The organism is Lentzea aerocolonigenes (assembly GCF_000974445.1).
In the GTDB taxonomy this organism is placed as follows: Bacteria; Actinomycetota; Actinomycetes; order Mycobacteriales; family Pseudonocardiaceae; genus Lentzea; species Lentzea aerocolonigenes.
The window spans coordinates 56,616-110,719 of sequence record NZ_BBOJ01000015.1 but is presented as its reverse complement, the minus strand read 5'-3'; the positions used below and the strand labels follow the sequence as shown (position 1 = coordinate 110,719).

The 54,104-nt window shown below is 69.6% G+C and carries 59 protein-coding genes and 2 pseudogenes (2 of these 61 cut by a window edge); 29 read left to right on the top strand and 32 right to left on the bottom strand.

Features of this window, described 5'->3' with window-relative positions:
- Together AOM45_RS28270 and AOM45_RS28265 are read left to right on the top strand one after the other, a co-directional pair.
- Positions 1-250 carry the 3' portion of a DsbA family protein gene (locus tag AOM45_RS28270; RefSeq protein ID WP_030466012.1) on the top strand. Its footprint begins 350 nt before the window's first position, so the window shows 250 of its 600 coding nt (coding positions 351-600); the start codon falls outside the window, past its left edge; the stop codon is at positions 248-250.
- Positions 247-783, top strand: coding sequence for a vitamin K epoxide reductase family protein (locus AOM45_RS28265; protein WP_035909352.1), 537 nt, complete (start codon positions 247-249; stop codon positions 781-783). Before AOM45_RS28270 ends, AOM45_RS28265 begins: the two co-directional genes overlap by 4 nt.
- On the opposite strand, the gene AOM45_RS28260 is transcribed toward AOM45_RS28265, so the two are convergent.
- Complete coding sequence (locus AOM45_RS28260) at positions 780-1,616, bottom strand: helix-turn-helix transcriptional regulator (protein WP_030466010.1); 837 nt, start codon at positions 1,614-1,616, stop codon at positions 780-782. The two genes, AOM45_RS28265 and AOM45_RS28260, sit on opposite strands and share 4 nt — an antisense overlap.
- 86 nt (positions 1,617-1,702) lie before the next feature.
- Between AOM45_RS28260 and AOM45_RS28255 the strand changes: the two genes are divergently transcribed.
- Positions 1,703-2,479: an SDR family NAD(P)-dependent oxidoreductase gene (locus AOM45_RS28255; RefSeq protein WP_030466009.1), complete on the top strand. Its 777-nt coding sequence runs from the start codon at positions 1,703-1,705 to the stop codon at positions 2,477-2,479.
- Position 2,480: 1 nt separating this feature from the next.
- On the opposite strand, the gene AOM45_RS28250 is transcribed toward AOM45_RS28255, so the two are convergent.
- Genes AOM45_RS28250 through AOM45_RS28240 form a run of 3 tightly spaced genes read right to left on the bottom strand, consistent with a single transcriptional unit; the run spans position 2,481 to position 4,536 of the window.
- The gene (locus AOM45_RS28250; RefSeq protein ID WP_030466008.1) at positions 2,481-2,990 is read right to left on the bottom strand and encodes a hypothetical protein; all 510 of its coding nucleotides are present in this window, start codon (positions 2,988-2,990) and stop codon (positions 2,481-2,483) included.
- Complete coding sequence (locus AOM45_RS28245; RefSeq protein WP_030466007.1) at positions 2,990-3,283, bottom strand: hypothetical protein; 294 nt, start codon at positions 3,281-3,283, stop codon at positions 2,990-2,992. Before AOM45_RS28245 ends, AOM45_RS28250 begins: the two co-directional genes overlap by 1 nt.
- Positions 3,280-4,536: an RNA-guided endonuclease InsQ/TnpB family protein gene (locus AOM45_RS28240; protein WP_156093639.1), complete on the bottom strand. Its 1,257-nt coding sequence runs from the start codon at positions 4,534-4,536 to the stop codon at positions 3,280-3,282. The genes AOM45_RS28245 and AOM45_RS28240 overlap by 4 nt, the downstream gene beginning before the upstream one ends.
- A gap of 25 nt (positions 4,537-4,561) precedes the next feature.
- On the opposite strand from AOM45_RS28240, the pseudogene tnpA reads away from it, so the two are divergent.
- Positions 4,562-4,973: pseudogene (gene tnpA, locus AOM45_RS28235) on the top strand (IS200/IS605 family transposase); the annotation flags it as partial.
- A 128-nt stretch (positions 4,974-5,101) separates the two neighbouring features.
- On the opposite strand, the gene AOM45_RS28230 reads toward tnpA, so the two are convergent.
- Entirely contained in the window at positions 5,102-5,632 is a 531-nt protein-coding gene (locus AOM45_RS28230) for an HAD family hydrolase (RefSeq protein ID WP_030466005.1), read from the bottom strand.
- On the bottom strand, positions 5,629-6,366 hold the full coding sequence (locus tag AOM45_RS28225) for a DeoR/GlpR family DNA-binding transcription regulator (protein ID WP_236703857.1): 738 nt from the start codon (positions 6,364-6,366) through the stop codon (positions 5,629-5,631). Before AOM45_RS28225 ends, AOM45_RS28230 begins: the two co-directional genes overlap by 4 nt.
- Positions 6,367-6,439: 73 nt before the next feature.
- On the opposite strand from AOM45_RS28225, the gene AOM45_RS28220 reads away from it, so the two are divergent.
- The 5 genes from AOM45_RS28220 to AOM45_RS28200 are packed head-to-tail and all read left to right on the top strand — an operon-like array spanning position 6,440 to position 9,714.
- Entirely contained in the window at positions 6,440-7,591 is a 1,152-nt protein-coding gene (locus tag AOM45_RS28220) for an MFS transporter (protein ID WP_030466003.1), read from the top strand.
- A 10-nt stretch (positions 7,592-7,601) separates the two neighbouring features.
- Positions 7,602-8,273, top strand: a complete 672-nt coding sequence (locus tag AOM45_RS28215; RefSeq protein WP_030466002.1) for an RraA family protein — start codon at positions 7,602-7,604, stop codon at positions 8,271-8,273.
- 4 nt (positions 8,274-8,277) lie between these two features.
- The gene (locus AOM45_RS28210; RefSeq protein ID WP_030466001.1) at positions 8,278-8,844 is read left to right on the top strand and encodes a TIGR03086 family metal-binding protein; all 567 of its coding nucleotides are present in this window, start codon (positions 8,278-8,280) and stop codon (positions 8,842-8,844) included.
- Positions 8,845-8,893: 49 nt separating this feature from the next.
- Entirely contained in the window at positions 8,894-9,292 is a 399-nt protein-coding gene (locus tag AOM45_RS28205; RefSeq protein WP_030466000.1) for a VOC family protein, read from the top strand.
- Positions 9,293-9,297: 5 nt separating this feature from the next.
- A complete protein-coding gene (locus AOM45_RS28200) occupies positions 9,298-9,714 on the top strand; it encodes a YciI family protein (RefSeq protein WP_035909414.1) in 417 nt (138 codons plus the stop codon).
- A 76-nt stretch (positions 9,715-9,790) separates the two neighbouring features.
- Here AOM45_RS28200 and AOM45_RS28195 read toward each other — a convergent pair whose 3' ends face one another.
- The 3 genes from AOM45_RS28195 to AOM45_RS28185 form a co-directional block, all read right to left on the bottom strand.
- The gene (locus AOM45_RS28195) at positions 9,791-12,940 is read right to left on the bottom strand and encodes a S8 family peptidase (RefSeq protein ID WP_156093638.1); all 3,150 of its coding nucleotides are present in this window, start codon (positions 12,938-12,940) and stop codon (positions 9,791-9,793) included.
- 96 nt (positions 12,941-13,036) lie between these two features.
- A complete protein-coding gene (locus AOM45_RS28190; RefSeq protein WP_030465997.1) occupies positions 13,037-13,720 on the bottom strand; it encodes an aspartate/glutamate racemase family protein in 684 nt (227 codons plus the stop codon).
- 9 nt (positions 13,721-13,729) lie between these two features.
- On the bottom strand, positions 13,730-14,284 hold the full coding sequence (locus AOM45_RS28185) for a TIGR03086 family metal-binding protein (protein ID WP_030465996.1): 555 nt from the start codon (positions 14,282-14,284) through the stop codon (positions 13,730-13,732).
- A gap of 66 nt (positions 14,285-14,350) precedes the next feature.
- Between AOM45_RS28185 and AOM45_RS28180 the strand changes: the two genes are divergently transcribed.
- Entirely contained in the window at positions 14,351-15,121 is a 771-nt protein-coding gene (locus AOM45_RS28180) for a helix-turn-helix domain-containing protein (protein WP_030465995.1), read from the top strand.
- Here AOM45_RS28180 and AOM45_RS28175 read toward each other — a convergent pair.
- A complete protein-coding gene (locus tag AOM45_RS28175) occupies positions 15,114-15,551 on the bottom strand; it encodes a VOC family protein (protein ID WP_030465994.1) in 438 nt (145 codons plus the stop codon). The genes AOM45_RS28180 and AOM45_RS28175 overlap by 8 nt on opposite strands.
- Before the next feature lie 108 nt (positions 15,552-15,659).
- On the opposite strand from AOM45_RS28175, the gene AOM45_RS28170 reads away from it, so the two are divergent.
- Both AOM45_RS28170 and AOM45_RS28165 read left to right on the top strand, forming a co-directional pair.
- Positions 15,660-16,250 (top strand): LysE family translocator, encoded by a 591-nt coding sequence (locus AOM45_RS28170; RefSeq protein ID WP_030465993.1) that lies wholly within the window; start codon positions 15,660-15,662, stop codon positions 16,248-16,250.
- Between the two features lie 87 nt (positions 16,251-16,337).
- Complete coding sequence (locus tag AOM45_RS28165; protein ID WP_035909349.1) at positions 16,338-17,090, top strand: WecB/TagA/CpsF family glycosyltransferase; 753 nt, start codon at positions 16,338-16,340, stop codon at positions 17,088-17,090.
- On the opposite strand, the gene AOM45_RS28160 is transcribed toward AOM45_RS28165, so the two are convergent.
- The 6 genes from AOM45_RS28160 to AOM45_RS28135 form a co-directional block, all read right to left on the bottom strand.
- Positions 17,091-18,341, bottom strand: coding sequence for an RNA polymerase sigma factor (locus AOM45_RS28160; protein WP_030465991.1), 1,251 nt, complete (start codon positions 18,339-18,341; stop codon positions 17,091-17,093). It abuts the gene before it with no gap.
- 7 nt (positions 18,342-18,348) lie between these two features.
- On the bottom strand, positions 18,349-18,579 hold the full coding sequence (locus AOM45_RS28155; protein ID WP_030465990.1) for a YciI family protein: 231 nt from the start codon (positions 18,577-18,579) through the stop codon (positions 18,349-18,351).
- Between the two features lie 62 nt (positions 18,580-18,641).
- Positions 18,642-18,965 (bottom strand): HAD family hydrolase, encoded by a 324-nt coding sequence (locus AOM45_RS28150; protein WP_030465989.1) that lies wholly within the window; start codon positions 18,963-18,965, stop codon positions 18,642-18,644.
- Entirely contained in the window at positions 18,962-19,804 is an 843-nt protein-coding gene (locus AOM45_RS28145) for an NAD(P)H-binding protein (protein WP_030465988.1), read from the bottom strand. Before AOM45_RS28145 ends, AOM45_RS28150 begins: the two co-directional genes overlap by 4 nt.
- Positions 19,801-20,556, bottom strand: a complete 756-nt coding sequence (locus AOM45_RS28140) for a TetR/AcrR family transcriptional regulator (RefSeq protein ID WP_030465987.1) — start codon at positions 20,554-20,556, stop codon at positions 19,801-19,803. Before AOM45_RS28140 ends, AOM45_RS28145 begins: the two co-directional genes overlap by 4 nt.
- Before the next feature lie 62 nt (positions 20,557-20,618).
- Positions 20,619-20,927: a MerR family transcriptional regulator gene (locus AOM45_RS28135; protein WP_030465986.1), complete on the bottom strand. Its 309-nt coding sequence runs from the start codon at positions 20,925-20,927 to the stop codon at positions 20,619-20,621.
- A 92-nt stretch (positions 20,928-21,019) separates the two neighbouring features.
- On the opposite strand from AOM45_RS28135, the gene AOM45_RS49910 reads away from it, so the two are divergent.
- On the top strand, positions 21,020-21,244 hold the full coding sequence (locus AOM45_RS49910) for a hypothetical protein (protein WP_081901902.1): 225 nt from the start codon (positions 21,020-21,022) through the stop codon (positions 21,242-21,244).
- 165 nt (positions 21,245-21,409) lie between these two features.
- Here the strand turns inward: AOM45_RS49910 and AOM45_RS28130 are convergent, their stop codons facing one another.
- Genes AOM45_RS28130 through AOM45_RS28110 form a run of 6 tightly spaced genes read right to left on the bottom strand, consistent with a single transcriptional unit; the run spans position 21,410 to position 25,179 of the window.
- Complete coding sequence (locus AOM45_RS28130; RefSeq protein WP_030465985.1) at positions 21,410-21,919, bottom strand: YflT domain-containing protein; 510 nt, start codon at positions 21,917-21,919, stop codon at positions 21,410-21,412.
- Between the two features lie 38 nt (positions 21,920-21,957).
- The gene (locus tag AOM45_RS28125; RefSeq protein ID WP_035909346.1) at positions 21,958-22,734 is read right to left on the bottom strand and encodes an arylamine N-acetyltransferase family protein; all 777 of its coding nucleotides are present in this window, start codon (positions 22,732-22,734) and stop codon (positions 21,958-21,960) included.
- Complete coding sequence (locus AOM45_RS28120) at positions 22,712-23,221, bottom strand: GNAT family N-acetyltransferase (protein ID WP_035909345.1); 510 nt, start codon at positions 23,219-23,221, stop codon at positions 22,712-22,714. The genes AOM45_RS28125 and AOM45_RS28120 overlap by 23 nt, the downstream gene beginning before the upstream one ends.
- A complete protein-coding gene (locus AOM45_RS51145) occupies positions 23,203-23,355 on the bottom strand; it encodes a hypothetical protein (protein ID WP_156093637.1) in 153 nt (50 codons plus the stop codon). Before AOM45_RS51145 ends, AOM45_RS28120 begins: the two co-directional genes overlap by 19 nt.
- Positions 23,356-23,365: 10 nt before the next feature.
- Positions 23,366-24,601: a hypothetical protein gene (locus tag AOM45_RS28115; RefSeq protein ID WP_030465982.1), complete on the bottom strand. Its 1,236-nt coding sequence runs from the start codon at positions 24,599-24,601 to the stop codon at positions 23,366-23,368.
- Positions 24,598-25,179: an RNA polymerase sigma factor gene (locus tag AOM45_RS28110; protein ID WP_030465981.1), complete on the bottom strand. Its 582-nt coding sequence runs from the start codon at positions 25,177-25,179 to the stop codon at positions 24,598-24,600. Before AOM45_RS28110 ends, AOM45_RS28115 begins: the two co-directional genes overlap by 4 nt.
- Positions 25,180-25,292: 113 nt before the next feature.
- On the opposite strand from AOM45_RS28110, the gene AOM45_RS52175 reads away from it, so the two are divergent.
- Positions 25,293-25,526: a hypothetical protein gene (locus AOM45_RS52175; RefSeq protein WP_030465980.1), complete on the top strand. Its 234-nt coding sequence runs from the start codon at positions 25,293-25,295 to the stop codon at positions 25,524-25,526.
- A gap of 500 nt (positions 25,527-26,026) precedes the next feature.
- Positions 26,027-26,758, top strand: a complete 732-nt coding sequence (locus tag AOM45_RS28100; protein ID WP_030465979.1) for an SDR family oxidoreductase — start codon at positions 26,027-26,029, stop codon at positions 26,756-26,758.
- Here AOM45_RS28100 and AOM45_RS28095 read toward each other — a convergent pair.
- Complete coding sequence (locus AOM45_RS28095) at positions 26,740-27,243, bottom strand: DUF2087 domain-containing protein (protein ID WP_030465978.1); 504 nt, start codon at positions 27,241-27,243, stop codon at positions 26,740-26,742. The genes AOM45_RS28100 and AOM45_RS28095 overlap by 19 nt on opposite strands.
- A 62-nt stretch (positions 27,244-27,305) precedes the next feature.
- Entirely contained in the window at positions 27,306-27,782 is a 477-nt protein-coding gene (locus tag AOM45_RS28090; RefSeq protein ID WP_030465977.1) for a hypothetical protein, read from the bottom strand.
- 49 nt (positions 27,783-27,831) lie between these two features.
- On the opposite strand from AOM45_RS28090, the gene AOM45_RS28085 reads away from it, so the two are divergent.
- Entirely contained in the window at positions 27,832-28,800 is a 969-nt protein-coding gene (locus AOM45_RS28085) for a helix-turn-helix transcriptional regulator (RefSeq protein WP_035909408.1), read from the top strand.
- On the opposite strand, the gene AOM45_RS28080 is transcribed toward AOM45_RS28085, so the two are convergent.
- Entirely contained in the window at positions 28,788-29,552 is a 765-nt protein-coding gene (locus tag AOM45_RS28080; protein ID WP_030465975.1) for a DUF3626 domain-containing protein, read from the bottom strand. The genes AOM45_RS28085 and AOM45_RS28080 overlap by 13 nt on opposite strands.
- Positions 29,542-30,159, bottom strand: coding sequence for a DUF2238 domain-containing protein (locus tag AOM45_RS28075; protein WP_030465974.1), 618 nt, complete (start codon positions 30,157-30,159; stop codon positions 29,542-29,544). The genes AOM45_RS28080 and AOM45_RS28075 overlap by 11 nt, the downstream gene beginning before the upstream one ends.
- 37 nt (positions 30,160-30,196) lie before the next feature.
- Between AOM45_RS28075 and AOM45_RS28070 the strand changes: the two genes are divergently transcribed.
- Complete coding sequence (locus AOM45_RS28070; RefSeq protein ID WP_030465973.1) at positions 30,197-30,760, top strand: dihydrofolate reductase family protein; 564 nt, start codon at positions 30,197-30,199, stop codon at positions 30,758-30,760.
- Between the two features lie 2 nt (positions 30,761-30,762).
- Here AOM45_RS28070 and AOM45_RS28065 read toward each other — a convergent pair whose 3' ends face one another.
- Genes AOM45_RS28065 through AOM45_RS28055 form a run of 3 tightly spaced genes read right to left on the bottom strand, consistent with a single transcriptional unit; the run spans position 30,763 to position 34,354 of the window.
- Complete coding sequence (locus AOM45_RS28065; protein ID WP_030465972.1) at positions 30,763-31,281, bottom strand: sugar O-acetyltransferase; 519 nt, start codon at positions 31,279-31,281, stop codon at positions 30,763-30,765.
- 17 nt (positions 31,282-31,298) lie between these two features.
- Positions 31,299-32,057, bottom strand: coding sequence for an SWIM zinc finger family protein (locus AOM45_RS28060; RefSeq protein ID WP_063756981.1), 759 nt, complete (start codon positions 32,055-32,057; stop codon positions 31,299-31,301).
- Entirely contained in the window at positions 32,057-34,354 is a 2,298-nt protein-coding gene (locus tag AOM45_RS28055) for a DEAD/DEAH box helicase (protein WP_030465970.1), read from the bottom strand. The genes AOM45_RS28060 and AOM45_RS28055 overlap by 1 nt, the downstream gene beginning before the upstream one ends.
- A 41-nt stretch (positions 34,355-34,395) precedes the next feature.
- Between AOM45_RS28055 and AOM45_RS28050 the strand changes: the two genes are divergently transcribed.
- The 6 genes and pseudogenes from AOM45_RS28050 to AOM45_RS52460 all read left to right on the top strand — a co-directional run.
- Positions 34,396-35,151 (top strand): TetR/AcrR family transcriptional regulator, encoded by a 756-nt coding sequence (locus tag AOM45_RS28050; RefSeq protein WP_201780078.1) that lies wholly within the window; start codon positions 34,396-34,398, stop codon positions 35,149-35,151.
- A gap of 92 nt (positions 35,152-35,243) precedes the next feature.
- On the top strand, positions 35,244-36,500 hold the full coding sequence (locus tag AOM45_RS28045) for a GlnX family signal transduction membrane protein (RefSeq protein ID WP_156093635.1): 1,257 nt from the start codon (positions 35,244-35,246) through the stop codon (positions 36,498-36,500).
- Entirely contained in the window at positions 36,497-37,453 is a 957-nt protein-coding gene (locus AOM45_RS28040) for a glutamate ABC transporter substrate-binding protein (protein ID WP_030465967.1), read from the top strand. The genes AOM45_RS28045 and AOM45_RS28040 overlap by 4 nt, the downstream gene beginning before the upstream one ends.
- A gap of 15 nt (positions 37,454-37,468) precedes the next feature.
- Entirely contained in the window at positions 37,469-39,598 is a 2,130-nt protein-coding gene (locus AOM45_RS28035; RefSeq protein ID WP_051782889.1) for a serine/threonine-protein kinase, read from the top strand.
- Positions 39,598-40,572, top strand: coding sequence for a PP2C family protein-serine/threonine phosphatase (locus tag AOM45_RS28030; RefSeq protein WP_035909342.1), 975 nt, complete (start codon positions 39,598-39,600; stop codon positions 40,570-40,572). Before AOM45_RS28035 ends, AOM45_RS28030 begins: the two co-directional genes overlap by 1 nt.
- A gap of 40 nt (positions 40,573-40,612) precedes the next feature.
- Positions 40,613-42,151 (top strand): annotated as a pseudogene (locus AOM45_RS52460) (glycoside hydrolase family 9 protein); the annotation flags it as partial.
- 88 nt (positions 42,152-42,239) lie between these two features.
- Here the strand turns inward: AOM45_RS52460 and AOM45_RS49905 are convergent.
- Positions 42,240-43,205, bottom strand: a complete 966-nt coding sequence (locus AOM45_RS49905) for a helix-turn-helix transcriptional regulator (protein ID WP_030465963.1) — start codon at positions 43,203-43,205, stop codon at positions 42,240-42,242.
- A 119-nt stretch (positions 43,206-43,324) separates the two neighbouring features.
- On the opposite strand from AOM45_RS49905, the gene AOM45_RS28020 reads away from it, so the two are divergent.
- On the top strand, positions 43,325-44,641 hold the full coding sequence (locus tag AOM45_RS28020) for an MFS transporter (RefSeq protein ID WP_030465962.1): 1,317 nt from the start codon (positions 43,325-43,327) through the stop codon (positions 44,639-44,641).
- 45 nt (positions 44,642-44,686) lie between these two features.
- Positions 44,687-45,454, top strand: a complete 768-nt coding sequence (locus AOM45_RS28015; RefSeq protein ID WP_030465961.1) for an alpha/beta hydrolase — start codon at positions 44,687-44,689, stop codon at positions 45,452-45,454.
- On the opposite strand, the gene AOM45_RS28010 is transcribed toward AOM45_RS28015, so the two are convergent.
- Positions 45,443-46,471: a LacI family DNA-binding transcriptional regulator gene (locus AOM45_RS28010; protein ID WP_030465960.1), complete on the bottom strand. Its 1,029-nt coding sequence runs from the start codon at positions 46,469-46,471 to the stop codon at positions 45,443-45,445. The genes AOM45_RS28015 and AOM45_RS28010 overlap by 12 nt on opposite strands.
- Positions 46,472-46,704: 233 nt before the next feature.
- Here AOM45_RS28010 and AOM45_RS28005 point away from each other — a divergent pair, with 233 nt between their 5' ends.
- From AOM45_RS28005 to AOM45_RS27995, 3 genes are read left to right on the top strand one after another with little or no spacing between them, the layout of a single operon-like run.
- Positions 46,705-47,724, top strand: a complete 1,020-nt coding sequence (locus AOM45_RS28005; protein ID WP_030465959.1) for a sugar ABC transporter substrate-binding protein — start codon at positions 46,705-46,707, stop codon at positions 47,722-47,724.
- 3 nt (positions 47,725-47,727) lie between these two features.
- Positions 47,728-48,753: an ABC transporter permease gene (locus tag AOM45_RS28000; RefSeq protein ID WP_030465958.1), complete on the top strand. Its 1,026-nt coding sequence runs from the start codon at positions 47,728-47,730 to the stop codon at positions 48,751-48,753.
- Positions 48,750-49,520, top strand: coding sequence for an ATP-binding cassette domain-containing protein (locus tag AOM45_RS27995; protein WP_030465957.1), 771 nt, complete (start codon positions 48,750-48,752; stop codon positions 49,518-49,520). The genes AOM45_RS28000 and AOM45_RS27995 overlap by 4 nt, the downstream gene beginning before the upstream one ends.
- Positions 49,521-49,602: 82 nt before the next feature.
- Here the strand turns inward: AOM45_RS27995 and hrpA are convergent, their stop codons facing one another.
- Positions 49,603-53,484, bottom strand: a complete 3,882-nt coding sequence (gene hrpA / locus AOM45_RS27990) for an ATP-dependent RNA helicase HrpA (protein WP_030465956.1) — start codon at positions 53,482-53,484, stop codon at positions 49,603-49,605.
- Between the two features lie 215 nt (positions 53,485-53,699).
- Between hrpA and AOM45_RS27985 the strand changes: the two genes are divergently transcribed.
- Positions 53,700-54,104, top strand: partial view of a DUF4240 domain-containing protein gene (locus AOM45_RS27985; protein WP_051782888.1) — the 5' portion only. It continues 177 nt past the right edge of the window; 405 of the gene's 582 nt are visible here — the first part of the coding sequence; the start codon lies at positions 53,700-53,702; its stop codon lies beyond the right edge, outside the window.

Below are 54,104 nucleotides of genomic sequence, written 5' to 3'. Positions count from 1 at the left end.
GTGGGGCGGGCAGCAGACGTCCCAGCGGGCGGCGTTCGTGACGTTCGCCGGGCAGCTCGGGCTCGACACCGCGGCGTTCGAGACGGCGTTGGGCGACTCGGCGCTGAAGGAGCGGGTGCTCGCCCAGCGGTCCGAGGGTGGCAAGGCCGGGGTCACGGGTACGCCGACGTTCTTCATCAACGGCACCAAGTTCACCGGCGCACCCTCCTACGACGCGCTGAAGTCCGCGATCGACAAGGCGTTGTCGTGAACCGGATCGTCGCGTGGGTGCTGGCGGTCGGCGGGTTCGTCGGGCTGGTCGCCTCGTCCGTGCTGACGGTCGAGAAGATCGCGCTGCTCAAGAACCCGTTCTACGTGCCGACGTGCAGCATCAACCCGGTGCTGAGCTGCGGCTCGGTCATGAAAACCGCGCAGGCGGAGGTGTTCGGTTTTCCCAACCCGTTGCTCGGCATCGCGGGGTTCGCGGTCGTGACGACGCTCGGAGTGCTGCTGGTCGCGGACGTGTCGCTGCCGTCGTGGGTCTGGATCGGGTTGCAGGTCGGTGTCACGTTCGGCGTGTTGTTCGTGCACTGGCTGATTTTCCAGTCGCTGTACGAGATCGGCGCGTTGTGCCCGTACTGCATGGTGGTGTGGGCGGTGACGATCCCGATCTTCTGGTACACGACGTTGCGCAACATCCGGCCGTCGTTCCAGTACCACAGCGTCGTGCTGATCCTGTGGTACCTGGTGATCGCAGGGGGTGTGTTGCAGGCGTTCTGGTTCTACTGGTCGTCGCTCGTCTAGATGCGGGCTCCTGGGCCGAGGACGTTGAGCAGAGCCAGCGCCTCGGCACCAGGGGATCCGTGCGGTGCGCTGTAGAGCACGAGGTTCTGGTCGCGGTCGGTGAGCGCGAGCGAGTCGCAGTCGACGGTGACCTCCCCGACGACAGGGTGGTGGAACGTCTTCGTGAGCGTCGGCGAGGGCTGAACGTCGTGGCGCTCCCAGAGCCGTGCGAAGTCGGGACTTCCGGCGCGGAGTTCGTCGATCAGCCCGGTCACCGCGGGATCCGCCGGATAGCGGGCGAGGGTGACTCGCAGCTGCATGACGGCGTGGTGGCGGAATTCGGCACCGTCGGAGATCCCGTAAGGCGGCCTGTCCGGTGGTTCGAGGAACGCCAGCCGCGCCAGGTTGCGGTCCTCGGGGGCGAGCAGGGAGAAGTCCTCCATCAGCGCGGCCGCGAGGTCGTTCCACGCGAGCACCTCGAAGATCGCGGACGTGACGAACCCGGCCGTCTGCGGCAGTCGTTCCAGGAGCGCGAGGATGCTCGGGCGCACGTCGCGGCGGTGCAGCCGGGCACGGGTCGGTGCCGTGCCGGCGAGGAGGTGGAGGTGGTCGGACTCCGAGTCGGTGAGCCGCAGCGCGCCCGCGATCCCGGCGAGGACGTCACTCGACGGCCACGGAGCTCTGCCCTGTTCGAGCCGGACGTAGTACTCGGTGGAGATGTGGGCGAGGACCGCGACCTCCTCGCGGCGCAGACCCGGTGTCCGGCGCCGGGGGCCGGAGGGGAGGCCGACGTCCTCCGGCCGCAGCCGTTCGCGGCGGCTGCGCAGGAACGACCCGAGCTCGTGCTTGCTCATACTCCGAGTCTGCCCGCCGTGCGCCCGTGGATCCTGGTACAGCCTGTACCTGAATGCGCGACGGTGATCGGGCTGAAGTTGTCGTCATGACCAACGACATCGCACCCGCCGGCCTGCTCACCGGCAAGGTCGTCCTCATCACCGGCGCGAGCCGCGGCATCGGCGAGGCCGCGGCCAGGCTCTTCGCCACCGAGGGCGCCGCCGTCGTGCTCGCCTCCCGCGGCACCGACGCCCTCGACCGGATCGCCGGGGAGATCCGCGACGGTGGAGGCGTCGCCGACACCGTCGCGCTGGACCTCGCCGACCGCACGAGCATCCGCGCGGCGGTCGACCACGTCGAGGAGCTGCACGGACGGCTGGACGGCGCCTTCAACAACGGCGCGGCGCTCCAGGCGCCCGGCCCGCTCGACACCACCAGCGACGAGGACCTCGACGTGCAGTTCGCGGTGAACTTCCGCGCGCACTGGACCGCCATGACCGCCGAGGCCGCACTCATGCGACGCACCGGCGGCGGGGCGATCGTCAACACCTCGAGCATCGGCAGCCGCCGCGCGAACCCCGCCCTGCCCGCGTATGGCGCGATGAAGCGCGCACTCAACAGCATCACCGAGACCGCCGCCGTGACGTGGGGCGGTCAGGGCATCCGGGTCAACGGCATCACGCCCGGCGGCACCGCCACGGAGATGATCGACGCGTGGGAGGCGGCGTCCGGCGGCATCATCGACCGCATCGTCGCGATGACTCCGCTCGGTCGAATGGCCGAACCGCGCGAGGTGGCCGAGGTCGCCGCGTGGCTGCTCAGCGACCGCGCCTCGATGGTGACCGGGGCGATCGTGCCGGTCGACGGAGGCGCCGGGGCCTGAGTCAGAACCACCGGGACCAGCCGGCGCCGGCGAAGATCGTCAGCCCCGGCCCTCCCGGCAGGATGTTGCGTTCGTTCAGGCGTGGAACGTCCCAGTCGAGGACCATGCCGTTGTCGAGGTACAGCAACCCGAACGCTTCGGCGACCAGGGAATCGGCGTCACGCGCCTGCACCGTCCAGTACTGCCCCTCCAGCCAGTCGGAGTCGGCCTGGTGCAGGCGCGTGGCCAGGAACGCCACCTCACAACCGGCCTTCACCGCCGTGTCGCGGAAGAAGTAGGCGAACGGCAGGGCGGGGTCGCGCGCGAGGCCGGACGCGGACTCGTCGTCGCCTCTCAGGCCGAAGAACTCGTGCTGCGAGAACCGCACCATCGCGCACGTGTGGTCGTCGAGCCGCGTCACGTGCGCGTCGACGTTGCTGAAGGGACCCCACGTGCCTCCGGCGATGCCGAGCGCGTCAAGGCCGAACTCCGCGGGCGAGTAGAACGCGGCTGCCAGCAGTTTGCGGCCCATCAGCCCATGTCCGCGCGGCGCAGGCGGTCCACGAACTCGGCGAGCGTCATCATCTCCCGCGACGTCAGGTAGTAGGAGCGCTCCATGGTGCGCCGCACCTCCTCCAGGGGCGCCGGGTACCGGTACTGGTCGTACGGGGTGTACATCGCCAGCACCTTCTCGACGTCGAACGGTTCCTTGCCGCGTTCGGAGGCTTCGGCCTTGGCGGCGGCCAGCTTCTCCGCGACATCTCGCTCGTGCTCCGCCTTGATGCGGTCGAACAGCTCCCAGTCGTCGCGTCTGTCGTCGGTCACCGCGGCACTTTGACGTTCTCCTCGCCCTGAAGGGCGGGGATTCCCTCCACGCTGCGCGTGGCGTCTGGGTGGATTCCCGTTTCACAGCGCTGCGCCGGCACGGATGCTGGGCTTACCTGCGCTCCACGGTCGTTTAGCCTCTCCGCACGTCCTGCGGCGAGGATGTTGATGGCGGCGTTGATGTCCCGATCATGGGCGGCGCTGCAGAGGCAGGTCCACGATCGGATGTTCAACGGCTTCTGGCCGTCGACCCGGCCACATGCCGAGCAGGTTTGCGAGGTCGGCAGCCACCGGTCGATTCGCCCGAAGGTCCGCCCGTGTCGGGCCGCCTTGTACTCCAGCATGTCGGTGAAGGTGGCCCATCCGGCGTCATGCACGGACTTCGCGAGCCGGGTCCGGCCGAGACCGGCCACGCACAGGTCCTCGACGTACACCGCTTGGTTGTCGCGGATGATCGCCGTGGACAGCTTGTGCTGCCAGTCCCGCCGGCTATCGGCCACCTTCGCGTGTGCGCGGGCGACCTTCACCACGGCTTTCTTGCGCCGGTTCGAGCCCTTGGCCTTGCGGGACAGGGCCTGTTGCAGCCGTGCAAGCCTGCGAGCGGCCTGCCGCAGGAACTTCGGTGCCGTGACCTTCGTACCGTCCGACAGGACGGCGAAATGCGTCAAACCCAGATCGATACCGACCTCGGACTCCGAGGACGGCAGCGTCTCGTCCTGCTCCGACACGACGACGAACGAGGCGAAGTACCGGCCAGCCGCGTCCTTCACGATGGTCACCGAGGACGGTTCAGACGGCAGGTCACGGGACCAGCGCACGTCGAGGTCGCCGATCTTCGGCAACCGCAACCGGCCGTTGCCCAGCACCGTGAACCGGGCGTTGCGAGTGAACCGGATGGCCTGCCGGTTGTCCTTGCGGGACCGGAACCGTGGCGGGGCGACCTTGCGGCCCTTGCGTGCGCCGGTGACGGAGGAGAAGAAGTTGCGGTAGGCGGTGTTCAGGTCTGCGAGGGCCTGCTGCAACACCACCGCGGACACCTCGCCCAGCCATGCCCGTTCAGGGGTGCACTTGGCTCGGGTGATGACCTGCTTGGACAGCTCGCCATCCGAGAGGTACGGGTCGCCGTTCACGTGAGCCGCCCGGCGGGCGTGCAGCGCGTCGTTGAACACCACCCGCGCGCAGCCGAACGCCCGCGCCAGCGCCTCACGCTGGCCAGGCGTCGGATAGACGCGGAAGTTGTACCGAAGCTGCACAACACCATCGTATTCCGTTGGTTTCATGGCTGATCTCGCGGGCATTCGTACTGGCAGGCGCTGTGGTTTCGCCCTGCGTGCCCACTTGGTCTTCGTGACGAAGTACCGGCACAAGGTGTTCAGCGATCGGCACCTGACACGGATGGAAGAGATCATGCCGGGCGGTGTGCGACAACGTCGAAACCGACCTGGTCGAGTTCAACAGCGTGGCCGGCCACGTGCACCCTCTCGTGAACTTCCCGCCCAAGGTCGCGATCTCGAAACTGGTCAACAGCCTCAAGGGCGTCTCGTCCCGCAGGATGCGGCAGAAGTTCCCCGACCTCGTGCGCCACTACTGGCGGGCGCAACGCCACTGGTCCGGGTCGTACTTCGCCGGCTCGGTCGGTGGCGCCCCGATCAGCGTGCTGCACCAGTACATCAAGCAGCAGGACCGGCCGGTTCAGGGCACGCTCAGCCGTGACCGGCCTCCCGCGCGGGCCTTCACCACCGGGCCAAAACCCGGCGCACTAGCCGCAATTCGGTAGCGATCACGCGCTACCCGATCCGCAGCCCGGTGACAGCCGGTCTACAGACAGGCCCGCAGGCCGTCGATCCCCGTGAAGTGGTGCCCGCGCATCCCCGCGCGTTCGGCCGCCCGCACGTTCTCCAGCCGGTCGTCGACGAACAGAATGTCGCTGTCGCCCAACGCGTCCCTGCACCACTGGAACGCGCCCGGCTCCGGCTTGGCGTGGCCGATGCGGCACGAGAAGGCCCGCACCTCGAACAGGTCCAGCCACGCGTAGGTGCGCTCGAAGTTGCGGGCGTGGTCCTCGGGGATGTTGGACAGCAGGGCGATGCGCCGCCCGGCGCCGTGCAGCTCGTGCAGCAGCGCGACCATCCGGTAGTCGACGCGGCTCCAGCTCGCGACGTCCTTCTCGACGAGCGGTGGGTGGCCGACGCGAGCCCAGTACTCCTCCGCCGTCACGTCGCCGCGGTCGTAGGCGGGGCGGTGGGCCCAGTAGGCGTCCCAGAACGCCGGGTCGGTGCTCATCGTGGCCATGACCTCGGGCGACTGGTCGCGCGCGATGACGCCGAACATGTCGAACAACACGATCATGCCGTCACCACCGTCACGCCCGCCGCCTCCAGTTCCTCGTCGCCTGCCGCGTCGGTGACCACCGCGTCCAGCGAGGACACCGGGGCGACGAACGCGAGCGCGGTGCGGGTCAGTTTCGACGCGTCGACGGCGGCGATCACCCGCCGGGCCGAGGTGATGGCGGCCCGCTTGACCGAGGCGTCCTCCAGGTCGAACGCCGTCAGGCCGTGCCCGGCCGACAGACCGCAGCAGCCGACGATCGCGGTGTCGAAGCGCAACGCCTCCAGCGAGGCGAGCGTCAGCGGTCCGGTCAGTGCGAGCTCACCGGGGCGTGGGCGGCCACCGGGCACCAGCAGCGTGAGTGACGCCGACGACGACATCGCGTTCACGGCGTGCAGGGACAACGGCATGACGGTGAGGCGTCGGTCGTGCAGCAGGCGGGCGACCTCGAGGCACGTGGTGCCGCTGTCCAGCACGACCGACTCGCCGTCCGTGATCATGTCCGCGACGGCCGCGGCGATGCGGCGCTTGGCGTCGGTGTTCTCGTCCGAGCGGAGCGCGAACGGCGGTTCGGAGCCGCGCAGCAGCAGGCTGCGGGCGCCGCCGCGGAAGCGTTCCAGGACGCCTTGAGCGGCGAGAACCTCCAGGTCGCGGCGGATGGTCATCTCGGACGCGCCGGTCAGCGAGGCCAGCTCGGCCACGCCCAGGGAGCCGGCGTCGCGGACCGCCTCGGTGATCTGCTTCAAACGGGACACAGCGCGATTGAACATGAGTGATGTGCGAAACTCAAGCTATCGAACACAGCATTTGTTCGTTAGCGTGAGGCAAGTGAACGCTCTCAAGGCCGCGCGGGCGGCCACCTTCACGTACTTCGCCCTCAACGGGTTCCTGCTCGGGCTGTGGCTCGTGCACATCCCGACCGTCGAGCAGCGCACGGGCATCGACCACGCCCAGCTCGGCCGGTTGCTGCTGTTGCTCGGGCTGGGCGCGTTCCTCGGCATGCGGTTCGGCGGCAAGATCACCGACCGGGTGGGCGTGAAGCTGGTCCTGCCGATCTCCGGCGTGTTCTGCAGCGTGTCGGCCGTGCTGCCCGGTCTGGCGACCGGCCAGTGGACGCTCGGTGCGGCGCTGCTCATCTTCGGCTTCGGCAACGGCCTGATCGACGTCTGCATGAACGCGCACGCCGTAGTGGTGGAGCGGCACTACAAGCGTCCGGTGATGTCGGCGTTCCACGCCACGTGGTCGCTCGGTGGTGTGGCGGCGGCGTTGACCGGAGCGCGCACACTCGGCTGGGAGCTCTCCCCCGCCACCACGCTCGGTGTCGCTGGTGCGCTCGGTGTCGTCGTCAGCATCGTCACGGCGAAGGCGTTGCTCAACGAGAAGGAAGAGGCGCACGTCGTGCAGGCGGCGGGCCGGCGCAAGGTGCCGCGCCGCATCTGGGTCATGGCGGGTCTCGCGGGCATGATCATGCTGAGCGAGGGCTCGGCGAACGACTGGAGCGTGCTGCACCTGCAGGACGTCCTCGGTGCTTCGCCGCAGGTCGCGGCGCTGGCGTACGGCGCGTTCGCGACGACGATGACGACCGGCCGGCTGCTCGCGGACCGGATCACCGCGAAGGCCGGGCCGGTGGCGGTGCTGCGCTGGGGCTCCGCGATCGGAGCCGTCGGCATCGCCACGGCCGCGCTGTCGCCGTGGATCTGGCTGGCGCTGGCAGGCTGGGCGATCGCCGGTGCCGGTCTCGCGGGCACGGTGCCGCAGCTGTTCAGCGCGGCGGGGCACGCGGAGACCGGTGCGGCCGCGGCGAACATGTCCCGCGTGGTCGGCATCGGCTACGTCGGCGTGCTCGCGGGACCTGCGGTGATCGGCTGGCTGACGCACCTCGTGCCGCTCAACGTCGCGTTCCTGCTGCCGGTGGCGTTCTGCGTGATCGCGGCGTTCTCCGCGAACGTCCTGAAGACACAGGAGCGCGTGCCGGCGTAAGAATCTCCGCATGGATCTCGCCGAACTGGATCTCACCACCGCACACCTGGCCGACGCCTGCATCCGGGCGAACATCCCGGTCCGCACGGCCACCCTGACGCCGGTCATCCCCGGCACCAGGACCTCCGGTCGCGTCCTGCCCGCCCGCCACGCGGGCAGCGTCGACGTCTTCCTCGAGGCCATCGACCGCAGCCGTCCCGGTGACGTGCTGGTCGTCGACAACGACGGCCGCACCGACGAGGCCTGCGTGGGCGACCTGGTCGTGCTCGAAGCGAAGGCGGCGGGACTCGCCGGTGTCGTGATCTGGGGCCTGCACCGCGACACCCACGACATCCGCGCGATCGGGCTGCCGGCGTTCAGCCTCGGCGCCAACCCGACCGGGCCGTTGAGCCTGCGCGACCGTGCGCCGGAGGCTCTCTCGACGGCCGAGGTCGGCCAATGGACCGTCACGGCCGATGACATCGTCTTCGGTGACGACGACGGTGTCCTGTTCGTGCCGGCCGCGGAGGCCGACGCGCTCGTCGCGAAGGCGAGGAGCATCCGCGACGTCGAACGAGCGCAGGCGGACCGCGTGCGGCAGGGTGAGTCCCTGCGCAGCCAGCTCCGGTTCGACGAGTACCTGGCCAGTGGACTCACCTTCCGCGAGCACCTGCGCAAGATCGGCGGCGCCGTCGAGGAGTGAGGCCATGATCGCGGACAGATATCGCGCGCGTGCGGACGCGTTCGAGCTGAAGGTCGCGAACGTGCGTGCGGACCAGTGGGACAACCCCTCGCCGTGCGCCAAGTGGACCGCACGTGGGGTGGTGGACCACGTCATCGACATGCACGGCGTGATGCTCGGCCAGCAGATCCCACGCACCGATGACCCGCTCACGGACTTCCGCGAGGCACGCCGTCGGGTGCAGGAGGCGCTGGAGTCCGACCGGGCCACGAGCGAGGTCACCACACCCGCCGGGCCGATGACGCTGGAGAGCCACATCGACCAGGTCGTCAGCGACGACCTGGTGCTGCACGGCTGGGACCTCGCCCGCGCGACCGGCCAGGACGAGACCATCCCGGCGCAGGACGTCGAACGCCTGTGGGCCACCGCGACGGCGGTGGCGCCGGAGCTCATGGAACGCTTCCGCACACCCGGCGCGTTCGGGCCCGGCATCGAGGTCTACGGCCCGGAGGTGGACGTGCCCGAAGACGCTCCGTTGCAGGACCGGCTGCTCGGGTATGTGGGCAGGGACCCCGTGTCGAAAAGTTTCTGAGGACTTCGACGAGTCCGTGCAAGGCAGCCGCCAGAGAGGAACCACGGACATGGACTGGACCCTGGAAGTCATCGTCGTACCGGTGTCGGACCTGGACCGGGCGAAGCGCTTCTACGAGGAGCAGCTCGGCTTCAAGGTCGACCACGACACGACGTTCAACGCCGACACCCGCGTCCTGCAGCTCACGCCACCCGGCTCCGGCTGCTCGATCGTGCTGGGCAAGGGGATCGTGAAGGGCGAGCCGGGCTCGTTGAAGGGGGTCCAACTGGTCGTCTCGGACCTGGAGAAGGCCCGCGCGCAGCTGATCGAGCGCGGCGTCGAGGTCGGCGAGATCGTGCGCATGAACGAACAGGACGGTGGGTCGTTCATCTTCTTCGACGACCCGGACGGCAACAGCTGGGCCGTGCAGGAGATCAAGGCTCGCGCAACCGGTGGGGAGTGGAAGTGAAGTACATGCTGGTGAGCTACGGCGGCAACCAGGAGGACTGGGAGGGCCTCGCCGCGTGGTCGGACGAGGACCTGCACCGCATGATCGCCTACATGCGCGATCTGGACGCCGAGCTGCGCGCGTCCGGTGAGCTGCTGCAGTCCGAGGGTCTGAGCGGGCCCGCGCGGGCGTTCGTGGTGCGCGGCGGTGACGGCGACGGCCCGCCGATCGTGGTCGACGGGCCGTTCGCGGAGTCCAAGGAGGTCATCGCCGGGTACTGGGTGGTCGACGTCGAGAGTCACGAACGGCTGCTCGAGGTCGCCAGGAAGTGCTCGGCCTGTCCCGGGCCGGGCGGGAAGATCCTCAACCAGCCGATCGAGGTGCACCCGATCATGAGCGCACCCGACGTGGACCCGGACACCCTGGCGCCGTACCAGAAGTAGCGGTGAGCGAACAGTACGCGGGGCCCTTTCGTACTGTCACAGAGTACGAAAGCTCCCCGCGTACTGTTACACGCAGTTACTTCAGGTCGTACGCGCGGATGATGGTCTGCTGGACCTCACCGCCCGCGTCCGCCGCCCGCGCCTTGAAAGACACGTTCTTGGCGCCGTGCGGGTGCAGCAGCGTGACCTGCCATCCGGTCCGCGTCTTGTGCAGCGGCACCGGCTTCCACGTCTTGCCCTCGTCGAAGGACACCTGCACCGCGGGGTCCTTGATGTTCGTGACCTTGCCCGTTCCGTTGCGCTCCACCGTGATCGGCACGGTGACCGCCTTGCCGGCGCGGTTGTACTCGTCGAGCTTGGGCGAGAACCGGACCGCGAGCAGCGGGATCGACTTGTACTCCTCGCCCGCGACGTGCTCGGACGTGAACGACCAGTCCGCGGTGATCCGCGACGACTGCGAGTCGCGGGCGGATTCCGTGTGCACCTGGTAGCGCTTCTTCTCCGCGGGCGCGTCCGGCAGGTAGGCGGAACCGGAGTACGGCTGGTCGGCGACCACCTTGCCGTCGAGCGTGATGGTCGTGCGGCCGGACGTCTCGGGACTGCTGCCGAGCATGCCCTCCGCGCTGTGCATCGGCACGCTCACCCGCAGCACGTTGCCCACGCGCCCGGCGAACCGCACGTAACGCGGCTCGTTGGGCAGGCCGGGGCCGAACACGGCGCTGTTCCAGTGCTCGGTGACGGTGCGGCCGAGCTTGAACACGCGGCCGAACCCGCTGTACTGGCTGCCGAGGCCCGGGTACTCGCCGAGCTTCACGAACTCCGACAACGAGCCGTCCCACGGCGTGTCGGGCGTGTAGAACTCCTTGAGCCGCAACGGCAACGGGCCAGAAGCGCCGTCGTCGCGCCGACCGATCGAACCTGGCACACGGGCGTGCGTGACGGAGTCGACCTTCGCGAGCTCACGGTCCTTCACGGCTCGTTGGAGGTTCTCCGGCACACGGCCGTTCTCGCTGATCCGCACGTGGTACTGGTACGGGCTGCCCGCGAAGCCGCCGTTGCCGTCCGGCTTGGCCATGACGCTCCCGGCGCGGAACGTGAACTTCGGCCACGTCGTCCTGGACGGGCGGACGCGGGTCGTCTCGAAGTCGTTCAGGTACCAGGTGCCGCCCGTGTCGCCCCAGTTGGCCTTCATGTCGAAGTCGAGCTCCGAGCTCGCGGCCGTGGCTTCCTGGTCGACCTTGATCGACGGCTGGATGCCCTGCCGTGCGTCGAACACGATCTCGGTGTCCTTGGTGACCTCGATCGCGGGCTCGGTGAGGACGGTCGTGGTGCCGCGCTTCTGCGGGTCGGCGTTCGGGGTGTAGATCGACCCGTCCAGGAAGTACGTGCCCTTGCGGAAGCGCTGCACGAGCGTGGAGCCCGGCACCGTCCGGAAGTAGCCCCTGGGCTCGTTCACGTCGACGAACCGGTAGGTGTAGTCGTTCGTCGGTTTGCCGTCGCCGTCGATGAACGAGACCTTCACGTCGTAGCTCTCGGCCTCCTTCTCCAGGGCGAGCGCCGTGCGGGTGCCGTCGGAGGCGACGACGGCCGCGCCGTAGATCGCGTCCGGCACGTTCGCGCGGGTGTCCGCGGTGACCGTGGCGTCGGCGGTGCCGCCGGCGGGGACCGTCAGCTTGGCCGGGGACACGCTGAACAGGCCGTTCGCGGCGGGTTTCACGTCCGTGACGGCGAGGTCCAGCGTCACGTCCGACGAGCCGGTGTTGCGGTAGGTGAGCTTCCGCGTGATCGGCTGGTCGTCGCCGTGCGGCCACTGCGCGGTGCCCAGCGTGAGGCCGCCGTGGTCGGTGGAGATCGCCGTGGACGCGGCGCGGCCCACGTCGAGGCGTCCGGCGCCCTGCTCGTAGACGGTCAGCGACGGGTTGGGCTTGGCGCTGTTCATCAGCGCGGCCTTGATGTCCTCCGCCTTCCACGTGGGGTTCTTGGAAGCGATGATCGCCGCCGCGCCCGCCACGTGCGGCGTGGCCATCGACGTGCCGTTCAGCGACACGTGTCCTTCGTCGACGGGCGTGCCGATCTGGCCGTTCTTCGCCTTCGCGGCCACGATGCCGACGCCCGGCGCGGTGATGTCGGGCTTCATCGCGTTGTTCACCCAGCGCGGGCCGCGCGAGGAGAAGTCGGCGAGCTTGTCGTCGCGGTCGACGGCGCCGACGGTGAGGGCCGCGTCGGCGGCGGCGGGCGAACCGATCGGGCCACCGGAGTTGCCGGCGGCGACCACGAACAACGCGCCGGTCTGCTCGGTGATCCGGTTGAGCGCCAGCGACATCGGATCGGTGCCCTCGTCGGGCCACGAGCTGCCCAGGCTCATGTTGATGATCTTGGCCTTGGTCGCGGCCCACTCCATGCCGGCGATGATGCCGCTCTCCCGGCCGCCGCCGTAGTCGCCGAGCACCTTGCCGTTGACGAGCTTCGCGTCGGGCGCGATGCCCTTGTACTTGCCGTCACCGGTGACCGTGGAGGCGACGTGCGTGCCGTGACCGAAGCGGTCGTCGGTGGTGTCGCTGTCGCTGAAGTTCTTCGACTCCACGACCGCGCCCGCGAGGTCCGGGTGCGTCTCGTCGACGCCGGTGTCGAGGATCGCGACGGTGACGTCCTTGCCGGTGAAGCCCTTCTCCCACGCCTGAGGCGCGCCGACCTGCGCGGCGCTGCGGTCCAGGGACGCGCTGACCTTGCCGTCGAGCCAGATCATGCCGGTGCCCGCCGCCCGAGCACCGGACCAGAACCCGCCGTTCTTGTCGGCCGTGACCGCCTGAGCGCCGATGCTCGGCAACGACCGTGCGTTCGCCGCGCTGATCGGATGCCCCTGCACGATCAGCGGAATGGTCTTGCTGGACGCGTCGTCGTAGCCGGATCTGGCCAGCAGCGAGACGTCGAACAGGCGCTCGTCGAGCTCACCCGAGTCGAGTCTGGCCTGGGCGTCGAGCGGAATGACGTGCAGGTCGCCCCGCGTGTCCTTGAACGTGCGGAACCCGACGCTCTCCCTGCCCTGAGCGCCGCGAGCGCGGACCTTGCCGCTCACGACGGTGACCTCGTCACCGGTGATGAGCGTGACCTTGGTGGTCAGCCCGTCGGCACGTACCTCTTGCTGCGGTGCCGCCGAAACAGGAACGGCTGCCGTGGCAGCGACCACGGCAGCCGTCAGACCTGCGGCGATGTGTGAACGTTTCAACGTGAAGTCCCCTGGTTCACCTTGGAGTGTGTTAGCCCTCAGTGACTAAGACAGTTCCCAGGGTGTTCACGCTGCCTGGTGATCACATCAACATGTTCACAGAATTGCCCTGTCGACGGCCGCCTCGACGTGCAGACGGGTCGTCGGGAACACCGGAAGCGACACGTCGGACTGGGTGATGAGCAACTCGATCTCGGTGCAGCCGAGGATGACGCCCTGCGCGCCCTCGAACCGTGCGATCACGTCCTGGTAGGCGCGGCGGGAGGGTTCGCGGACGATGCCGAGGCACAGCTCGTCGTAGATGATCCGGTGCACGGTCGCGCGGTCCTGCGGCGAGGGCAGCAGGACCTTCAGGCCGTGCGACTCCAGGCGTTCGCGGTAGAACGCCTGGTCCATCGTGAAGCCGGTGCCGAGCAAGCCGACCGTGGTCAGGCCCGCCTTCCTGATCGCGGCGGCGGTGGTGTCGCCGAGGTGGATCACCGGGATGTCGACGGCCGCCTGGACCTGGTCGAACACCTTGTGCATGGTGTTCGTGCAGATCAGCAGGAAGTCCGCGCCGCCTGCCTGCACCTGCGCGGCACCCTCGGCGAGCGCCTTGCCCGCGTCGTCCCACCTGCCCTCGACCTGCATGCGTTCGATCCCGGCGAAGTCCACGGAGTGCAGCACGATCTTCGCGGAGTGCAGGCCGCCCAGGCGTTCGCGCACCAGCACGTTCGCGAGCCGGTAGTACTCCGCACTGCTCTCCCAGCTCATCCCGCCGAGCATCCCGATGGTCAGCATGCGGTCCAGTCAAGCACTCCAGCGCGGGTCCCGGCCGGTCCGCGCCAGCAGCCGCTGCATCGGCGAGGCGTCCGCCGGTGCAGCGACGGCGGCCTTGAACACGTTCCACTCGACGGCCATCGGTCGCATCTGCTCGACGAGCTTCTCGACCTCGGCGAACACCTCGGGGTCGGGCTCGAAGTCCTGGCCGGTCGCCTGGGCGAGATCGCTGGCGTGGATGGTGAGGTCGAGCAGCGCCATGCCGCCGACGGTCTGCGCGGGCATGTTCATGCTGCCGGCGATGCCCTCGTCCGCACCGGGCTGTCCCCACGCCTCGACGAGCTTCGCCGTCTCCTCGGGGTACTGCGCGCGCCAGTCCGGGTAGTTCGGCGTGTGGCTGAAGTCGGCGTCCTGCTTGACGGCGAGCTTCTGGAACTCGACGACGACGTGCAGCAGGTGGTCGAGCAGGGCGCGGACGTCGTAGTCGGCGCACGGGGTGGGCTTGGTCAGGTCGTCGTCACCGATGTTCGCGATGACGGGCAACGCGTGGTCGCGGGCGCGGTCGAGCAGAACGCTGAGCTTCATGCCGTTGACGCTATTTGTGTGTGGTTCCGCGTTCTTGAAAAAACGCGCCAACCTAGGATCTGCGCTGTGCAGGGGCCGCGTCGTGACACCCGCGGAATCGTGGACGCGCGCGAGTTGTTCGCCCGCGTGCGGTTCCGCCGCCGTCTGCCGTGTGCTCAGTTGCAGCCGTACCTGGAGCACTACTGGCTGATCGACGGCCAGTTGGACGCGCCGTACACCACACACGTCGTGCCGCATCCGTCCGTGAACATCGTCTTCGAGAACGGGCACGCACAGCCGGAGATCTCCGGTGTGGGGCTCGGGTTGTTCACCCGCGTGCTGGACGGGCGGATCCGGGTCGCGGGCGTGCAGTTCCGGCCCGGCGGGTTCCGGCCGTTCCGCGCCGAGCCGGTGTCGCACTGGACCGGGAGGCACGTGCGGCTCGACGTGCCCGCGTCGGACGTCCTGGACGTGGACGACGAGGACGAGCGGGTGGCCGCGCTCGACGCGTTCCTGCTCGGGATGGGACCTGTGCCCGACCCGCAGGCGACACTGGCGATGGAGCTCGTCCAACGGATCCGCGACGACCGCGAAATCCAGAAGGTCGCGGACTTCGCGCGCGCGGAGGGCGTTGCGGTGCGGACGTTGCAACGGCTGTTCGCGGACTACGTGGGTGTGAGCCCGAAGTGGGCCATCCTGCGGTACCGCATCCACGAGGCGTTGGAACGCGCCGAGTCCGAGGTGGAGTGGGCGCGGTTGGCCGCCGACCTCGGTTACAGCGACCAGGCCCACCTCGTGCGCGACTTCACCCAGACCGTCGGTGTCTCTCCCACGGCTTATGCGCGGGCTCTCAGCTGAAGTACTCGCCCAGCTCGATGAGGATGCCCTCGGGTCCGCGGACGTAGCAGGTCTTCAGGACGTCCTGGTAGGTCTCGACGTTCCTCACCACCTCGGCGCCGTGCGGTCGCAACCGCGCGAGGGTGTCGTCGAGGTCGTCCACCACGAACGCGATGTGCCGCAGGCCCAGGGCGTTGATCGGGGCGTGCGAGCTGCCGTCGATGCTGCGCGGGGTCTCGAACTCGCTGAACTCGACCCGGTACCGGTCGTCCGGCGTGCGCATCATGGCGATCCGGCTGCGGGAGCCGTCGAGCCCGATCACGCCGTCGACGAAGGCGCCCTCCATGTGCGCCTCGCCTTCCAGCTCCAGGCCGAGCTCGGTGAAGAACGCGACGGTGGAGGCGAGGTCGGTGACGGTGATGCCGACGTGGTGCATGCTCTTGATGGCCATACCCCTGGGACGGTACCGGCCGCGGATTCTCGACACCGGAAGTGGTCCAACTTCGCGAGCGGGTTTTGGCCCTGTCAGCTGGACCGCTTGGGCGGAATGGTGGGCGGTATGAGCCTCGCCTTCCTGATCACGACCCTGATCGCGGTCGCCACCCCCGGCACCGGTGTGCTGTACACGTTGTCCGCCGGCCTGTCCCGCGGACGCAGGGCGAGCGTGATCGCCGCGTTCGGCTGCACCCTGGGCATCGTGCCGCACGTGCTGGCCACCGTCACCGGCCTCGCGGCGTTGCTGCACGCCAGCGCGCTGGCGTTCGAGATCGTGAAGTACCTCGGCGTCGCGTACCTGGTGTACCTGGCGTGGACCACGTTGCGGGACAAGAGCGAGCTCGTCGTGGACACCTCCCCGGCACCGACGTCCGCGAGGAAGACCGTGGTGTCGGCGGTGCTGATCAACCTGCTCAACCCGAAGCTGACGATCTTCTTCGTGGCGTTCCTGCCGCAGTTCGCGACCGGCCTGAGCCAGATGGTCATGTTGAGCGCGGTGTTCATGGCGCTGACGTTCGTGGTCTTCGCGGTCTACGGCGTGTTCGCGGCGTCGATGCGGGACCGGGTGCTGGCCCGGCCGCGCGTGATGGTGTGGCTGCGCCGGTTCTTCGCCGCGTCGTTCGCCGCGCTCGGCGCGAAGCTCGCCCTCACCTAGTCGCTTCCGCGGTGGCCGGCCCGCTGCCGGCCACAGTCACCACATCAGCCGATGCCACCGTCCTTCGTTTGAGGGCAAAATAGATGCATGCGCTCGCACGTCCCGACAGTGACTGTGCTCGGCATTCAGGTGGCTTGCCTGCCCAAGAACCAAGTGCTCGCCGTGGTCCGCGAGCTCATCGACTCGCCGGGCCCGTCGTTGCTGGCCTATGCGAACGCCCACTCGCTCAACGTGGCCAGTGCCAACCCCGCCTACCGGAGAGTGCTGGACAGCGCGGCGCTCGTGCTGAACGACGGGTCCGGGCTGGCGATCGCCGCGAAGGTGCAGGGGAAACGCTTTCCGGACAACCTCAACGGCACCGACCTCACCCCGAAGATCCTGGAGCTGGCAGCGGAGCGTGACGCACCGGTGTTCTTCCTCGGCGGAGAACCGGGGATCGCGGAGGCGGCTGCGGAAAACCTCACCACCCAGATCCCCCGGCTCCGGGTCGCGGGCTGCCGGCACGGGTTCTTCGGCCGCGCCGACGAGGCCGGGATCGTGGGCCAGATCAAGGAAAGCAGCACAAAAGTGCTCATCGTGGCGATGGGCAACCCGAAGCAGGAGTTGTGGCTGGACCAGCACCTCGGTGCCACCGGCGCCTACCTGGGAGTCGCGGTCGGCGCGTTCCTGGACTTCGCCGCGGGCAAGGTCTCCCGCGCCCCCGCGTGGATGCGGAAGGCGGGGGTCGAGTGGGTGTACCGGCTGCTGCTGGAGCCGAAGCGGCTGTTCCGCCGGTACGTGCTGGGCAACCTGCTGTTCCTGGGGCGGGTCGCCGTCGAACGGATCTCCACCCGACGATGATCAGTCGCAGGCCGCGGCGCGTTCGAGCAGCAGGGTCCTCTCGCGTTCGTTGCGGGTGAGGGAGGCGGCCTTCTCGAACTCGGCCTTCGCTTCCTTCGTGCGGCCGAGCTTCATCAGGAGGTCGCCCCGGACGCTCGGCAGCAGGTGGTAGCCCTGCAACGCCTTCTCGCCCGCGATCTCGTCGACCAGCGCCAGACCGGCGGCGGGCCCGAAGGCCATGGACAGGGCCACCGCGCGGTTGAGCTCGACGATCGGGGACGGCGAGATCTGAGCGAGCACCTGGTAGAGCGTGGCGATGCGTTGCCAGTCGGTGTCCTCGGCCTTGCGCGCGCGGCCGTGACACGCGGCGAGGGCGGCCTGTACGTAGTAGGGGCCGGGCGGCTGGTTGAGCGCCTCGGCACGTTCGAGGGCCTTGAGCCCGCGGCCGATCAGCAGCCAGTCCCACTTGCCTCGGTCCTGTTCCAGCAGCAGCACGGGCTCGCCGCCGGGGCCGGTCCGTGCCTTGGAGCGGGACGCCTGGATCTCCATCAGCGCGACCAGGCTGTGGACCTCGGCCTCCTTCGGCGCGAGCTCGGCGAGCACGCGCCCGAGCCGCAGGGCCTCCGCGCACAGCTCGGGACGCATCCAGTCGTCGCCCTGGGTCGCGGAGTAACCCTCGTTGAAGATCAGGTAGATCACCTCGAGCACCGACGCCAGCCGGGGCGCGAGCTCGGGACCTTCGGGCACCTCGAACGGCACCCCGGCGTCGGCCAGCGCCTTCTTGGCGCGCACGATGCGCTGGGCGACCGTCGAGTCGCTGACGAGGAACGCGCGGGCGATCTCCTCGGTCTTGAGGCCGCCCAGCATCTTCAGCGTGAGCGCGACGCGCGCCTCGGTGCCCAGAACCGGGTGGCACGCGGTGAAGATGAGGCTCAGCAGGTCGTCGCCGATCTCGTCCTCGATGCCCTCGCTGGCATCCGGCGTGGCCTCCTGGACGTCCCGCCCGATCTCCTCGACCTTGCGGTTGAAGTTCTCGCGCCGCCGGATCTGGTCGATCGCCCGCCGCTTGGCCGTGGTCGTGAGCCACGCGCCGGGGTTGCGCGGCACGCCTTCCTCCGGCCACTGCTCCAGCGCCGCGACCAGTGCGTCCTGAGCCATCTCTTCGGCGAGGCCGACGTCGCGCGTGTACCGGGCGAGTGCCGCGATGACCTTCGCCGACTCCATCCGCCAGACCGCGTCGATGGTGCGGTGCACCGAGGTGGTAGCCCCCATGGAGGCATCAGACCACAGCCACCTGCCGTATTTCCACGACGCACGCCGGAAGGGGGATGCGCCGGACGCGTTCGACGGCTTCCTCCTTCGTGCGGACGTCGATCAGCCAGTACCCGGACACCCCGAACGCGGCCGGCACCAGGTCGCCCACGTCGAGCAGGACACCCGCGCGCACCAACGCGTCCTTGTGCAGCGCCGCCAACGGCAGCGGGCTCCTGACGAACACCATGAACCGCACCGGACCTCCTCGTTCGCTCCTACTCGGACGTCGAACGAGGAGGGGCCGGAATCGACGGGTGATCAGCGGCCGAACAGATCTTCGAGCACGACGGCCACGCCGTCCTGCTCGTTGGTGAAGCCCGCGCTGTGGTGGCGCGAGTACGCCAGCAGCTTCACGAACGGCACCGCCCACAGGTCGTCGAGCGCCTCGACGGGGTGCTCGGCGGCGGCGTCCTCCGGCATTCGCAGCACGTAGGACGGTTCGAACCGGGGCGGCCTCGCCGTCACGAACACGACCTCGGCGCCGGACTCGGTGGCGGTGCGCAGCGCGGCGAGCGAGCGGCGCGACAAGGTCCGGTCGTTGCGCAGCAGGGTGCCGTCGAGGTCGGTCGCGATCAGCTTCACGCGGTCGCCCTGAAGTCGGCCACGTGATCACGCGCCCACTGCGCGAACGTCCGGTACGGCCGGCTCGTCACGGCCTCGAAGTCCGGCTGCACCACGAACTCGTAGTCCGCGAAGTCGTCGGGATCACCACCCTCGTACCCGCTGAGCCCGAGGACGTACCGCGCGATCTCCTCCGGCCACCCGAGACCGACGTAGTAGGCGAGCGCCTCGTCCGTCGTCACGTCGCGGAACCGCAGCTCGCGGCCGATCGCCTCACCGATCGCCGCGGCCATCTGCCGCTGGGTGAGCTGCGGCGGTCCGGACAGGTCGTAGGCCTTGCCCGCGTGACCGTCCTCCAGCAGCGCCTTCACCGCGACCTCGGCGATGTCGGCCTCGTGGATCGGCTGGCCGAACTCGTCGGGGTTCGGGTGCACGATCGTGCCGTCCGCGCGGATCGACGGGCCCCACAGTTCGATCTTGTTGGCCGCGAACTCGCCGGGCCGCACGTGGGTCCACTCGACGCCGGACGCCTCGACGGCCTGCTCGGCCGGCAGGTGGTGGGTCTTGTCGTAGCCCCAGGTCACCGCGCCGGAGGAGAGCGTCACGATCCTGCGCACGCCGGCCTTCACCGCCCGCTCGACCACCTCCCCGACGGTCGGCGGGTGGACGAACAGGTACAGCTTCTCCACGCCGTCGAACGGGATGCCGTCCGGGTCGCCGAGGTCGCCGCGGACGGTCTCGACGTGCGCGGGGAAGCTCGCCTTGGCCGGGTCGCGGGTCATCGCCCGCACGTGACCGGTGAGTCCTCGCACCACCAGCCGGCCGACGTTGCCCGTCGCCCCGGTCACCAGGATCGTCATCGCAGTCCCCCTTCGATGCCGTCGAGCAGCTTCTCGAGCCCGTAGTCGAACGAGTCGCGCACGGTGTCGGAGAGCGTGCCGCCGGTGTCGTAGGCGCCGGCGTTCCACAGGCTCGTCATGGTCGGGTAGCGCTCGACGTCGAAGTAGTCGTCCCAGAACAGCTGCCGCGCGCCCCACCACGAGTCGCCGGACTCGCCGGTCTTCTCCTCCAGCTGTTGATCGTCCACTTCGGACGCCGCCGCGCCGTGCACGAACCCCTCGACCGCGATGTGCGCGGTCGTCACGTGGCGTGGTTCCAGACCGGCGTCGGCGAGCGCGGCCAGCACGAACTCCTGGCCGTCCATCAAGCCCGGTCCGAGCGGTGGGCGCACCATCGACACGTCACGCATCCACGGGTGTGCCTGGTACACGGCGCGTGTGCGGTCGGCGTAGTGCTTGATGCGGTCACGCCACGTGCCATCGGACGTGAGGTCGCGTTCCTGCAGCACCGCGTCCGCCATCAGGTCGATCAGCTCCGCCTTGCCGGGCACGTGTGTGTAGAGCGACATCGTGCCGACGGTGAGCTCCTGCGCGACGCGGGCCATCGACATCGCGCCGAGCCCTTCGCGGTCGGCCACCGCGATCGCCGCGGTGATGATCTGGTCGACGCTCACCTTGGGCTTCCTGCCGACTGGTTTCGGCTCGGGCGGCTTGCGCCAGAGCAGCGCGATCGTCCTGGCCGGGTCTCCCCCGCCGCTGCGTTCGGCGGCCATCCGTCCACCCCATTTCCGTAGGCCATACGGAAACAATACCGTATGACGTACGGAAACTGCCCCTACTTCTCGTCGAGACGCAGCCGCAGGGCTGCGACCTCGGCGTTCGCCGCCGCGAGGTCGTCCTCCAGCCGCACGATCAGCGCCGCGGACACCAGCAGGTGACCGTCGTCGAACAGCTCCCGGAAGCGGTGCGCCACGCCGAGCTGGCGGCGGGAGTAGCGCCGGTGGCCGCCCTCGGACCGGTGCGGGACGAGCACCTCGGCGGTGTCGAGGCTGCGCAGGAACGCCTGCTGCACGCCCAGCAGCTCCGCGGCCCTGCCCGTCGTGTACGCCGGGTAGTCCTCGTCGTCGAGGTCGCTCAGCGGCACGGAATCTCCTCAAGTAGGTGGTTGACATAACCTACAGTCCGCGCTACAAAAAATCTGTACCTACTAGCTGCTCTTCATCGAGGAGTGACGAGGTGCTGAGGACCAGCGAGAGGGCTTTCGCGGACCTGGTGTGCGCCGATCCGGCGTGGGTGAGCGCGGAGTTCGAGGCGATCATCGACGCCAACTTCGGCACAACGCCGAGACCGCGTCCTCACTCTCGCGCAGGCGTCGCGGGCTTTCCGGAACCCGCGGTTCTGCGAGGGGTGCGGCGCGCCGGGTTCGCGAGGTCGCGGCAGCGATCTCCTCCGGCCGGCTGAGGAACGTTTCCTGTCCGGCCGACGCGAAAGGAGCCCAGCAGAAAGGGGCGGCAGGCACCGAGCCTGCCGCCCCTGCCGGTTCACCAGCCGAGTCACACGTCCGAGCAAAGCGGAAACGCCGCCCCGAAGATCGGGACGGCGTTTCCTGTGTGGTGGGAGCAGGTCTCAGGACCGCCAGGCCAGCGCGGTCAGCATCTCCTTGCCGCGCTCGGCGCTACGCGGGTGGCTCAGCACGTCGTAGCGGCCGGCCACGAGCTGGGTGGTCGAGGCGAAGTCGCGGCGGCCGCGCTGGGCCGAGTACCGGATCGCCGCGCCCGCCAGGCCGAAGACCGTACCGACGAGGAGGCCCGTGACGATCGGGGCGAGGGCGCCGCCGGTGGAGAACAGGCCCAGCAGCAGACCGACGAACAGACCGAACCAGGCACCGGACGCGGCACCCGCGCCCAGGACGCGGCCCCACGTCAGGCGGCCGGTGACACGTTCGACGATCATCGGCTCGATGCCGACGATGGTGACGTCCGCGACCGGGAAGTCGTTGTCCGCCAGGTGGTCGACGGCTCGCTGCGCCTCTTCGTAGGTCGCGTAGGAACCGATCGGCCAGCCCGTGGGCGGCGTGGGCAGTGCGTTGACGCCGGCGGAATTGGTTCCTGTGGCGAACGGAGTCGCGGTGGTCATTTCCTACACCTCCGAATTGCGATCCCCTGCACCTCGTATTACGAACGCGCCTCCGCAAATGTTCCTGAAGTTGAGCTGATGTGACTCAGCTCCCTCTCGGTGAGCGTGATGTCCAGCGATTCCAGGGTTTTCGAGAGGTCCTCAACCTGAGAATTCTCAGATTCCTCTCCCGCGTGCTCGATCGTGAGCGTCGAACCGACCAGACGGCGACTCAGGCCCGGTTCGAGACGCATCACGACGAGCTGGCGGCTGAACGGTGAACGCTCGTGCGTGGCCACGTAGTAGTTGGCCGCCATGTAGTCCACGGGCCGTTGCTCGACGTCGTCCTCGAACGCGTGCTGCAATTGCCAACCGTCCGACGACTGCTTCTCCAGCACCCACCGCCGGTCCTCGCGGCGCAACCGGTGGAGCCAGCCGGCCTGGTCCACGACCGCGCCGTCGGCCAGCGGCATCGGGTGCAGCATCCCGGCGCCGAACCCGACGTCGACGAGGTGCTCGTCCACGATCGACATCATGTGCGTGCGCGGTCCGGTCATCACGCGGCTCAAGCGCCGTGCGACGGTGTAGCCGAGACGCTCCAGCACGGCCGTGAAGAGCAGTTGGTGTTCGTAGCAGTAACCGCCGCGACGCCTGTGCACCAACTTGTCCTGGATGTCGACGAGGTCCAGCGACGGCACGAGGCCGAGCATCACGTCGATGTTCTCGAACGGAATGGCGCGCACATGCGCCTCGTGCAACTCCGTCAGCGAACTCGACGCTGATGCTCCCGTGCGCGCGAAGTACGCGTCCAGGTCAACTGTTTCCACCTGCCACATGGCGTTCCCCCTGAGCTCGTTGCCACTCCGCTTTGGTCAGCGCGTACTCGACCTCGCCGTATTCCGAGCCGGGCAACGGATCCGGGAAGTCGACGTGAAACGTGCGGACGTGCCGCAGTCCGCACTTCTCCATCACCCGCCGGGAGCCCGCGTTGACGAACATCGTGGTCGCGACGACCCGCTCGACCCCACCGCTGGTGAATCCGCGCTCGATCAGGGCTTTCCCGCCCTCGGTCGCGTAACCGAGGCCCCAGAACTCGCGGTGCAGCCGGTAGCCGAGCTCGACCTCGCCGGCGCCCTTGAACTCGAACCAGCCGACGAACCTGCCGGTGGCCTTCTCGTGTGCGGCGTGGAAGCTCGCGCCGAGGTAGTTCTCGACCGGTGCGGGGTCGAGGAACCGCATCACCTCGGGATCGGCGTGCAACGCGCGCAGGTCGTCCACATCGGACGCGGCGATCGGGCGCAGCGTCAGGCGTTCCGTTTCCACAACGGAATCCTGCCCCGGTTGTCCACCGGTTTACCGCACAGCAGCGACGCCACCGCGGCGAGCAGGCACAGCACGACCGGGTCGAGCGGGTTGATCGCGATGCCCTTGAAGATGTCGGGCAGCGCGATCAGCACGATCGAGGATCTACGAGTCGTGAGGCTTGATCGTCTCCAGTACCGCTCCCCCGGCGTCCCGCACGACCACGCGGGCGTCCGGGTGCCGGTCGATGAACGGCGCGGCCAGCACGAACGTGCCGTTGCCGATCGACGCGGGCACGTCCGCCGCGCCGGGCCGGGTGTAGGTGATGGAGGCGACGCGGTCGTCGAGGACCAGGCCGACGGCGGCCGTGTGGGAGCTGGTCGAGCCACCTCCCTCGGCACCGACGAAGTCGTAGAACGCGGTCAACCCGGCGATGGTCCTGCCGGGCAGCGCCTCCATGCGGTCTGCCTCGATGGACAGGCCAACCAGGGGCTGGCCGCCGTCCAGGCAGTACAGCAGCACGCCACCGAACCTGCCGAGCCGCACGGTGCTGGTGGGGCTCACCTTCGCCGTGACGCCGACCTCGAACTGGTCGGGGTCCGCCACCGGCCGGTCCCGCAGGCACTCGGCGAGCTTCTGGGCGTCCGGCGTGCTCCGGTCGGCGGGAGGCAACGGCCGGTCCACGACGGGCCGGGACACCGCGGGCATCCCGCGCAGGGCGAACTCGGAGCCGTTGGCCAGCGCCTTCGAGCCGTTCTCGGCCTTGGTGTAGCCGCTGGGGGCGAGGAACACCCCGTCCACCAGCGCGGGCGAGGTGTTGTCCCACCCCTTGTCGCCGATCCTGGACAGGCTGAGGAACCGCACGTCGGGCGAGGCCAGACCGGCCAGCGCACCGGTCGGCGTGGTGAAGAGGACCTTGACCTGGCGCGGACCCTCGTCGAGCTTGGCGTCGTCCGGTGCGGAGATCGTGGTGGTGGTCGCGGTGTTCGCGCAGAAGAACACTCCGGCCGGGCTCCGGAACGCGGTGAGCGTCAGGCCGTCGCGCCTGCTCGTGGCGATGGTCTGCCACTCGGCAGCAGGTGGGTGTTCAGTGGCCGCCGCGACGCACCGGGCGAGCGCGTCGGGGTTCACCGTGCCGCGTTCGACGTGGTTGGCGACGGCCATGTCCTTGCCTTCGAACTCGCCGTTGTGCTGGTAGGACGGCCCCGCGAGTTCGGCGTCTGGGCCGTAGAAGGCCTGACCGGCGACCACCGCGCCCGCGGCCAGCAGGCCGACGCCGGCGGCGATCAGGGCGGGCGTGCGGTTGCTCGGCGCGGGCTTCATGCCCTCGGACAGGCGGCGGCGGGCTCGCAGGCGGACGTCGTCGGGCAGGGTGCGGTTCTCGGGCAGCTGGTCGATCATCGGGAGTCCTCGTCGGGGGTCAGGTCGCGCAGCCTGGCGCGGGCACGGGAGACGCGGGCGCGCACGCTCGACTCCGTGATGTCGAGGAGCGTGGCGGCGTCGGCGGTGGACACGTCGCCGAGCAGGCAGAGCTGGGCGATCTCGCGTTCGGAGGGCGGTAGCTTCGCGATCGCGGCCACCACCAGGGCCAACCGGCGCTGGGCGTCGGTGCGGGCGGCCACCTCGTCGGCGTGGTCGCGTTCGTCCTGCGGCGCGAGGCGGGCGACCAGGCGCAGCGCCCGGCGGGAGGCGCGCCACTCGGTGCGGGCGCGGTTGGCGGTCACGGTGTAGAGCCACGGCAGCGCGGAGTCGCGCACCAGCTGGGCCTCGCCGCGCGTGCGCCACGCGGTCAGGAACGTCGCGGAGAGCAGGTCCTCGGCCTGCGACCAGGAGGCGGTCAGCCGGTAGGCGTAGTTCCAGACCGCCTCGGCGTGGCGTTCGAACAGCTCCGTGAACGCGGCGTGGTCACCCTGCGCGATCTGCTCCCAGAGGCGCGAGTCCGGCGGTCCGACGTCCGCGTACTCGCTCGTCTCAGTCATCACACTCCGCTTGGCGCCGTCAACGCCCAGTGTGCTGCGTGACGCGCGTCACGCCGTGCGGAGGGAGCCGCCCCTACGGCAGGCGTGGAAGAGCGCGATGGCAAGATCTTCGCGTGCCGATCGAGCAGCCCGGCAGTGTTGAGCCGGAGACCCAGGTGTTCGCGAAGATCACGATCGAGGAACCGGAAGCGGCGACCATTCCAGCCACCACGCCCGTGCCCACTCCAGCCACCACACCCGCGGCCACCCCGGCGACGCCCAAGCCGGCGACCGCACGCCAGCCCAAATCGCTCACCCGGCGGATCGCCCGCAAGATCCTCGGCCCGACTCTGATGACGAAGAAATAGGTTCGGCTAGCGGTCGGGGACCTGGCCCAGACCACCGCAGACCCGGCAGGCGGTCCGGTCCTCGTTGAGCCCAGAACCATGGCAACGGCTGCACTCCTTCACAGAAGAACAGTGTCCGCTTCTACTCCAAGTGGACGCAGCCGCCAAGCAGGGACCCTCCTGGCAATAATGGGTGACCCCCATCGTTCACGCTCGGTGATCAGGCCTGGGTGGACGGTCGGCCTGGAATCTCGTTGGCACGCGCCACATTGCCTGTGACAACACCTGGGACGATCCCGCCGCGGTCGCCGTGCGGAAGCCGCCACCAGCCCGAGCAACCGCGTGGGCACGGGTGCGACATCTCGTGCAGCACAAGGCCTTCCGGACCGGGAACGGGTTGCTGCCACGACATGGTTCCGGACCCCGCGCACAACAGGCAGGTGTCCTCTTCGCACTCCACACCAGGTAAGTACTCCACACGGGACACTCAGGGCAATCGCTGAATCGAGGGGAGATAACCGATGGCGGTCGCGATCGTGACGGGAGCGGGTTCCGGCGTGGGGCGCGCGGCGGCGCGAACCCTGCTGGCGGCGGGGTTCGAGGTGGCACTGGCCGGACGGCGCGAGGACGCGCTGGCCGAGACCGCGGAGGGTTTTACCGCCTCCGCACTGGTTGTACCGACCGATGTGTCGCATGAGGACTCCGTCGTCGCGTTGTTCGACGCGGTGGTCGCGAAGTGGGGCCGGGTCGACGTGCTGTTCAACAACGCGGGCATGAACGTGCGCGCCACACCGATCGAAGAGTTCAGCCTCAGCGCGTGGGAGAAGGTCGTCGGCGTGAACCTCACAGGCGCGTTCCTCTGCGCCCGCGAGGCGTTCCGGGTCATGAAGACCGGCGGTGGCGGCCGGATCATCAACAACGGCTCGATCTCGGCGTCCGTGCCGCGCCCGCACGCGGTGGCGTACAACGCGACCAAGCACGCGATGACCGGGCTGACCAAGTCGCTGTCGCTGGAGGGGCGTGCTTTCCGCATCGCGTGCGGGCAGATCGACATCGGCAACGCCGCGACCGAGATGACCGAGCGGATGGGCGCCGGTGTGCTGCAGGCGAACTTCGAGGTCCGGCCGGAGCCGACGTTCGACGTGCAGCACGTCGCCGACGCGGTGCTGTACCAGGCTCAGTTGCCTTTGGACGCCAACGTGCAGTTCATGACGGTGATGGCCACTGCGATGCCTTACATCGGAAGGGGCTGAGCCTGGTAGAGGCCGCCGCCGCGTTCCAGCAACCCGAAGTCGACGAGGTAGCGCCGGATCGTGACGTGGTCGAGCTCTCCCCCGTCGCACCACGCCTGGAGCCGCTCGTTGATCTCGTTCTCCTCGTAGTACGTCTGCGGCACGAAGGCCTTCGACGCGACGTGCTCGAGGATCTTGCGGCGGCGTTCGTGCGCCACCGGCAGTGAAATCAGCTTGTCCCCGCGCACGAACGGCGCGAGCCCGTCGGCGGGCATCGCCTCGGTGAGCGTGGCCGCCAGCGCCTTGAGATCGGAGGGCCGGGCCGGATCCCCCTCGACCAGCCCGGCCTCACGGAGCTTGCGCAGCGCCGTACCGGCGTCCTTGACCTTGAGCCCGGAGGCGGCGGCGACGTCGGCGAGCGTTCCGGCTCCGAGGACGACGGCGGCGAACGCCCGCAGCCTCACCGGTTCGGCCAATGCGCGCACAACGTTCTCCGGAGTGGTCATGTCTGCGACCGTAACCGCCGCGTCCACGAATTTTCAGCGCGAGGGGGCGCCCTGCCAGTCCCTCATCGCCCCACCAGCCCCTCGGCCATGACATCGGCCAGGTAACCCTCGAAGTCGGGCACGTCCGGCTCCAGCACGTGCCGCACCCAGGCGTCGCGCTCGTGGGCCAGCGGCGGCAGCTCCCACACGCACCCGATGAGGTCCTTGGGAATGACGCTGAAGTGCGTGAGATCGGGGTCCGTCGAGCCGAGGAACGGCTGGTCACCGGACACGGCGGTGCGACAGTGCAGGACGTTGTCCCAGACCCAGTTGTAGGCGTTGAGGTACATGCCCGCGGCGCTGCGGTGCAGCACGGTGACCGTGGCGGGCGGCGTGGGGTCGGCGAAGTCGGGGTAGATCTTCGGCAGGAACTCGTAGGCGGCAGCGCGGATGTCGTCGGTGATCTCCAGTCCCGGAGTGACGACCTCGTAGCGCTTGACGTGCCTGCCGCCGATGACCAGCGGTTCCTTCACCGCCAGGTGCTTCTCGTAGAAAGCCATGCGTCGAACATATGAGCTATCACTGACACCTTGTGGCAGTGTGTCCCGCGTGCGTGCGAGCCGGTTGGTGTCGTTGCTGCTCCTCCTGCAGACCAAGGGGCGCATGACCGCGCACGCCCTGGCCGCCGAGCTCGAGGTCTCGGTCCGCACGATCTACCGGGACGTCGAGTCGCTGCACGCCGCGGGCGTCCCGCTCTACGGCGACGCGGGTCCCCAGGGCGGCTACCAGCTGCTGGAGGGGTACCGCACCAAGCTCACGGGCCTGACCGAGCAGGAGGCGGAGTCGCTGTTCCTCGCCGGCCTGCCCGGACCCGCGGCCGATTTGGGGCTCGGGGACGCGGTGGCGGCGGCGCAGCTGAAGTTGATGGCCGCGCTGCCGTCGTCGATGCGGGACCGGGCCTCACGCATGGCGGGACGGTTCCACCTCGACGCCCCCGCCTGGTACTACGACCCGGAGCGGTCGCCGCTGCTCGGGCTCGTGGCGGACGCGGTGTGGCGGGAGCGGCTGCTGGAGGTCGAGTACCGGCGCTGGCAGGCACCGGAGGAGGTCACGCGGGTGCTGCGGCCGTTGGGGCTCGTGCTCAAGGCCGGCCGCTGGTACCTCGTCGCGCAGGGTTCCAGCCGCATCTCCACGTACCGGGTGTCGCAGATCCAGGCGGCGACGGTGCTGGAGGAGTCGTTCGAACGGCCGGAGGGGTTCGACCTGGCGGCGCACTGGTCGGCGTCGCTGGAGGACTTCCAGGCGCGGCAGTTCACCGGTCAGGCGGTGATCAGGTTGTCGCCGCGCGGATGGGAGTCGTTCGCTTCCAACGTGCTGCCCGCGGTGGCGCGGGCAGCCGAGGAGTCCGCAGTGGACGACGGCGGGCAGGTGCGGGTGACGATCCCGATCGAGTCGATCGGGCACGCGACCGGGATGCTGCTGCGGATGGGCGGCGAGGTCGAGGTGCTGGAGCCGGACGAGCTGCGTGAACGTCTCGTCAGCGAGGTGCGGCGGCTCGCGTCGGTCTACCTGCCGTAACCGAACCGGGCGAGGTGGTGCCACAGGTGCTTCACGACCTGTGGCGGTGCTGAAGCACTCTCCAGGATCCACGGGTCGATGAACCCGGCCACCGCGATCGCGAGTCCCAGTGCGACGGACTCGGGCGTGCGGTAGTCCGCGTGGCGCAGCAGGTCCTCTGTGGACAGCCGGAACCCCGCGTGCCGTTCCACCGGGCACGGCAGGGACGGGATCTGTGGGAAGCTCGGGTCCAGCACGACGGCTTCCACGTCGTCGAGCGTCACGGGGCCGTGCACGTGCGCCTCGACGTAGTTGTCGAGCGGGTCCCTGTCGTCGATGAGCGGGATCAGCGCGAACCGTTGTGCGGTGCCGAAGTCGACCGGGTCGAACACGCTGTCCGGGTAGCAGAACGTGGTGCGGTCCAGCACCGCTTCGGACAGGCGCAGGTGTGCCGAGCCGAACCGCGGTGCGCCACCGTGCGCGAGCTTGCGGTGGTTGAGCGCGCCGTATTTGGGACGGTCGGCGGGGTCCGCGTCGTCGTAGGCGCCGCCGAACAGCCGGCTCTCCCACTCCCAGCGCGCACCACCGGGGTGCGCGGTCAGGCCTCCGTTGCTCGTGCCGGTCTCGAACTGCGAGCGGTAGACGCCGTCACGGGCCAGCGCCTCGAGGACTCCGCGGCCGGGGTGGAAGTTGAGCGTCACGCGCAGATCACGCGGCAGCGGCCCACCGGCCGAGCGAGCTGCGACGTGCTCGATGGCCCGCTCAAACGGCACGAGCCAGCTCCCGGTCGTGCACCCGCGCCAACGTCATCTGCGCCGCCAAAGCCCCGAGCAGGGCCATGAACATGTCCCACTGGGTGTCCCAGACATCGCCCTGCGTCCCGAGGAAGTCGTCCGCCGCCGATCCCCCGATCACGGCCGACGCCCACTCCAGCAGCTCGTAGCTCGCGCTGAACCCGAGACAGACGCACACGACGAGGAAGAACAGCCACCCGCCCGGCCGCAGCGGGGTCCTGCGCAGAAGCACCTCGCGAGCCAGAAGTGCCGGCACGAACCCCTGGACGAAGTGGGCGAAGCGGTCGTAGTGGTTGCGCGCGAGGTCGAACAGGTCCTGCGCCCAGAACCCGAGCGGCACGCGGGCGTAGGTGTAGTGGCCGCCGAGGATCAGGACCAGCGCGTGCAGGAAGATCAGGCGGTAGAGCAGGGGCGTGAGGCGGAACCGGCGGTAGGTCGCGACCAGGATCGCGCCGCCGATCACCACCGGCGCCACCTCGAGGTACCACGTCGTGCGGTCGTACGGCCCGATGCCGGAGACGACCAGGGCGACGGTCGTCAGGGCGAGCAGGACCAACGGCTCGGTGGGCTTCTGGGGAGCGGTCATGGTCCTCTCACGGTTGCACATGCAGGACGATGACAACATGCGGAAACTGACGTTCGGCATGGGTGTGAGCGTGGACGGCTACATCGCCGCGCCCGGTGACGACCTCGGCTGGGGTGTGCAGAGCGACGAGCTGTTCCAGTGGTGGTCCGACCGGGTCGGGGCGACGGGCCTGTCGCTGTACGGGCGCAGGCTCTGGGAGGCGATGAGCTCCCACTGGCCGACCGCGGACCAGCAGCCGGGTGCCACACCGGCGGTGATCGAGTACGCCCAGCACTGGCGGGACCTGCCGAAGGTGGTGTTCTCCTCGACGATCAGCGAGGTCGGCTGGAACGCCCGCCTGGTCTCCGGTGACGCGGTCGCCGAGATCTCCCGGCTCAAGGGCGAGGACGGCGGCGCCATGGACATCGCCGGTGCCACGCTCGCCGCGGCGGCCATGCGGAACGGGCTGATCGACGAGTACGTGATCGTCACGCATCCGGTCCTGGTGGGAGGCGGCAAGCCGTTCTTCACGGCCCTGGACAACTGGGTGAACCTGAACCTCGTGGAGACCAGGACGTTTCCCGGCGGCGTGGTCCTGACGAGGTACGAGACCAGGCTCTGAGGTCACAGTTCGCGGATCACCTTGCAGGGGTTGCCGACCGCCAGCACGCGCGGCGGGATGTCGCGCGTGACCACGCTGCCCGCGCCGATCACCGCGTTGTCGCCGATGGTCACGCCCGCGCAGACGATGACTCCGCCGCCCAGCCACACGTTGTCGCCGATCGTGATCGGTGCGGCCGTTTCGAACCGTTGCCGCCGTGCTTCGTGGTCCTCGATCGGGTGCAGCGCGGTGAGCAGTTGGGCTCGCGGGCCGATGGAGACGTCGTTGCCGATGGTGATCGTGGCGCAGTCCATGAGGATGGCGTCGTAGTTGAGGAAGCTGTTGGTGCCCATGTGGATCTGGTGGCCGTAGTCGCACTGGAACCGCGGCATGACCCACGAGCCCTCGCCGATCGACCCGAAGAGCTTCTCGATGACCGCGTGGGAACGCGTCGAGTTGAACTCGTCGACGAGGCGTTGCGCGGACGCCCTCTCGGCGACCAGTTCGGGGTCGGAGTCCTTGTACAGCTGGCCGGTCAACATCTTCTGCTTCTCGGTGATCACCCTTCGAGAGTGCCCGAACGCAGCAGCGCGCGTGCTCGTTCAGCGGCGATCTCCATCAACGCTTCGAGGTCCGCGGCTTCGAATCCGGGTGGCGGTTCAACCGCGAGCACCACAGGTGTGGTGGTCGAAAGTGCCGGACGGGCAGGCAGCTGACCTGGGTCTTCGTGCGAAACCACCACAGGTGTTCTGGTTCCGACGGGCCCGGCGACGCGTTGCTTCAACGCGTCGAGAAGTTCCTGTTCCGGTTTTCCCTTGAGCAGCAGGAGCACGAACGGATCGGCGTCGAGCAGCCAGCCGACCTGGAACGCGAGCGCGGCGGCGTGGCGGCACGGCAGTTCCCACCCGTCGCAGTCACACGAAGGCTCCAGGTCGCCGATGCCGGGCAGCAGGTCCACACCGGACTCTTCGGCGGCGGCGACGAGGTCGCGTGGCATGTCGTTGTCCAGCAACGCGGCGATGTGGCCCGCCTGCTCGGCGACGCGGTCGAGGAACCGTCCCCATTGGACTTCGGTCAGCACCGGCACGTGGACGGTGGTGCTGTGGACGGCGGAGTCGTCGTGCACCTGGGCGTGCAGGCGGCCGGGGCTGACGGTGATCGGGCCGACGACGCCGGCGTGGGCGTAGCGGCGGCCCAGGCGGATCAGGGCGAGGTCGAGGGCGGTGTCCTCCAGCGCCTTCACCCACGCCTTGCCCCACCACGTCGTGGCGACGCGGCGTTTCACCTTGGGGAACGCGGCGAATCCGCGTGCGGTCATCAGGCGCTCCTGAGCTGGACGAGTTCGGCGAGTTCGGCGTCGGTGAGGTCGGTGAACGCGGTCTCCCCGCCGTGCAGGACGGCGTCGGCGAGGTCGCGTTTGTCCTGCAGGAGCGCGGCGACGCGTTCCTCGACGGTGCCTTCGGTGACGAGCTTGTGCACCTGCACGGGGCGGGTCTGGCCGATGCGGTGGGCGCGGTCGGTGGCCTGGTCCTCGACGGCGGGGTTCCACCAGCGGTCGAAGTGGATCACGTGGTCGGCGCGCGTCAGGTTCAGGCCGGTGCCGGCGGCTTTCAACGACAGCAGGAACACCGGTGCGCGGCCCTGCTGGAAGTCGTCGACCATCTGCTCGCGCTGCGCGATCGGCGTGCCGCCGTGCAGGAACCTGGTGGGCTGCTCGATGTGCTGTTCGAGCAGGCGGGCCATGCCGACGTACTGGGTGAAGATCAGCGCCGAGCCGTCCTCGGCGACGATCGTGGCGAGCAGTTCGTCGAGCAGGTCGAGCTTGCCGGACGTGCCCTGCAACGAGGCGTGGCCCAGGAAGTGCGACGGGTGGTTGCAGATCTGCTTGAGGCCCGTGAGCAGTTTCAGCACGAGACCACGGCGGGCGATGCCGTCGCTCGCCGCGATGCGGTCGAGGGTGTCCCTGGTCAGCGCCTCGTACAACGCGGCCTGTTCCGTCGTCAGCGAGACGAACCTGTCGGTCTCGGTCTTGGCGGGCAGTTCGGGGGCCACGCCGGGGTCGGACTTGCGGCGCCGCAGCAGGAACGGCCGCACGACCTTGGTGAGCGTGTCGTCGGGCTCGGGCCAGCGGGTGCGGAACGCGCGGTGCGTGCCGAGCAGGCCGGGTGTCGTCCAGTCCAGGATGGACCAGAGCTCGGACAGCGAGTTCTCGACGGGGGTGCCGGACAGCGCGACTCTGGCCGCGGCGGGGATCGAGCGCAGTGCCTTGGCGGTGCCGGAGTGCGGGTTCTTGACGTGCTGGGCCTCGTCGGCGACGACCATGCCCCACGCGTGGTTCTTCAGCGCTTCGGCGTCCAGGCGCATGGTGCCGTAGGTGGTGAGCACGACGCCCCGGTCGGCGAGCGTCCGTTGTGGACCGTGGTAGCGGGTGACCGGTGTGCCGGGGGCGAAGCGGTGGATCTCGCGTTCCCAGTTGCCGAGCAGGGAGGCCGGGCAGACGACCAGCGTCGGGTGCTCGTGGGCGCGGTGCAGGTGCAGGGCGATGAGCGTGATGGTCTTGCCGAGTCCCATGTCGTCGGCGAGGCAGGCGCCCAGGCCGAGGCCGGTCATGTGGGCGAGCCAGCGCAGGCCGTGCAGCTGGTAGTCGCGCAACGTCGCCTGCAACGCAGCGGGCTGTGGGAGCTCCGGCACGGTCGTGATGGCGGTGGTGAGGCTGTGCGGGGCGACGTCGACGTGCTCGCCGTCGATCACCGCGGTACCGGCGAGAGCGGCGGTGACGGCCTGGACGGCGGTGATCGGCTTGAGCTGCTGCCGGGCCTTGCGCTTGAGGTTCGGGTCGAGGAGCACCCACTGGTCGCGCAGCCTGATCACGGGGCGGCTGGCTTCGGCGATGACGTCCATCTCAGCCTCGGTCAGCACGTCGCCGCCGAGGGCGAGCTGCCAGTCGAACGCGAGCAGGTCGCCGGCGGAGAACCTGCCGCCGGGTTCGCCGATGACGGCTTTCGCGGACAACGACGTGGTGAGGTTCGCCGGCCAGTGCACCTCGATGTCGGTGGTGAGGAGTTCGGCGACCTCGTCGTCGGTGAGGTCGGCCTGGTCGAGCAGCCGGTGCAGCGGCGGCCACGTGGAGCGGCCGATCGCGCGGATGGCGTCGAGCTCACGGCCGGAGCCGCGGACGTCGCGCGGGTAGGGGTCGGTGATGGCGCGGACCTGGACGATCGCCCGGAACCGCAGGTCGTCGGTGGTCTCGATGCGCAAGGAGAGCTTGATCTGCTCGTCGGCCCACGCCTGCAACTCGGGAACGTGGCGGGGTTGCGCGGCGGCGAAGGGGCCCTCCGCCCCGCCGCGGGGCAGCACATCCGCCACCGCGTCGAGGTAGGCCCGCAGCTCGTCGTAGTCGCCGTGGGCCGCGAGCTGCCGCAGGTGCAGCTCATCGGCGTGGTCGAGCGGCCCGATCCGCCAGGTGTCGTGGCCGTCGCCGGTCACACTCGGCACGATCCGGCCGCGCGCGACCAGGGCGAGCGCCGTCGCGGTGGCCACTCCCCAGTAGCCGGGGTCGTTCAGCGCGTCGGGCAAGGCTTCGAACAGGGACTTTCCGCGGAGATCGCCGAACATACTCTGTACCGTACACCATACGGTACGGTAGGGTCCGGCTCGTGATCGAACACACGGGCAGCGGCGACCCCGCGCGGACGCTGGCGTTGCTGTGGCGCACCCAGGAGCGCACGAGCCGCAAGGGCAAGCCGGACCTGAGCGTGGACCGGATCGTGCAGGCCGGCATCGCGCTGGCCGACGCCGACGGGCTGAAGGCGCTGTCGATGCGGCGCGTGGCCGAGTCGCTCGGCGTGGGCACGATGTCGCTCTACACCTACGTGCCGGGCAAGGGTGAGCTGATCGACGTCATGGTCGACACCGTGCAGGCCGCGACCGGCCGCACGCCCGTCGAGGGCTGGCGCGAGCACCTCGGGTACGTGGCGCGGGAGAACCTGGCGCTGTACCGGCGGCACCCGTGGTTGCTGCAGGTCGCGCCGTCGCGGACGGTGCTGGGGCCGCAGGTGGCCGCGAAGTACGACTTCGAGCTGCGCGGCCTGGAGGGTGTCGGGCTGTCGGACGTGGAGATGGACTCGGTGCTCAACCTGGTCCTCGGGCACGTGCAGAACTCGGCGCGCGGGCTGACGGCGGCGGCCGTGACCGAGAAGGAGACCGGGCTGACCGACCAGCAGTGGTGGGACGCGGCGGCGCCGTTCCTGATGACGGTGTTCGACCCGGCCCGCTACCCGGTGGCCGCGAGGGTCGGGGGTGCTGTCGGCGAGGCGCACCAGAGCGCGTTCAGCCCGGAGCACTCGTTCGAGTTCGGGCTGGAGATGATCCTGGACGGTGTCGATCGGCTGATCGAGTCACGCCGGTCGTAACGGGCGAGTGACACCTCGCGGGATGCGTCGTTAATTCCCACGCGGTGTCCTCAGGGTGCCTACAGTTACGCCACGCCGATCAACTTGCCCGCTTGGGAGGCCCGCTCGTGGTGATCGACTCGCAGCCGCGGCAGGCGCTGGTGCGCCGGGTCACCGGTCTGGCGCGGTCGACACCGGGACGGTTGAGCCTGATCGCCGTGGTGCTGGTCCTGGCGAGCCTGGCCAGCGGGTCGCTCGCGACGTGGAGCGTGAACCGGCAGGAGCAGGCGCTGCAGGACCTGGCGACGCGGTCGGAGCCTCTCGCGCACGCGGCGCAGGAGGTCTACCGGTCGTTGCAGGACGCCGACGCGACGGCGGCCAGCGCGTTCCTGTCCGGTGGCCTCGAGCCCACCCAGCTGCGGGAACGCTACGAGGCGGACATCGCGCAGGCGCAGGCGGCGCTGTCGGTGGCCACGGCCTCCTCCCCCGACCTCACCGCGACGCTGGCCGCGCAGCTGCCGGTGTACACGGGCCTGATCGAGACGGCGCGCACGAACAACCGGCAGGGCTTCCCGGTCGGCGCGGCCTACCTGCGCGAGGCGTCGGGGTTGATGCGCACGCAGCTGCTGCCGGCGGCGCAGGAGCTGTACCGGGCGGAGACGGACCGGGTCGCGCGTGCCCAGGACGAGGCGGGCTTCCCGGTCGCCCCGGTGCTGGTGGCGCTGGCGTTCGTGATCGGGCTCGTGCTCACCCAGCGCTACCTGACCCGCAAGACGAACCGGCTGCTCAACATCGGGCTGCTGGTGGCGACCAGTGCGGCGGTGGTGTCGCTGCTGTGGGTGACGACGGTGTCGGTGCTGGTGATGCGCGACGTGGCGGACTCCCGCACCGCCTCGGCCAAGGTCGACGTGCTGGCGCAGGCGCGGATCGCGACACTGACGGCACGGGGCGACGAGACTCTGACGCTGGTCGCGCGTGGTGCGGGCCAGGCCTACGAGAAGAGCTTCGTCGAGGTCTCGCAACGGCTGGAGGGGCAGCTGGAGCAGGCGAAACGGCTGGACGACACCGAGGCGGTGGACCAGGCGATGCGGCACTTCCGGCAGTGGCAGCAGGTGCACCAGCGCATCCGCGAGGCCGACGACGCGGGCCAGTACAACGACGCGGTGAACCTGATCGACAACCCGTACTTCGACTCGCTGGACTCCGATCTGGTGCGGGCGATCGGCCAGGCGCGGCAGGACTTCAGCGACGAGGTGGCGGTGGCGCGGGCATCGCTGGCGGGCACGGTGGTCGGGGTGCTGGTGCTCGCGGTGATCAGCGCGGCGGGGTCGACGATGGGGCTGTGGCAGCGCCTCAAGGAGTACCGATGAGACGACTCGCGCTCGTGTCGGTGGCTTTGATCAGCGCGTGTTCGGCGGGGCCCGCGCCGAGTGAGATCGTGCCGCGCACCGCCGGGGCGCCGCAGCCGGCCGGCGCGAGCACGGTGACCTCGGCGCCGAGCAGCACGACGGGCCCCGCGCCCTCGTGCGACGCGACGGCGAGCCTGCGTCCGGGCGCGTTGCCGGCGGCGGGGCAGATGCCGGCGGGGTCGACCATGGAGCGGATCCTCAAGCGCGGCCGGTTGATCGCCGGGGTGGACCAGAACTCGTACCTGATGGGGTTCCGCAACTCGTTCACCGGCGAGCTGGAGGGCTTCGACGTCGACGTGGCGCGGCAGATCACCAAGGCCGTCTTCGGGGACGAGAAGAAGGTGCAGTTCAAGGTCGTCACCTCGGCCGAGCGGATCCCGATGCTGCAGCGCGGTGAGGTCGACCTGGTCGTGCGGACGATGACGATCACCTGCGACCGCCTCAAGGACGTCGAGTTCTCGTCGGTCTACTACCAGGCCGGGCAGCGGGTGCTGGTGCGCCGCAACTCCGGGATCGCCGGCGTGGACGGCCTCAAGGACAGGAAGGTGTGCGTCGCGGCCGGGTCGACGTCGCTCAACAACGTCGTGAGCAGGGTGAAGACGACGGTGAGCGTCCCGAACTGGACCGACTGCCTGGTGATGCTGCAGCAGGGGCAGACCGACGCGATCTCCACTGACGACACGATCCTGGCGGGGCTCGCGGCGCAGGACCCGTACACCGAGGTGGTCGGGGCGCGGTTCACCGAGGAGCCGTACGGGGTGGGCATCCCCAAGGGGCAGGAGGACCTCGTCCGGTTCGTCAACGGGGTGCTGGAGCGGATGCGCGCCGACGGCACGTGGGGCGCGATCTACCGGCGGTGGCTGAACACGCTGGGTCCGGCACCAGCGCCGCCGGTCGCTCGTTATCGGGACTAGGGAGGGAGTCGCGAGATGAGTGAGGAGCTGGATCTGCCCGTGACCGGGCCCGCGACGTCACCGGGGACCGCACCCTGGTCGGTGTCGCAGGAGGTGCCGCGGTCGAGCTCGGCCCGCGCGCGCCGGGGCAGCGGGCGGTCGATGAGCCGCGGCCGGTTGGGGGCCGGTCTGGTCGAGGTGCCGCGGGTGCCGTACCGGGACCCGAAGACCGCGGTGCTGGCCAACCCCGAGGTTCCCGAGGCGAAGCGGTTCTGCTCGAAGTGCGGCAAGAAGGTCGGCAGGCAGAAGGACGGCAAGCCGGGCCGGGTGGAGGGGTTCTGCCCGCAGTGCGGGCACGCGTACTCGTTCACGCCGAAGCTCGAGCCGGGTGAGGTGCTGCACGACCAGTACGAGGTGCTGGGGTGTCTGGCGCACGGCGGGCTGGGCTGGCTGTACCTGGCGCTGGACCACGCGGTGAGCGACCGGTGGGTCGTGCTGAAGGGCCTGCTCGACTCGGGTGACGCGGACGCGATGGCGGCGGCGCTGGCCGAACGCCGGTTCCTCGCCGAGGTCGAGCACCCGAACATCGTGAAGATCCACAACTTCATCCGGCACGCGGACCGCAAGACCGGCAACCTCGTCGACTACATCGTGATGGAGTACGTCGGCGGCGAGTCCATCAAGGACATGATCACGCACCGCCGCCGGGAGGGCCGCGGTGACGAGGCGTTGCCGCTGGCGCAGGCCATCGCGTACGTGCTGGAGATCCTTCCCGCGGTCGGCTACCTGCACGGTGTGGGGCTGCTGTACTGCGACTTCAAGCCGGACAACATGATCCACACGGAGGAGCAGCTCAAGCTGATCGACCTGGGCGCGGTGCGGCGCATCGACGACCACCACTCCCCCATCTACGGCACGATCGGCTACCAGGCGCCGGAGATCGGCACGATCGGGCCGTCGATCTTCTCCGACATCTACACGATCGGGCGAGCTCTGGCGGTGATGAGCTTCCCGTTCGACTTCCGCGGCAAGTGCAAGGACCGGCTGCCCACGGTTGACGAGGAACCGCTGCTGGGGCGTTTCGAGTCGTTCCACCGGCTGTTGCTGCGCGCCACGAACCCGAACCCCGAGCTGCGGTTCTCCAGCGCGGAGGACATGGCGGACCAGCTCACGGGTGTGCTGCGCGAGGTGCTGGCGATCGAGGACGGTGTGCAGCGGCCGGGCCCGTCGCGGCAGTTCACGCCGGAACGCCGCCGGTTCGGCGTGGAGGGTGCGCTGGACCTGGGCGAGGTGGCGGTCGCGTTGCCGGCACCGAGCGTGAGCACGTCGGATGCGGCCGCGTCGTGGCTCGCGACGGCGACGACGTCGGATCCGGCGGGCCTGCGCAAGGCACCGGAGCTGACGGTCGAGGTGCGGCTGCGGATCGTGCGGGTGCTGATCGAGTCCGGCGACACCGAGGCGGCGCTGCGGGAGCTGGAGGCGATCACGGCGCCGTCGATGTTCGACGAGTCGGAGCTCGACCCCGAGGACTGGCGCCCTGACTGGTACCGGGGCCTCGCCGCGCTGACCGACCGGCGGGCCGAGGACGCACGGCGGTTCTTCGACGCGGTGTGCTCGGCGGTGCCGGGTGAGGCGGCTCCGAAGCTCGCGCTGGGCGTGTGCGCGGAGGCCACCGGTGATCTGGTGGCGGCCGCGGGCTGGTACGAGCTGGTGTGGCGCACGGACCACGCGTACGTGTCGGCGGCGTTCGGGCTGGCGCGGGTGCTGCTGTCGTGCGGTGACCGCGGGCGAGCGGTCGACGTGCTGCTGTCCGTTCCGGACACGTCTTCACAACACCTGGCGGCGCAGATCGCGGCGGTGCGCGCGCAGCTCGGGCACGGCGACGCCGACGACCTCGTCGCGGCCGGGGAACGGTTGCACGCCTTGGACATCGACGTCCATTCGCACACCCAGCTGTCGGCGGAACTGCTGGAGGCGGCGTACGACTACGTGACCCGCAATCAGGCCGCCGAAGGCAGGGTGCTGGACTGTGCACTCTCCGAACACGAGCTTCGGCTGGGTCTCGAGCGGCGCTACCGCACGCTGGCCCGGTTCGCGGCCACGCCGGAGGAACGGATCGCATTGGTGGACCGCGCGAACGCGGTAAGGCCTAGGACGTTGGTTTGATGGACACCCTGAAGTGCCCGGAGTGCTTCGCGCCCGTCGCGCCGGAAGACCGGTTCTGCGAGGCGTGCGGGCACAACCTGCTGGTCCGCCGCACGCCGCTGGGCGGGCCGACCGGTCCCGCGCAGGCGTCGTGCATCCTGTGCGGCTCGCCCGACATCGACGACGAGGACTACTGCACCCAGTGCGGCAGGCATCAGCCCTCGGCGCGGGACCGGGTCGAGTACACGCTGGGCGCGGTGTCCGGGGTGAGCGACCGGGGCAAGCGGCGGGCGCGCAACGAGGACTCGATGGCGTTCGGGCACGTCGCGGGCAAGGGTGTCGCCGCGGTGGTGTGCGACGGGGTGGCGTCCTCGGAACGCGCGGAGCAGGCCTCGCAGGCCGCTGCCGACGCCGCGGTGGACGTGCTGCTCAACGCGCTGATCGACACCGCCGACCCGGAGCAGGCGATGATCGACGCTGTCGCGGCGTCGTGCTTCGCGGTCGAGCAGCTCGTGGAGAACGAGCCGCTCGAGGCCGGCGGGCGGGGTGTCGCGCCGTCGTGCACGTTCGTGTCGGTGCTGGTCACAGGAGACTCGGCGACGATCGGCTGGGTCGGTGACTCGCGGGCGTACTGGTTGTCGGCGGAGGGCTCCAAGCAGCTCACCACGGACGACACCTGGGCGGCGCAGCTGGTCGCGGAGGGAGTGCTGACCGAGGAGCAGGCGCGCACGGACCGTCGTGCGCACGTGCTGTCGCGGTGGATCGGCGCGGACGCCGGACGGGTGGAGCCGCAGGTGGCGACGCTGCAGCCGTCCTCGCCCGGGGTGTTCGTGCTGTGCTCGGACGGCCTGCACAACTACCGGCCGCAGCCGGAGGACCTGCAACCGCTGCTGGGCTCGGGGCCTGAGGAGTACGTGAAGGTCGCGCTGGAGGCGGGCGGCCACGACAACATCACCGTGGTGCTGGTGCCGTTCACCCCTCAACCCGTAGAGTAACCGCGCCGCCGCCCTCCGTTACGTTTTGGAGGCGTACGGGATGGGCACAGGTAGGCGTTCGTTCCTGCTGGGAACGGCGGGCGCGCTGGCGGCCTCGGGCACGGCGTCGGCCGCCCCGAGCGGTGTGACGTGGGTGCTGACGAACAACGTCGGCTACGAGGCCGAGGGTCCGAAGCGGGCGGTGATCGCCTGTTCGACGCCGGGCGCGCACCGGTTCGAGCTGGTGGAGCACGGCACGGGTGTGGTGGTGCACCGCGGGGCGGCCAGGCAGGTCGGGCCGGTCGCGGACTGGAAGGCGAACCAGTTCCCGGCGGTGCCGTCGTTCTACTCGGTCGCGGACTTCTCGAAGTTCGCGCGTTCCGGTGAATTCGTGCTGTCGACGGACGGTGGGGTGTCGCGGCCGTTCGTGATCGAACCGCTGGTGCTGGAGCGGCGGACGTTGCCGCACGTGGTGCGGTTCTTCAAGGACTCGCGGTCGTTCGGCGAGTACGACCGGGTGGACAGGTCGTTGCCGTACGAGCCGGATCCGTCGGTGCGGGTGGACGCGCACGGCGGCTGGTATGACGCGGCGGCGGACTGGTCGAAGCACTTCACGCAGCTGTCGAAGTACTCGTTCTGCAACACGCTGCAGCTGCCGCTCACGGCTTATGTGTTGTGGACGGCCTATGACGAGCTGACGCGCCGTGGGGTCGGCGACTTCGTGCACCTGCGGGAGCTGCTGCACGACGAGGCGCTGTACGGGGCGGACTACCTGGTGCGGGTGCAGATGCCGGGTGGGTCGTTCTACGGGTCGGTGCGGCAGCCGCAGAACGACGACATCGGCATCGACCCGGCGAAGCGGTTCCTGCGCAAGGGGCCGTTGAACTTCCGCGAGGGGTGCGGGGTGGCGGTCGCGGCGCTGGCGCGGGCGGCGCGGGGTTCGGCCGACGGTGAGTTCCCGCGCTCGCGCTACCTGGCCGCGGCGGAGGCGGCGTTCTCGTTCTTGCAGGTCAACAACGTGCGGTTGACCAACGACGGCAAGGAGAACATCCAGGACGACTACAACGTCCTGCTCGCGGCCGTCGAGTTGGTGAAGGCGACGTCGAAACCGGAGTACCGGGCGGAGGCGGACCGTCGTACGGCGTCGTTGGTGGCGCGGTTGATGCCTCGCGGTCATTTCCGCGCTGACGACAGGGATCGGCCGTACTTTCACCCGTCGGACGCGGGCCTGCCGGTCGTGGCGTTGCTCGCGTACTCGTCGATCGCCGGTTCCGACGTCCTCGCGGCGGTGCGGAAGTCGCTGGAGTTCGAGCTGTCGATCACGGGCGCCGTGCCGAACCCGTTCGGGTACGCGCGGCAAGTGGTGCAGACGGCGGCGGGTGAGCGGTTCGACGGGTACTTCTTCCCGCACGACGCGGCCGGCACGTGGTGGCAGGGCGAGAACGCGCGGCTGGCGTCACTGGCCGCGGCGGCCCGGCTGGCCGCGCCGAGGTTCGACGCGGCGTTCGCGGCGAGGCTGCGGTCGTACGCGGCCGACCAGCTGAACTGGATCGTGGGCTGCAACCCGTTCGACGTGTGCATGCTGGAGGGCAGCGGACGCACGGCGCCGATCTACCTCGAGTACCCGGAGGGGTCGGCGACGGGGTCGTGGCAGTGGATCCGGGCGGCGGGCGGCATCGTCAACGGCATCACGGGGCGTGCGGCGGACGGGCGCGGGATCGAGTGGGATCCGGGAGTGGCGTCGTCGGGGCCGAACACGGACTGGCGCTGGCTCGAGCAGTGGATTCCGCACTCGACGTGGTTCCTGTACGCGGTGGCCGCGGGATAGCGGCGGCGAGGTCGAGCAGCGTCATCGCGTCGTGGTCGGGGGTGCCGGGCGTGGCGAGGTAGACGATGAGGCGCTGGCCCTGGGCGCGGTTCAGGGTCAGCCCCTCGTGCGACAGCGTCATGGTGCCGACCTCGGGGTGGTGCATGGTCTTCTCGCCGTCGCCGATGGTGCGGACCTCGTAGCGTTCCCAGTGCCGGTTGAAGTCGGGGCTCTTGACGATGAGCTCGCCGACGAGGGCGGCGAGGTCGGGTGCGTCGGGGTCGGTGCCGGCGATGGCGCGCAGCTGGGCGACGCAGTTCTTGGCCTTCTGGTCCCAGTCGTTCCACAGGGTGCGGGCGTTGGGGTGCAGGAAGGTGTACCTGATCGTGTTGCGCTGTTTCTCGGGCCAGTCCTCGATGCCGTGCAGCAGCCGCAGTCCGCCGGGGTTGGCGGCGAGCAGGTCGTTGGTGCGGCTCACGACGTAGGCGGGGTTGGGGCGCAGGGTTTCCAGCAGCAGCTGCATCGTGGGCCGGACGCGGCGGCTCGGCAGCGGGCGGGGTTCGGGTGCCTGACGTGCGGCGGTGGCGGCGAGTCCGCGCAGGAAGTCGCGTTCCTCGCAGTTGAGGCGCAGCGCTTCGGCCAGTGCGTCCACGACGGACGGGCTGGGGCGGGTTTCCTTGCCGCGTTCGAGGCGGACGTAGTAGTCGATGCTCACGCCGGCCAGTGCGGCGACCTCTTCCCTGCGCAGGCCGGGGGTGCGGCGGGGGCCGGTTCTGGCGGGCAGCCCGACGTCGGCGGGGCTGATGCCGCCGCGGCGTGCTCGCAGGAACCTCCCGAACTCGGTCATGGTCTTCAGTCTGCCAGCGGGAGGCCGCGGCTCCCTGGCCCTGTCACACCCCCTCTGGCGGGACCCGGGAGAGCGCGGTCTGCCCCGGCGTCGTGTTCGTGACCAGCCTTGGTGAGGTGATGACTCTCGCAGCACCCCAGCGGACGGCGGGACCGAAGCTGGTCCTGGCGACCGCGTTCCTGGGGATCTTCCTGCTCAACCTCGACTCGATGGCGATGAACGTCGCGCTGCCGCGCATCGGGCGCGAGTTCGGCGGCAGCACGGCGGCGCTGCAGTGGATCGTGGACGCCTACCTGTTGATGTTCGCGGCGCTGCTGCTGTCCGCGGGCGCACTGTCGGACCGCGTCGGGGCGAGCCGTGCGTTCGGTGCCGGTACCGCGGTCTTCACCTTCGCCTCGGCGGCGTGCGGGCTCGCGCCGGGACTGGCCGAGCTGATCGGCGCGCGGCTGCTGCAGGGCGGCGCGGCGGCGGTGATGCTGCCGTCGTCGCTGGCCCTGGTGCGGCAGGCGTTCCCGGACGCCGCGGACCGGGCGCGGGCGATCGCGCTGTGGACGGTCGGCGGCGCGCTCGCGATCGCCTGCGGCCCGGTCGTCGGCGGGGTGCTGACGGGCACGCTGGGCTGGCGGGCGATCTTCCTGATCAACCTGCCGGTGGGTGTCGTGACGCTGGTGGTGCTGGCCCGCACGCCGCGGTCGCCGCGGCTGGTCCGGCCGCTGGACCCGCTGGGCCAGGTGACCGCGGTCGTGGCGCTGGCGGCGCTGACGTTCGGGGTGATCCACGGCGCGGACCCGGTGATGCTGGGCGTGGCCGCGGTGGCGGCGTTCGCGTTCGTGCTGGTCGAGGCGCGGGTGGCGGCGCCGCTGGTGCCGCTGGGCCTGTTCCGGTCGCGCACGGTGACGGTGTCGGTGGTGATCGGTTTCGTGGTGAACGCCGCGTTCTACGGGCTGGTGTTCGTGCTGAGCCTGTACTTCCACGACGTGCTGGGCCTCTCGGCGATGGCGGCGGGGCTGGTGTTCCTGCCGATGACCGCGGTGATCGCCGCGGCGAACCTGGTGTCGGCGCGGGTGGCGGCCCGGTTCGGCCCGCGGGTGCCGATCGCGGTGGGCCCGGTCGTGTGCGCGGCGGCGCTGGTCGGGTTGTTGTGGGTGGACGGGACGACGGCACGGCCGGTGATCGCCGCGCTGCTCGTCCCGATCGGGTTCGGCCTGGGCCTGGTGGTTCCGTCGCTGACCGCGGTGCTGATGGGTGAGGTCGCCGCGGACCGGGCGGGCATGGCGGCGGGGGTGCTGAACTCGTTCCGGCAGACGGGCGGCGCGCTCGCGGTGGCGGTGTTCGGGGTCGTGGGGCTGCGGGCAGGGCTGGGGGTGGCGGTGGTGCTGCTGGTGGGCGCCACGGCCGCGGCGTTGCTGCTGCCGCGCCGGTTCACCGCGGCCTGACCGGGCGCTGCCTGACCGGGCGCTGCCAACCCTCATGATGGGCTGATGCGCAGGGCGATTTGGATCGCGGCGGTGGTGGTTGCCACCATCATCGCCGTGGTCTTCGCCTTTCAGCGCAAGCTGGTCTACTTCCCCTCCCCCGGTCCGCTGCCGTCCGCGGAGGAGGTTCTGCCCGGTGGGCGCGACGTGCGGCTGGTGACGGCGGACGGTCTGCTGCTGGACGGGTGGCACTTCGAGGTGCCGGACGCGCCCGCGACGGTGATCGTGTTCCCCGGCAACGGCGGCAACCGGGCCGGGCGGGCACCGTTGGCGCGCGCGTTGACCGAGCGCGGGTTGTCGGTGCTGCTGTTCGACTACCGCGGTTACGGCGACAACCCCGGTAAGCCCACGGAGGAGGGCTTGACCTACGACGCGCGGGCGGCGCTGGATCTGATCGACGGCCCGGTGATCTACTTCGGTGAGTCGCTGGGCGCGGCGGTGGCGGTGGAGCTGGCGACCCATCGGGCGCCGGTCGGGATGGTGCTGCGGTCGCCGTTCACGTCGCTGGCGGCGGCCGGGTCGCACCACTACCCGTGGCTGCCGGTGAAGATGTTGTTGCAGGACAAGTACCCCGTGGTGGAGCGGTTGTCCGGTGTGGACGTTTCGACCGTCGTGGTGCTGGGCACGTCGGACTCGGTGGTGCCGCCCGCGCAGAGCCGCGAGGTGGCGGCCGCGGCGCGGGCGAAGCTGGTCGAGGTCGCGGGCGCGGACCACAACGACGAGGTGCTGTGCTGCGGCCCGCAGGTCATCGACGCGGTGCTGTCAGTGCGGTGAGATCTCGCCGGACCCGCGGCGCACGAGCGAGGCGGGGACGACGGCGTGCACGGGCGGTGAGGTGTCGCCGTCGATGCGGGCGAAGATGAGCTCGGCGGCTTTGCGGCCGATGCCGGGGACGTCCTGGCGCACGACGGTGATGCCGGGTTCGAGCATGTCGGCGAGCGGGAAGTCGTCGAAGCCGATGAGCGCGACGCTGCGTTGCAGGCCGCGGGCGCGCAGCACGCGCATGGAGCCGACGGTGACGAGGTTCTGGGCGGTGAACAGCGCCGTGGGCGGCTTGTCGAGGTCGAGCAGCGCGGTGGTGGCGGTCTCGGCGAGGTCGGCGCCGTGCAGGTCGGTGCGCACGAGCTCCTCGCGCAGGGTGAGACCGGCCTGGGCGAGGCCTTCGAGGTAGCCGGTGTAGCGCTCCTGGCTGGTCCACAGGGTGCGGCGGTCGCCGAGGAACGCGATGTCGCGGTGGCCGAGCGCGGCGAGCTGCAGGACGGCTTCGCGGGAGCTGTCGCGGTTGGTGGTGGTCACGCAGTCGGTGCCGCCGAAGGTGGGCGGGCGGTCGACGAGCACCATCGGGGTGCCGCGTTCGCGTTCCTGTTGCAGGGCGTCCTGGTGGCCGCCGGCGGCCATGACGACGACGCCGTCGACGCGGCGCGCGGCCAGTGACCCGAGGAGCTCGCCCTGCAGGGCGCGGTCGTCTTCGCTGCTGCCGGCCAGCACGAGCACGCCGCCTTGACGTGCGCGGTCCTCGACGGCGCGCAGCAGGGCGGAGTCGAACGGGTTGGACAGGTCCTCGAACAGCACGCCGATGGTGGCGCTGCGCTTGTCGGACCGGCGCAGCCCGCTGGCGGCGAGGTTGGGCCGGTAGCCGAGGGTGCGGGCGGCGGCGCGGACGCGGTCGACCACTTCCTGTCCGGCGCCGGGCAGCCCGTTGATGACGCGCGAGACGGTCTTGGTGCTGACCTTCGCGAGTGCTGCGACGTCGCGCATCGTGGGTTCGCGTCTTGCTCCTGCTTGATCCATGTCTGCCCACCCCGGGTAACGCTTGCGTAACGCCCGCTTGTCGTGTCTTCTGCTGGAAAGCTAGCGTCAACGATGACGTAATGGAATCCCCGGTTTGTCCGCTCCCGGTTCGAACGGGCTGGTTCGACCAGGGGTTCCCGCAGCACTTGGTTTGAGTACCTGCGTAACCGCGCCCACTTCACCACCAGCTCTCCACGGCGGCCGGTTACGTCAACGTTGACGTAGGAGGAGTCATGTCGCGCAGAGCGTTCGGTCTGACGGCGGCGGCGTTGCTGACGCTGGCTGCGGCGGCTTGCGGGAACGGCGGGTCGTCAGGCGGCGGTGCCACGCTGGTCGGATTGGTGACCAAGACCGACACCAACCCGTTCTTCGTGAAGATGAAGGAGGGCGCGCAGAAGGCGGCGTCGTCCTCGGGTGTGACGGTGCAGTCGTTCGCGGGCAAGCAGGACGGCGACAACCAGACGCAGGTGGACGCGATCGAGAACCTGATCGCCTCGGGCGCCAAGGGCATCCTGATCACGCCGAGCGACTCGAAGGCGATCGTGCCGTCGGTGGACAAGGCGCGGGCGGCGGGCCTGCTGGTGATCGCGCTGGACACGCAGCTGGAGCCGGCGACCGCGGCGGACGCGACGTTCGCGACCGACAACTACAAGGCGGGGCTGCTGATCGGGCAGTGGGCGAAGGCGAAGTTCGCCAAGGACGGCAAGCAGGCCAAGATCGCGCTGCTGGACCTCAACGCGAACCAGGTGTCGGTGGACGTGCAGCGCGACCAGGGGTTCCTGGAGGGCTTCGGCGTCGACGTGAAGGACAAGAACAAGATCGGTGACGAGTCGGATCCGCGGATCGTGGGCCACGACGTGACCGACGGCGCGCCCGAGGGTGGCCGCACGGCGATGGAGAACCTGCTGCAGAAGGACCCCGGCGTCAACCTGGTCTACACGATCAACGAGCCCGCGGCCGCCGGTGCGTACGAGGCGTTGAAGGCGGCGGGCAAGGAGAAGGACGTCGTGATCGTGTCGGTCGACGGCGGCTGCCCCGGCGTGAACAACGTCAAGGCGGGCGTGATCGGCGCGACGTCGCAGCAGTACCCGCTGAAGATGGCGCAGCTGGGTGTGGAGGCGGTGGCGAAGTTCGCCAAGGACGGCTCGAAGCCGCAGAACACCGACACGGGCGTCACGCTGATCACCGACCAGCCGGCCGACGGTGTCGAGTCGAAGGACTCGGCGTACGGCCTGCAGAACTGCTGGGGCTGAGCCATGACGACAACGGCTACCCGGCCGCCGGCCCCGTTGCCGGAGCAACGCGACCGTTCGGTGCTCACGCGTCTTCAGCACCTGCTGCACGCCCAGGCCACGATCGGGCCCGCGGTGGTGCTGCTGGTGGCGGTGATCGTGTTCGCGCTGCTGTCGTCACGGTTCCTGACGCCGGGCAACATCTCGTTGATCCTGCAGCAGGTCGCGGTGGTGGGGACGCTCGCGGTCGGGCAGACGATCGTGATCCTCACGGCGGGCATCGACCTGTCGTGCGGCGCGATCATGGTGCTGACGTCGATCGTGATGGCGAAGGTCGCGGCGGAGACCGGCCTGCCGGGGCTGCCCGCGCTGCTGCTGGGTTTCCTGGTCGGGACGCTGTGCGGGTTGCTCAACGGCCTGCTGGTGACCCGGTTGAAGCTGCCGCCGTTCATCGTCACGCTCGGCACGCTCAACGTGTTCTTCGCGTTGAACCTCTGGTACTCGGGCAGCGCGACGATCCGCGGCACGGACATGCCGTCGCTGCTGCTGTGGACCGGTCAGACGCTCAACATCGGCGGCACGCGCATCACCTACGGCTCGATCATGCTCGTGGTGCTGGTGGCGCTGACGGCGTTCGTGCTGAAGAACACCGCGTGGGGCCGGCACGTCTACGCGACCGGTGACGACGCCGAGGCCTCGCGCCTGTCCGGTATCCGCACCGCGCGGGTGCTGCTGAGCGTGTACGCGGTCGCCGGGCTGGTGTACGCGCTGGCGGCGTGGACGTTGATCGGCCGGATCGCCTCGGCGTCGCCGCAGGCCGGGCAGCTGGACAACCTGGACTCGATCACGGCTGTGGTGATCGGCGGGACGTCGCTGTTCGGTGGCCGCGGCGCGATCGTGGGGTCGCTGCTGGGCGCGTTGATCGTCGGCGTGTTCCGCAACGGCCTGGCGCTGGCGGGCGTGGACGTGCTGTGGCAGACGATGGCCGTCGGTGTGCTGATCATCGTGGCGGTGTCGCTGGACCAGTGGATCAGGAAGGTCAAGCCATGACCACACCGGTGTTGCAGGCCACGGGTCTGGTGAAGCGCTACGGCAAGGTGACCGCGCTGGCGGGCGCGGACCTGGAGCTGATGCCTGGCGAGATCCTCGCGGTGATCGGCGACAACGGCGCGGGCAAGTCGTCGCTGATCAAGGCCCTGTCCGGGGCGGTCGTGCCGGACGAGGGCACGATCTTCGTCGACGGTTCCGAGGTGTCGTTCTCGACGCCGCTGGACGCCCGCAAGGCCGGGATCGAGACGGTGCACCAGTCGCTGGCGGTGTCGCCGTCGCTGGACATCGCGGCGAACCTGTTCCTGGGCCGCGAACGCCGTCGTCCGGGTGTGCTGGGTTCGGTGTTCCGCATGCTCGACCGCGCAGGCATGCGGGAGGAGGCGCGCCGCCAGCTCGACGCGCTGGGGATCATGACGATCCAGAACCCGGGCCAGGCCGTGGAGACCCTGTCGGGTGGCCAGCGCCAGGCCGTGGCGGTGGCGCGCGCGGCGGCGTTCGGCAGCCGTGTGGTGATCATGGACGAGCCGACCGCCGCCCTGGGCGTGCGGGAGTCGCGGGCGGTGCTGGACCTGATCCTGCAGGTGCGGGACCGGGGCCTGCCGGTGATCCTGATCAGCCACAACATGCCGCACGTGTTCGAGGTCGCGGACCGCATCCACATCCAGCGCCTGGGACGCCGCAAGGCCGTGGTGGACCCGAAGTCGGTGACGATGTCGGACGCGGTGGCGATCATGACCGGCGCGATGGAGCCGCCAGAGGCCGCCTGACCTGGTTTCCTTTCACCTACCGCCACCGGCCGTCCTGGAGACGCCGGTGGCGGTTGCGCGTCCGTGACGCGCGCGCCTCGGCCTACAAGGGCACGGCGTCGAGCGCCTTGTAGATGCGCTTGTCGCTCACGGTGTACCGGGTCCCGATGGTCTGCGCGAAGTACGACAGCCGCAGTTCCTCGATCATCCACCGGATCTCGTCCAGTTCCGGCGCGGGTTCGTCGGCCGGTGTCTGCGCCCGCAGCTCCCGGTACTCGGCGTGCACCTGGTGAACCTTCTGCGTCCACTCCAGGTCGCGGCGCGGGTTCTCCGGCAGCTTCTCGACGCGCCGTGCGATGCCCTTGAGGTACCGCACGAGGTCCGGCAACCGGTCGTACCCGGTCTTCGTCACGAATCCCTTGTACACCAGCGAGTTGAGGTGAGCGCGGATGTCCGCGACCGAGTCCGGCGCCCCCTTGAGGCCGTTGAGCTTGAGTTCGGCCTCGTGCGCGGCTTCCAGGACCTTGCGGACCTCCTGGACGACGACCCACGTGGTGTCGTTGAGCGCGGCCTGGACCTTCTTCAGTTGCGCCGCATAGGACTTGGCGTCCCACGCGGGTTCGCCCATCAACCGGTCGACCGCGGCGGTGATGCAGTCCGACAGCAGGTTCGCGACGCCGCCGTGCGGGTTGCGGGTCAGGGCGAGCTTGGCGGCGTTGTCGAGGTGGCGCTGCAGGTGCTTGACGGGTGAGTTGATGCCGAGCAGCAGCAGCCTCCGCACGCCGCGGCGGTGGGCGTAGGTCTGGCGGCCGGGGGTGTCGAGGACCTTGACGGCGACGGCGTTGCCCTGGTCGACGAGTGAGGGGTAGGCGGTGACGGTGATGCCGGACTGCCGTTGCTCGATCGTCTTCGGGAGGCTGTCGAAGTCCCAGGTCGTCAGCCCGGTTTGTTCCAGGTGGCCGGCGGCCTGGCTCAGCGACTCGCGGACCTCGTCGCGCAGTTTCTCCTTCAGCGCGGCGATGTCCTTGCCCTCGGCGAGGGTGCGGTTGTCCTCGTCGACGACCTGGAAGGTGAGCTTGAGGTGGTCCGGGACGGCGTCGAACTGCCAGTCGTCGCGGTGCACGGTGACACCGGTCAGTGCTTTGAGTTCGCGTTCGATGCCGTTGAGCAGGCTGGTTTCCGCGGGCTTGATGCGCGCGAGGACGGCGGTGGCGACGTCGGGCACGGGCACGAAGTTGCGGCGGATCTGCTTGGGCAGTGACCGGATGAGCGCGACGACGAGGTCGTGGCGCAGGCCGGGGATCTGCCAGGAGAACGCGTCGTCGTCGAGCGTGGTGAGCGCGGGCAGCGGCAGTTGGACGGTCACGCCGTCGTTCTTGGTGCCCGGTTCGAAGTGGTAGCTCAGCGGCAGCGTGAGCTCGCCCTGGCGCCACTGGTCGGGATAGGCGTCGGGGCTGACGTCGGCGCGGTCGTTGACCAGCATGTCCTTGGTGAAGGTGAGCTGGTTGCGGTCCTTCTGCTTCTTCCACCACGAGTCGAAGTGCCGCGCGGACACGACCTCGGCGCCGACGCGCTGGTCGTAGAACTCGAACAGCGTCTCCTCGTCGACGACGATGTCGCGCCGCCGTGCCCTGTTCTCGAGCTCCTCGACCTCCTCGAGCAGGGCGCGGTTGGTGTGGAAGAACTTGTGGTGGGTGGTCCACTCCCCCTGCACGAGGGCGTGGCGGATGAACAGCTCCCGTGACAGTTCCGGGTCGATGCGGCCGTAGTTGACCTTGCGGCCGGCGACGATCGGCACGCCGTAGAGCGTCACCTTCTCCAGGGCGACGACGCTGCCGCGTTTGGTCTCCCAGTGCGGCTCGGAGTACTGGCGTTTGACGACGTGTTCGCCGAGCCGTTCCGCCCATTCGGGTTCGATCTTGGCGACGATGCGGCCCCACAGGCGGCTGGTCTCGACGAGCTCGGCGGCCATGACCCACTGCGGCGGCTTCTTCGCGAGCGCGGAACCGGGGAAGATCGCGAACCTGGCGTTGCGGGCGCCGAGGAACTCCGTCATGGGACGGCGTTTCTCGCCTGGCGCCTGCTTCTTGAGGACGTCCTTGACGCCGATGTGGCTGAGCAGACCCGACAGCAGCGCGATGTGGATGTTGCGGGGGTCGCCGGGCTGGTCGTCGAGGTGCATGCCGAGCTGCTTGGCGACCTGACGCAGCTGCAGGTAGATGTCCTGCCATTCGCGCACGCGCAGGTAGTTGAGGAACTCGTTCTTGCACAGCTTGCGGAACTGGTTGCCGCTGAGCGCCTTCTGCTGCTCCTTGAGGTACTGCCAGAGGTTGAGGAACGTGACGAAGTCCGACTCCTTGTCCACGAACCTCGCATGCTGCTGGGTGGCGGCCTCTTGGTGGTCGGCGGGCCGTTCGCGCGGGTCCTGAATGGACAGCGCGGCCGCGATGATCATGACTTCTTTGAGGCAGCCGGTGGTGTCGGCTTCCAGGACCATGCGGCCCAGGCGGGGGTCGACGGGCAGCTGGGCGAGCTTGCGGCCGGTCGGGGTGAGCTTCTGCTCCCCCGCTCCCTTCTGGGCGGCGTTGATGGCGCCGAGCTCCTGCAGCAGGCCGATGCCGTCGTTGATGTTGCGCGAGTCGGGCGGGTCGATGAACGGGAACTTCGCGACGTCGCCGAGACCGATGGCGGTCATCTGCAGGATGACGCTGGCGAGGTTGGTGCGCAGGATCTCCGCGTCGGTGAACTCGGGGCGCGCCTCGAAGTCCTCTTCGGAGTACAGGCGGATGCAGATGCCTTCGCTGACGCGGCCGCAGCGGCCCTTGCGCTGGTTGGCGCTCGCCTGGCTGATCGGTTCGATCGGCAGGCGCTGGACCTTGAGGCGGTGGCTGTAGCGGGAGATGCGGGCGTTGCCGGGGTCGATGACGTACTTGATGCCCGGCACGGTGAGGCTGGTCTCGGCGACGTTGGTCGCCAGGACGATCCTTCTGCCCGTGTGCCGTTGGAAGACGCGGTGCTGTTCGCCGACGGACAGTCGTGCGTAGAGCGGGAGGATCTCGGTGTTGCGCAGGTCCTCCTGTTTGAGGGCGTCGGCGGTGTCGCGGATCTCGCGTTCGCCGGACAGGAAGACCAGGACGTCACCGGGGCCCTCTGCCTGCAGTTCGTGGACGGCGTTGATGATGCCCTGGGTCTGGTCGTCGTCCTCCTCCAGCGGCCGGTAGCGGGTCTCGACGGGGTAGGTGCGGCCGGAGACCTCGATGATCGGGGCGTCGCCGAAGTGCTGGCTGAAGCGCTGCGGGTCGATCGTGGCGGAGGTGATGACGATCTTGAGGTCGGGGCGGCGAGGCAGGAGTTGCTTGAGGTAGCCGAGCAGGAAGTCGACGTTGAGGCTGCGTTCGTGGGCCTCGTCGATGATGATCGTGTCGTAGCGGCTCAGCGTCCTGTCGGTCTGGATCTCGGCGAGCAGGATGCCGTCGGTCATGAGCTTGACGAGGGTGTCGTCGCCGGACTGGTCGGTGAAGCGGACCTTGTAACCGACGGCGTCACCGAGCTTGGTGCCGAGTTCCTCGGCGACGCGTTCGGCGACGGTGCGGGCGGCGATGCGGCGCGGCTGGGTGTGGCCGATCTGGCCGGTGATGCCGCGGCCGAGCTCCAGGCAGATCTTGGGCAGCTGGGTGGTCTTGCCGGAGCCGGTCTCGCCGGCGACGATCACGACCTGGTGGTTCGCGATGAGCTCTTTGATGTCGTCCTTGTGCTGGCTGACCGGGAGCTCTGGCGGATAGGTGATCTTGGGAACGGACTCCCTGCGCAGCGCGACGGTGAGCGCGGCCTCGTCGATCTGGGCGGCGATCTCCTCGGTGATCTTGCGGCGCGCCAGGGGGTCTTTGACCTTGCGTACGCCGTCGAGGCGCCTGGCGAGCCGGCGTTGATCACGCGGCATGAGCTCGGGCAGGCGTTTGTGCAGTTCAGCGAGCGGGGTGTCCATTTGCGCTCAAGGATAGTCAGGGTGCCCGGTCCGGTTCGCGTCAATAACCGTCAGGCCTCCTCCCCGGCGTGGCGGCGCAGACACACCGGACGCCTCGCGGCTGCTCCGGCTCCGGTGCCGCGGGCCGCTGGGTTCGATGATTGCGGGCGTTGTCCGGAAATGGTCCGATCGGTGGACGCCGAGAATTGTCAGACCCTCTCGATAACGTCACCGGCATGGATCTCGACGTCTTCTGGGGACTGCTCGACCAGTCGGCTTCCGTTACCTCTGACCAGCGCGAACGTCGCGATTGGCTGACGTCGCGGCTCGCGTTGCTGCCGCCTGGCGACATTTGCGGGTTCGAGACTTTGTTGTCGGCCTCACGTGGTCGTGTGAACACGTTCTCGCACTGGCACGCGGCTTATGTGTTGTGCGACGGGTTGTGTTCCGCGGAACGGTTCTTCGCGTTCCAGTCGTGGCTGGTCGGGCTGGGCAGGTCGGTGCTGGCGTCGGTGTCGGCGTGTCCGGACGCACTGGCGGAGGTGCCGGCGGTGCGGACGTTGCTGGCGGTCGGCGCCCAGTCGTGGCCGGACGCGGCGTGGCCGTTGTGGGAAGGGCTGGACCGGGTGCCGCACGACGCG

Coding starts and splice junctions, on each gene's coding strand:
- AOM45_RS28110 (WP_030465981.1), bottom strand. CDS start 25,179: ATGACTGAGACGAGCGAGTACGCGGACGTCGGACCGCCGGACTCGCGC.
- AOM45_RS28140 (WP_030465987.1), bottom strand. CDS start 20,556: ATGGCCGCCGAACGCAGCGGCGGGGGAGACCCGGCCAGGACGATCGCG.
- AOM45_RS28160 (WP_030465991.1), bottom strand. CDS start 18,341: ATGGGGGCTACCACCTCGGTGCACCGCACCATCGACGCGGTCTGGCGG.
- AOM45_RS28020 (WP_030465962.1), top strand. CDS start 43,325: ATGACTCTCGCAGCACCCCAGCGGACGGCGGGACCGAAGCTGGTCCTG.
- AOM45_RS28030 (WP_035909342.1), top strand. CDS start 39,598: ATGGACACCCTGAAGTGCCCGGAGTGCTTCGCGCCCGTCGCGCCGGAA.
- AOM45_RS28175 (WP_030465994.1), bottom strand. CDS start 15,551: ATGGCCATCAAGAGCATGCACCACGTCGGCATCACCGTCACCGACCTC.
- AOM45_RS28250 (WP_030466008.1), bottom strand. CDS start 2,990: ATGGGCCGCAAACTGCTGGCAGCCGCGTTCTACTCGCCCGCGGAGTTC.
- hrpA (WP_030465956.1), bottom strand. CDS start 53,484: ATGGACACCCCGCTCGCTGAACTGCACAAACGCCTGCCCGAGCTCATG.
- AOM45_RS49905 (WP_030465963.1), bottom strand. CDS start 43,205: ATGACCGAGTTCGGGAGGTTCCTGCGAGCACGCCGCGGCGGCATCAGC.
- AOM45_RS28170 (WP_030465993.1), top strand. CDS start 15,660: ATGAGCCTCGCCTTCCTGATCACGACCCTGATCGCGGTCGCCACCCCC.
- AOM45_RS28165 (WP_035909349.1), top strand. CDS start 16,338: ATGCGCTCGCACGTCCCGACAGTGACTGTGCTCGGCATTCAGGTGGCT.
- AOM45_RS28040 (WP_030465967.1), top strand. CDS start 36,497: ATGAGACGACTCGCGCTCGTGTCGGTGGCTTTGATCAGCGCGTGTTCG.
- AOM45_RS28010 (WP_030465960.1), bottom strand. CDS start 46,471: ATGGATCAAGCAGGAGCAAGACGCGAACCCACGATGCGCGACGTCGCA.
- AOM45_RS28090 (WP_030465977.1), bottom strand. CDS start 27,782: ATGGCTTTCTACGAGAAGCACCTGGCGGTGAAGGAACCGCTGGTCATC.
- AOM45_RS28005 (WP_030465959.1), top strand. CDS start 46,705: ATGTCGCGCAGAGCGTTCGGTCTGACGGCGGCGGCGTTGCTGACGCTG.
- AOM45_RS28000 (WP_030465958.1), top strand. CDS start 47,728: ATGACGACAACGGCTACCCGGCCGCCGGCCCCGTTGCCGGAGCAACGC.
- AOM45_RS27995 (WP_030465957.1), top strand. CDS start 48,750: ATGACCACACCGGTGTTGCAGGCCACGGGTCTGGTGAAGCGCTACGGC.
- AOM45_RS28095 (WP_030465978.1), bottom strand. CDS start 27,243: ATGACCACTCCGGAGAACGTTGTGCGCGCATTGGCCGAACCGGTGAGG.
- AOM45_RS28230 (WP_030466005.1), bottom strand. CDS start 5,632: ATGATCGTGTTGTTCGACATGTTCGGCGTCATCGCGCGCGACCAGTCG.
- AOM45_RS28255 (WP_030466009.1), top strand. CDS start 1,703: ATGACCAACGACATCGCACCCGCCGGCCTGCTCACCGGCAAGGTCGTC.
- AOM45_RS28145 (WP_030465988.1), bottom strand. CDS start 19,804: ATGACGATCCTGGTGACCGGGGCGACGGGCAACGTCGGCCGGCTGGTG.
- AOM45_RS28060 (WP_063756981.1), bottom strand. CDS start 32,057: ATGACCGCACGCGGATTCGCCGCGTTCCCCAAGGTGAAACGCCGCGTC.
- AOM45_RS28075 (WP_030465974.1), bottom strand. CDS start 30,159: ATGACCGCTCCCCAGAAGCCCACCGAGCCGTTGGTCCTGCTCGCCCTG.
- AOM45_RS28210 (WP_030466001.1), top strand. CDS start 8,278: ATGATCGCGGACAGATATCGCGCGCGTGCGGACGCGTTCGAGCTGAAG.
- AOM45_RS28130 (WP_030465985.1), bottom strand. CDS start 21,919: ATGACCACCGCGACTCCGTTCGCCACAGGAACCAATTCCGCCGGCGTC.
- AOM45_RS28115 (WP_030465982.1), bottom strand. CDS start 24,601: ATGATCGACCAGCTGCCCGAGAACCGCACCCTGCCCGACGACGTCCGC.
- AOM45_RS28065 (WP_030465972.1), bottom strand. CDS start 31,281: ATGTTGACCGGCCAGCTGTACAAGGACTCCGACCCCGAACTGGTCGCC.
- AOM45_RS28260 (WP_030466010.1), bottom strand. CDS start 1,616: ATGAGCAAGCACGAGCTCGGGTCGTTCCTGCGCAGCCGCCGCGAACGG.
- AOM45_RS28215 (WP_030466002.1), top strand. CDS start 7,602: ATGGATCTCGCCGAACTGGATCTCACCACCGCACACCTGGCCGACGCC.
- AOM45_RS28070 (WP_030465973.1), top strand. CDS start 30,197: ATGCGGAAACTGACGTTCGGCATGGGTGTGAGCGTGGACGGCTACATC.
- AOM45_RS28035 (WP_051782889.1), top strand. CDS start 37,469: ATGAGTGAGGAGCTGGATCTGCCCGTGACCGGGCCCGCGACGTCACCG.
- AOM45_RS28200 (WP_035909414.1), top strand. CDS start 9,298: ATGCTGGTGAGCTACGGCGGCAACCAGGAGGACTGGGAGGGCCTCGCC.
- AOM45_RS28015 (WP_030465961.1), top strand. CDS start 44,687: ATGCGCAGGGCGATTTGGATCGCGGCGGTGGTGGTTGCCACCATCATC.
- AOM45_RS28125 (WP_035909346.1), bottom strand. CDS start 22,734: ATGTGGCAGGTGGAAACAGTTGACCTGGACGCGTACTTCGCGCGCACG.
- AOM45_RS28185 (WP_030465996.1), bottom strand. CDS start 14,284: ATGAAGCTCAGCGTTCTGCTCGACCGCGCCCGCGACCACGCGTTGCCC.
- AOM45_RS28100 (WP_030465979.1), top strand. CDS start 26,027: ATGGCGGTCGCGATCGTGACGGGAGCGGGTTCCGGCGTGGGGCGCGCG.
- AOM45_RS28055 (WP_030465970.1), bottom strand. CDS start 34,354: ATGTTCGGCGATCTCCGCGGAAAGTCCCTGTTCGAAGCCTTGCCCGAC.
- AOM45_RS28205 (WP_030466000.1), top strand. CDS start 8,894: ATGGACTGGACCCTGGAAGTCATCGTCGTACCGGTGTCGGACCTGGAC.
- AOM45_RS28190 (WP_030465997.1), bottom strand. CDS start 13,720: ATGCTGACCATCGGGATGCTCGGCGGGATGAGCTGGGAGAGCAGTGCG.